This is a genomic window from Citrobacter sp. Cf087 (genome assembly GCF_030334285.1).
GTDB classification, from domain to species: domain Bacteria; phylum Pseudomonadota; class Gammaproteobacteria; order Enterobacterales; family Enterobacteriaceae; genus Citrobacter; species Citrobacter freundii.
The window spans coordinates 492,826-549,380 of record NZ_JAOWED010000031.1; the positions used below are offsets into that span (position 1 = coordinate 492,826).

General features: G+C 51.8%; 60 protein-coding genes and 1 pseudogene (2 of these 61 only partly in view). 42 read left to right on the top strand and 19 right to left on the bottom strand.

What is annotated here, in order from left to right:
* Positions 1–105: the 5' portion of an arginine ABC transporter ATP-binding protein ArtP gene (gene artP / locus OGV57_RS18900; RefSeq protein ID WP_003027295.1), read on the bottom strand. It extends 624 nt beyond the left edge of the window; the window shows 105 of its 729 coding nt (coding positions 1–105); it begins with the start codon at positions 103–105; the stop codon falls past the left edge of the window.
* A 225-nt stretch (positions 106–330) separates the two neighbouring features.
* A complete protein-coding gene (locus OGV57_RS18905; RefSeq protein ID WP_016150628.1) occupies positions 331–846 on the bottom strand; it encodes a lipoprotein in 516 nt (171 codons plus the stop codon).
* Between the two features lie 126 nt (positions 847–972).
* Here OGV57_RS18905 and OGV57_RS18910 point away from each other — a divergent pair, with 126 nt between their 5' ends.
* Positions 973–1,296 carry a heavy metal-binding domain-containing protein gene (locus tag OGV57_RS18910; RefSeq protein WP_001160725.1) on the top strand — a complete coding sequence of 108 codons (324 nt, stop codon included), beginning with the start codon at positions 973–975 and terminating at the stop codon, positions 1,294–1,296.
* Positions 1,293–2,123 (top strand): N-acetylmuramoyl-L-alanine amidase, encoded by an 831-nt coding sequence (locus OGV57_RS18915; RefSeq protein ID WP_054528573.1) that lies wholly within the window; start codon positions 1,293–1,295, stop codon positions 2,121–2,123. Before OGV57_RS18910 ends, OGV57_RS18915 begins: the two co-directional genes overlap by 4 nt.
* A 106-nt stretch (positions 2,124–2,229) precedes the next feature.
* Here the strand turns inward: OGV57_RS18915 and OGV57_RS18920 are convergent, their stop codons facing one another.
* The 4 genes from OGV57_RS18920 to poxB all read right to left on the bottom strand — a co-directional run bounded on the left by OGV57_RS18920 (position 2,230) and on the right by poxB (position 7,538).
* The gene (locus tag OGV57_RS18920) at positions 2,230–3,243 is read right to left on the bottom strand and encodes a 3-beta-hydroxysteroid dehydrogenase (RefSeq protein WP_003840192.1); all 1,014 of its coding nucleotides are present in this window, start codon (positions 3,241–3,243) and stop codon (positions 2,230–2,232) included.
* A gap of 97 nt (positions 3,244–3,340) precedes the next feature.
* Positions 3,341–4,771 (bottom strand): SDR family oxidoreductase, encoded by a 1,431-nt coding sequence (locus tag OGV57_RS18925; protein WP_054528693.1) that lies wholly within the window; start codon positions 4,769–4,771, stop codon positions 3,341–3,343.
* A gap of 10 nt (positions 4,772–4,781) precedes the next feature.
* Entirely contained in the window at positions 4,782–5,783 is a 1,002-nt protein-coding gene (gene ltaE, locus OGV57_RS18930) for a low-specificity L-threonine aldolase (RefSeq protein WP_044711367.1), read from the bottom strand.
* Between the two features lie 36 nt (positions 5,784–5,819).
* On the bottom strand, positions 5,820–7,538 hold the full coding sequence (gene poxB, locus OGV57_RS18935; RefSeq protein ID WP_003027264.1) for a ubiquinone-dependent pyruvate dehydrogenase: 1,719 nt from the start codon (positions 7,536–7,538) through the stop codon (positions 5,820–5,822).
* A gap of 153 nt (positions 7,539–7,691) precedes the next feature.
* Here poxB and OGV57_RS18940 point away from each other — a divergent pair, with 153 nt between their 5' ends.
* Entirely contained in the window at positions 7,692–8,126 is a 435-nt protein-coding gene (locus OGV57_RS18940) for a DoxX family protein (protein ID WP_003840198.1), read from the top strand.
* Positions 8,127–8,202: 76 nt separating this feature from the next.
* On the opposite strand, the gene OGV57_RS18945 is transcribed toward OGV57_RS18940, so the two are convergent.
* The 5 genes from OGV57_RS18945 to aqpZ form a co-directional block, all read right to left on the bottom strand.
* On the bottom strand, positions 8,203–9,816 hold the full coding sequence (locus OGV57_RS18945) for an FAD-NAD(P)-binding protein (protein WP_032936692.1): 1,614 nt from the start codon (positions 9,814–9,816) through the stop codon (positions 8,203–8,205).
* 199 nt (positions 9,817–10,015) lie between these two features.
* The gene (gene hcr, locus OGV57_RS18950; RefSeq protein ID WP_003027256.1) at positions 10,016–10,984 is read right to left on the bottom strand and encodes an NADH oxidoreductase; all 969 of its coding nucleotides are present in this window, start codon (positions 10,982–10,984) and stop codon (positions 10,016–10,018) included.
* A 10-nt stretch (positions 10,985–10,994) separates the two neighbouring features.
* Positions 10,995–12,647: a hydroxylamine reductase gene (gene hcp / locus OGV57_RS18955; RefSeq protein WP_286531545.1), complete on the bottom strand. Its 1,653-nt coding sequence runs from the start codon at positions 12,645–12,647 to the stop codon at positions 10,995–10,997.
* A 155-nt stretch (positions 12,648–12,802) separates the two neighbouring features.
* The gene (locus tag OGV57_RS18960; RefSeq protein WP_016150624.1) at positions 12,803–13,702 is read right to left on the bottom strand and encodes a LysO family transporter; all 900 of its coding nucleotides are present in this window, start codon (positions 13,700–13,702) and stop codon (positions 12,803–12,805) included.
* Positions 13,703–13,846: 144 nt separating this feature from the next.
* Positions 13,847–14,542 (bottom strand): aquaporin Z, encoded by a 696-nt coding sequence (gene aqpZ, locus OGV57_RS18965; protein ID WP_054528572.1) that lies wholly within the window; start codon positions 14,540–14,542, stop codon positions 13,847–13,849.
* Positions 14,543–14,913: 371 nt separating this feature from the next.
* Between aqpZ and OGV57_RS18970 the strand changes: the two genes are divergently transcribed.
* On the top strand, positions 14,914–16,572 hold the full coding sequence (locus tag OGV57_RS18970) for an ATP-dependent endonuclease (protein ID WP_003840210.1): 1,659 nt from the start codon (positions 14,914–14,916) through the stop codon (positions 16,570–16,572).
* On the opposite strand, the gene OGV57_RS18975 is transcribed toward OGV57_RS18970, so the two are convergent.
* On the bottom strand, positions 16,569–17,516 hold the full coding sequence (locus OGV57_RS18975; RefSeq protein ID WP_016150622.1) for a VirK/YbjX family protein: 948 nt from the start codon (positions 17,514–17,516) through the stop codon (positions 16,569–16,571). The two genes, OGV57_RS18970 and OGV57_RS18975, sit on opposite strands and share 4 nt — an antisense overlap.
* Before the next feature lie 159 nt (positions 17,517–17,675).
* Between OGV57_RS18975 and macA the strand changes: the two genes are divergently transcribed.
* Together macA and macB are read left to right on the top strand one after the other, a co-directional pair.
* Entirely contained in the window at positions 17,676–18,791 is a 1,116-nt protein-coding gene (gene macA / locus OGV57_RS18980) for a macrolide transporter subunit MacA (RefSeq protein WP_016150621.1), read from the top strand.
* On the top strand, positions 18,788–20,734 hold the full coding sequence (gene macB / locus OGV57_RS18985) for a macrolide ABC transporter ATP-binding protein/permease MacB (RefSeq protein WP_003840216.1): 1,947 nt from the start codon (positions 18,788–18,790) through the stop codon (positions 20,732–20,734). Before macA ends, macB begins: the two co-directional genes overlap by 4 nt.
* Before the next feature lie 74 nt (positions 20,735–20,808).
* Here the strand turns inward: macB and cspD are convergent, their stop codons facing one another.
* On the bottom strand, positions 20,809–21,033 hold the full coding sequence (gene cspD / locus OGV57_RS18990; RefSeq protein ID WP_003036813.1) for a cold shock-like protein CspD: 225 nt from the start codon (positions 21,031–21,033) through the stop codon (positions 20,809–20,811).
* A 323-nt stretch (positions 21,034–21,356) separates the two neighbouring features.
* Here cspD and clpS point away from each other — a divergent pair, with 323 nt between their 5' ends.
* Positions 21,357–21,677: an ATP-dependent Clp protease adapter ClpS gene (clpS, locus tag OGV57_RS18995; protein ID WP_003036810.1), complete on the top strand. Its 321-nt coding sequence runs from the start codon at positions 21,357–21,359 to the stop codon at positions 21,675–21,677.
* A 30-nt stretch (positions 21,678–21,707) separates the two neighbouring features.
* Positions 21,708–23,984, top strand: coding sequence for an ATP-dependent Clp protease ATP-binding subunit ClpA (gene clpA / locus OGV57_RS19000; RefSeq protein ID WP_003036804.1), 2,277 nt, complete (start codon positions 21,708–21,710; stop codon positions 23,982–23,984).
* Positions 23,985–24,188: 204 nt separating this feature from the next.
* On the opposite strand, the gene OGV57_RS19005 is transcribed toward clpA, so the two are convergent.
* Positions 24,189–25,196: a phage integrase gene (locus OGV57_RS19005; RefSeq protein WP_049002085.1), complete on the bottom strand. Its 1,008-nt coding sequence runs from the start codon at positions 25,194–25,196 to the stop codon at positions 24,189–24,191.
* A gap of 96 nt (positions 25,197–25,292) precedes the next feature.
* Positions 25,293–25,592, bottom strand: coding sequence for a helix-turn-helix domain-containing protein (locus OGV57_RS19010; RefSeq protein ID WP_048234962.1), 300 nt, complete (start codon positions 25,590–25,592; stop codon positions 25,293–25,295).
* Between the two features lie 122 nt (positions 25,593–25,714).
* Between OGV57_RS19010 and OGV57_RS19015 the strand changes: the two genes are divergently transcribed.
* The 7 genes from OGV57_RS19015 to OGV57_RS19045 all read left to right on the top strand — a co-directional run bounded on the left by OGV57_RS19015 (position 25,715) and on the right by OGV57_RS19045 (position 30,608).
* A complete protein-coding gene (locus OGV57_RS19015; protein ID WP_071684349.1) occupies positions 25,715–25,990 on the top strand; it encodes a regulatory phage cox family protein in 276 nt (91 codons plus the stop codon).
* A 180-nt stretch (positions 25,991–26,170) separates the two neighbouring features.
* Positions 26,171–26,671 carry a phage replication protein B gene (gene repB / locus OGV57_RS19020; protein ID WP_071684348.1) on the top strand — a complete coding sequence of 167 codons (501 nt, stop codon included), beginning with the start codon at positions 26,171–26,173 and terminating at the stop codon, positions 26,669–26,671.
* 66 nt (positions 26,672–26,737) lie between these two features.
* The gene (locus tag OGV57_RS19025) at positions 26,738–26,947 is read left to right on the top strand and encodes a DUF2732 family protein (protein ID WP_071684347.1); all 210 of its coding nucleotides are present in this window, start codon (positions 26,738–26,740) and stop codon (positions 26,945–26,947) included.
* A 30-nt stretch (positions 26,948–26,977) separates the two neighbouring features.
* A complete protein-coding gene (locus OGV57_RS19030) occupies positions 26,978–27,253 on the top strand; it encodes a DUF5405 family protein (RefSeq protein ID WP_071684346.1) in 276 nt (91 codons plus the stop codon).
* On the top strand, positions 27,243–29,246 hold the full coding sequence (locus OGV57_RS19035; RefSeq protein WP_226791490.1) for a replication endonuclease: 2,004 nt from the start codon (positions 27,243–27,245) through the stop codon (positions 29,244–29,246). Before OGV57_RS19030 ends, OGV57_RS19035 begins: the two co-directional genes overlap by 11 nt.
* 164 nt (positions 29,247–29,410) lie before the next feature.
* Positions 29,411–30,148, top strand: a complete 738-nt coding sequence (locus OGV57_RS19040; protein ID WP_191218798.1) for a YiiX/YebB-like N1pC/P60 family cysteine hydrolase — start codon at positions 29,411–29,413, stop codon at positions 30,146–30,148.
* A complete protein-coding gene (locus tag OGV57_RS19045; protein WP_139239346.1) occupies positions 30,108–30,608 on the top strand; it encodes a hypothetical protein in 501 nt (166 codons plus the stop codon). The genes OGV57_RS19040 and OGV57_RS19045 overlap by 41 nt, the downstream gene beginning before the upstream one ends.
* A 340-nt stretch (positions 30,609–30,948) precedes the next feature.
* On the opposite strand, the gene OGV57_RS19050 is transcribed toward OGV57_RS19045, so the two are convergent.
* Positions 30,949–31,965, bottom strand: coding sequence for a phage portal protein (locus tag OGV57_RS19050; protein WP_071684343.1), 1,017 nt, complete (start codon positions 31,963–31,965; stop codon positions 30,949–30,951).
* A gap of 1 nt (position 31,966) precedes the next feature.
* Positions 31,967–33,736: a terminase ATPase subunit family protein gene (locus tag OGV57_RS19055; RefSeq protein ID WP_071684342.1), complete on the bottom strand. Its 1,770-nt coding sequence runs from the start codon at positions 33,734–33,736 to the stop codon at positions 31,967–31,969.
* 166 nt (positions 33,737–33,902) lie between these two features.
* Between OGV57_RS19055 and OGV57_RS19060 the strand changes: the two genes are divergently transcribed.
* The 27 genes and pseudogenes from OGV57_RS19060 (at position 33,903) to OGV57_RS19190 (ending at position 55,148) form a co-directional block, all read left to right on the top strand.
* Positions 33,903–34,757, top strand: coding sequence for a GPO family capsid scaffolding protein (locus tag OGV57_RS19060; RefSeq protein WP_071684341.1), 855 nt, complete (start codon positions 33,903–33,905; stop codon positions 34,755–34,757).
* 61 nt (positions 34,758–34,818) lie between these two features.
* Positions 34,819–35,886, top strand: a complete 1,068-nt coding sequence (locus OGV57_RS19065; protein WP_071684340.1) for a phage major capsid protein, P2 family — start codon at positions 34,819–34,821, stop codon at positions 35,884–35,886.
* Between the two features lie 3 nt (positions 35,887–35,889).
* On the top strand, positions 35,890–36,645 hold the full coding sequence (locus OGV57_RS19070) for a phage terminase small subunit (RefSeq protein WP_071684339.1): 756 nt from the start codon (positions 35,890–35,892) through the stop codon (positions 36,643–36,645).
* 99 nt (positions 36,646–36,744) lie between these two features.
* Positions 36,745–37,251 carry a head completion/stabilization protein gene (locus tag OGV57_RS19075; protein ID WP_071684338.1) on the top strand — a complete coding sequence of 169 codons (507 nt, stop codon included), beginning with the start codon at positions 36,745–36,747 and terminating at the stop codon, positions 37,249–37,251.
* Positions 37,251–37,454: a tail protein X gene (locus OGV57_RS19080; RefSeq protein ID WP_071684337.1), complete on the top strand. Its 204-nt coding sequence runs from the start codon at positions 37,251–37,253 to the stop codon at positions 37,452–37,454. Before OGV57_RS19075 ends, OGV57_RS19080 begins: the two co-directional genes overlap by 1 nt.
* Positions 37,445–37,666, top strand: coding sequence for a phage holin family protein (locus OGV57_RS19085; protein WP_019077171.1), 222 nt, complete (start codon positions 37,445–37,447; stop codon positions 37,664–37,666). The genes OGV57_RS19080 and OGV57_RS19085 overlap by 10 nt, the downstream gene beginning before the upstream one ends.
* Positions 37,650–38,159 (top strand): lysozyme, encoded by a 510-nt coding sequence (locus OGV57_RS19090; protein ID WP_071684336.1) that lies wholly within the window; start codon positions 37,650–37,652, stop codon positions 38,157–38,159. The genes OGV57_RS19085 and OGV57_RS19090 overlap by 17 nt, the downstream gene beginning before the upstream one ends.
* Positions 38,156–38,581: an Rz-like lysis system protein LysB gene (gene lysB, locus OGV57_RS19095; RefSeq protein WP_071684335.1), complete on the top strand. Its 426-nt coding sequence runs from the start codon at positions 38,156–38,158 to the stop codon at positions 38,579–38,581. The genes OGV57_RS19090 and lysB overlap by 4 nt, the downstream gene beginning before the upstream one ends.
* A complete protein-coding gene (lysC, locus tag OGV57_RS19100) occupies positions 38,469–38,714 on the top strand; it encodes an Rz1-like lysis system protein LysC (protein ID WP_230131601.1) in 246 nt (81 codons plus the stop codon). The genes lysB and lysC overlap by 113 nt, the downstream gene beginning before the upstream one ends.
* Positions 38,677–39,150, top strand: a complete 474-nt coding sequence (locus OGV57_RS19105; protein ID WP_071684333.1) for a phage tail protein — start codon at positions 38,677–38,679, stop codon at positions 39,148–39,150. The genes lysC and OGV57_RS19105 overlap by 38 nt, the downstream gene beginning before the upstream one ends.
* Positions 39,137–39,589 carry a phage virion morphogenesis protein gene (locus OGV57_RS19110; protein ID WP_071684332.1) on the top strand — a complete coding sequence of 151 codons (453 nt, stop codon included), beginning with the start codon at positions 39,137–39,139 and terminating at the stop codon, positions 39,587–39,589. Before OGV57_RS19105 ends, OGV57_RS19110 begins: the two co-directional genes overlap by 14 nt.
* A 271-nt stretch (positions 39,590–39,860) precedes the next feature.
* Positions 39,861–40,190: a GapS6a family protein gene (gene gapS6a / locus OGV57_RS19115; RefSeq protein WP_071684331.1), complete on the top strand. Its 330-nt coding sequence runs from the start codon at positions 39,861–39,863 to the stop codon at positions 40,188–40,190.
* Between the two features lie 8 nt (positions 40,191–40,198).
* Entirely contained in the window at positions 40,199–43,483 is a 3,285-nt protein-coding gene (gapS6b, locus tag OGV57_RS19120) for a GapS6b family protein (RefSeq protein ID WP_071684330.1), read from the top strand.
* A gap of 152 nt (positions 43,484–43,635) precedes the next feature.
* Entirely contained in the window at positions 43,636–44,277 is a 642-nt protein-coding gene (locus tag OGV57_RS19125) for a phage baseplate assembly protein V (RefSeq protein WP_071684329.1), read from the top strand.
* Entirely contained in the window at positions 44,274–44,624 is a 351-nt protein-coding gene (locus OGV57_RS19130) for a GPW/gp25 family protein (protein ID WP_071684328.1), read from the top strand. Before OGV57_RS19125 ends, OGV57_RS19130 begins: the two co-directional genes overlap by 4 nt.
* A 5-nt stretch (positions 44,625–44,629) precedes the next feature.
* Positions 44,630–45,538 (top strand): baseplate assembly protein, encoded by a 909-nt coding sequence (locus tag OGV57_RS19135; RefSeq protein ID WP_193146752.1) that lies wholly within the window; start codon positions 44,630–44,632, stop codon positions 45,536–45,538.
* Positions 45,531–46,061, top strand: coding sequence for a phage tail protein I (locus OGV57_RS19140; protein WP_071684327.1), 531 nt, complete (start codon positions 45,531–45,533; stop codon positions 46,059–46,061). Before OGV57_RS19135 ends, OGV57_RS19140 begins: the two co-directional genes overlap by 8 nt.
* 10 nt (positions 46,062–46,071) lie before the next feature.
* Positions 46,072–47,535 (top strand): annotated as a pseudogene (locus OGV57_RS19145) (tail fiber protein); the annotation flags it as partial.
* Positions 47,536–47,906: 371 nt separating this feature from the next.
* On the top strand, positions 47,907–48,455 hold the full coding sequence (locus OGV57_RS19150; protein WP_071684363.1) for a tail fiber assembly protein: 549 nt from the start codon (positions 47,907–47,909) through the stop codon (positions 48,453–48,455).
* Positions 48,456–48,518: 63 nt separating this feature from the next.
* Positions 48,519–49,712: a phage tail sheath protein gene (locus OGV57_RS19155; RefSeq protein ID WP_193146751.1), complete on the top strand. Its 1,194-nt coding sequence runs from the start codon at positions 48,519–48,521 to the stop codon at positions 49,710–49,712.
* Between the two features lie 12 nt (positions 49,713–49,724).
* Positions 49,725–50,243, top strand: coding sequence for a phage major tail tube protein (locus OGV57_RS19160; protein WP_046276392.1), 519 nt, complete (start codon positions 49,725–49,727; stop codon positions 50,241–50,243).
* Between the two features lie 54 nt (positions 50,244–50,297).
* Positions 50,298–50,612: a phage tail assembly protein gene (locus OGV57_RS19165; RefSeq protein WP_071684325.1), complete on the top strand. Its 315-nt coding sequence runs from the start codon at positions 50,298–50,300 to the stop codon at positions 50,610–50,612.
* Positions 50,609–50,767, top strand: a complete 159-nt coding sequence (locus tag OGV57_RS19170; RefSeq protein ID WP_311836399.1) for a GpE family phage tail protein — start codon at positions 50,609–50,611, stop codon at positions 50,765–50,767. The genes OGV57_RS19165 and OGV57_RS19170 overlap by 4 nt, the downstream gene beginning before the upstream one ends.
* Positions 50,757–53,207 (top strand): phage tail tape measure protein, encoded by a 2,451-nt coding sequence (locus tag OGV57_RS19175; RefSeq protein ID WP_071684323.1) that lies wholly within the window; start codon positions 50,757–50,759, stop codon positions 53,205–53,207. Before OGV57_RS19170 ends, OGV57_RS19175 begins: the two co-directional genes overlap by 11 nt.
* Before the next feature lie 13 nt (positions 53,208–53,220).
* A complete protein-coding gene (locus OGV57_RS19180; protein WP_071684322.1) occupies positions 53,221–53,685 on the top strand; it encodes a phage tail protein in 465 nt (154 codons plus the stop codon).
* Entirely contained in the window at positions 53,682–54,848 is a 1,167-nt protein-coding gene (locus OGV57_RS19185; RefSeq protein WP_071684321.1) for a phage late control D family protein, read from the top strand. The genes OGV57_RS19180 and OGV57_RS19185 overlap by 4 nt, the downstream gene beginning before the upstream one ends.
* 78 nt (positions 54,849–54,926) lie before the next feature.
* Positions 54,927–55,148, top strand: a complete 222-nt coding sequence (locus OGV57_RS19190; protein WP_041327762.1) for a DNA-binding transcriptional regulator — start codon at positions 54,927–54,929, stop codon at positions 55,146–55,148.
* Between the two features lie 225 nt (positions 55,149–55,373).
* Here OGV57_RS19190 and OGV57_RS19195 read toward each other — a convergent pair whose 3' ends face one another.
* Both OGV57_RS19195 and trhP read right to left on the bottom strand, forming a co-directional pair.
* Entirely contained in the window at positions 55,374–55,634 is a 261-nt protein-coding gene (locus OGV57_RS19195; protein WP_071684320.1) for a hypothetical protein, read from the bottom strand.
* Positions 55,635–56,185: 551 nt separating this feature from the next.
* Positions 56,186–56,555, bottom strand: the end of a protein-coding gene (gene trhP, locus OGV57_RS19200; RefSeq protein ID WP_044701894.1) for a prephenate-dependent tRNA uridine(34) hydroxylase TrhP. It continues 992 nt past the right edge of the window; only the last 370 of its 1,362 coding nucleotides appear in the window; the start codon falls outside the window, past its right edge; the stop codon is at positions 56,186–56,188.

The window sequence follows — 56,555 nt, forward strand, 5'->3', positions numbered from 1 at the left end:
GCCAAGTAACACCAGTGTTTCACCCTGAGGGCAATCCAGCGTGATATCGAACAGCGCCTGATGTGCGCCGTAGAAGCAGTTAATGCCGTTTAATTGAATACTCATTGACACTCGATACTGGCAGTCTGATAGCTATTGAAGCCGCAGATACTACCTTTGACAGAATAGTTATGCAATATTTATGCGTTAAAAGTTAAATGCAAACCGCATTCTTCTCTAAACATAGCACAAAATAGCGGGGCCACCAGTGGGCAAGAATAATTGTCGGCATTCTATGCAGAATGCCAGACAATTAATGGGGGTTATGATTTGGGCGAGTAAATGGCGCGATTAACGGTTTTCGACAGACTGGCGCAACGTCCCGGCTGGCGCGTGTACGCTGCCGCCCAGATAGCGGACATCATCAACGACCCAGCACTGGCCTTCGCGGATCATCAGCACTTCATCACGCCAGCTCTGGTCACCCTGTTTCAGCTCTACGCGTAGCGGAATGTTGCGTGCATCACTATTCGGAATAGTCGATGCGCTGGCGACGCTGGCACTGTCCGGTAACGTAGCCCGACTGGAGAACGGATCGCTGTTAAACAGGTCGCGGTGTGCATTATCGCGGCTGGCGTCGGTCAGCAGTTTAGCCAGGTTGTCGCTAAGGTATGGACGAAGTGGGGTAAGATCATTGTTTCGATGCTGAATACGGTAATCATAGAATTGTTGAGCCACGCTGTCTGGCCCGCCTTCTACGCATGAACCGCTACGCGTGCCGTTATCTTTATAGACCGGCGTCACGGTCGTACAGGCGCTGAGAAGGAGTGCACAGGGAACCAGCAGAGAGAGTTTCGAGTAGCGCATAATGATTTCCTTATTAGCTTTCTACTATTAGTGTTCTACGTTGATAGAATATATCCTTTCAATGATAGTGGATCGGTTCGATAATGCTTTTGAGATCGTGCTCTTAGCGCAAAAAGGAGATTAACCATGCAGTTTTCGACTACCCCTACGCTGGAAGGGCAGAGCATCGTGGAATACTGCGGTGTTGTGACTGGCGAAGCCATTTTAGGCGCGAATATTTTCCGCGATTTTTTCGCCGGCATTCGCGATATTGTCGGCGGTCGCTCCGGCGCGTATGAAAAAGAGCTGCGTAAAGCGCGTGAAATTGCTTTCCAGGAGCTGGGCGAACAGGCCAAAGCGCTGGGTGCTGATGCGGTGGTCGGTATTGATATTGATTACGAAACCGTGGGCAAAGACGGCAGTATGCTGATGGTGAGCGTCAGCGGTACCGCGGTGAAAACTCGCCGATGAAGCGTCTGTTGTGTCTGCTGGCATTTACGCTGTTGCTGGTGGGATGTGCTGGCGAAAAAGGGATTGTCGACAAAGACGGGTATCAGTTAGATACCCGCCGTCAGGCACAGGCTGCTTATCCACGCATTAAAGTGCTGGTTATCCATTACACGGCCGATGATTTTGACTCTTCTCTGGCTACGCTGACCGATAAAAACGTCAGCTCGCATTATTTGATCCCGGCTGTGCCGCCGCTCTACCACGGCAAACCGCGTATCTGGCAACTGGTGCCGGAAAAAGATCTGGCCTGGCATGCGGGGATTAGCTTCTGGCGTGGCGCTACGCGTATTAACGATACCTCAATTGGCATTGAGCTGGAAAACCGCGGCTGGCAAAAATCGGCAGGGATAAAATATTTTGCGCCGTTTGAACCCGCGCAGATTCAGGCGCTGATCCCATTGGCGAAAGATATTATCGCCCGCTACGACATAAAACCGCAGAACGTGGTAGCCCATGCGGACATCGCGCCGCAACGTAAGGACGATCCTGGACCGCTTTTCCCATGGAAAGTGCTGGCCGAACAGGGAATTGGCGCGTGGCCGGACACTCAGCGCGTAGCATTTTATCTTGCCGGGCGAGCGCCTCATACGCCGGTAGCAACCGAATCTTTACTCGATCTGCTGTCGCGTTACGGCTATGAGATAAAATCTGATATGACGCCGCGCGAACAGCAGCGGGTGATTATGGCCTTCCAGATGCACTTCCGCCCGACGCTGTGGAACGGCGCGGCGGATGCAGAAACTCAGGCGATTGCCGAAGCGTTACTGGAAAAATACGGGCAGGGTTAACGCAGAACACCAATGCCTGATGGCGCTTCGCTTATCAGGCCTACGACTAATTTGGGCTGGTTTTTTGTAGGCCGGATAAAGCGCTTGCGCCGCCATCCGGCAATGGTTAACGCGGCAGCTTACCATGGTCGCGCAGCCAGGCCGCGGTACGTTCAATCCCTGCATCCAGCGTCACAATGGGCTGATAACCCAACTCTTCCTGAGCGCGGGTAGTATCCAGCGTAAAATCAAAATTTAGCTTCGAGACGCCGTAATGCGTCAGCTTTGGCTCTTTTGCCGATTTATTGCCTAAGCGCTCCATGCTGCGGGCAATCATGTCCAGCATCGGGTAGGGAACGGAGCGGATCCGACAATCAATATTCAGCTCGTCGATGAGTTTCTGCACAATGCTGCGCAGAGTGCGATGCTCGCCGTTGGTAATGTTGTACGCGCGACCTGACGGCAGCTTATCGCAGGCTTGCTGACTTGCCAGCCACATCGCGTGCACTGCATTTTCGTAGTAGGTCATATCTACCAGCGCACTTCCGCCGTGCGGCAACAGGATGCTGCCATAGTGGTACATCATATGGGCCAGGCGCGGGATAAAGACCTTATCGTGTGGTCCGAACAGGCTTTGCGGACGCAATACCGTAAAACGCGTCTGCGGGTTGGCCTGCGCCAGCAACGCGATCACGTCTTCGCCAGCTGCTTTGCTGCGGGCAAATTCATTGGCGAAGCGGTGCGGACGAAAGTCCTCTTTGATATCGCGATGGTGGTGATAATCAAAATAGAGCGACGGCGAGGAGATATGAATGAAGTTGCGAACGCCCCAGGCCACGGCCCACTCGCCCAGACGGCGAGTTGCGCGAACGTTGGCCAGATCGAAGGCTTCCTGAGTTCCCCACGGTGAGGTAAAACTGGAGCAGTGCCACAGCGTGTCGATGCCGGCAAGCATCACTTTTGCTTGCGAAGAAACCAGCTCGGTCAAATCCGCATGCACAAATTCTGCGCCCATTTTCTCCAGCAGCTTGCCCATCGCTTCATTGCGACCGGTGGCTCTGACGCTGACGCCTTTGCTGCATAAAAACTCAACCGCGTTTCGGCCCAAGCCGCTGGTGGCTCCGGTAACCAGTACCTTCATATCAATCCACTGTGTTTAAAAAACGTCGTGCGCATTCTTCCGTGAAATACGCCTGTATGCAATGGGAAACATGAAAGAATACAGGCTCTTTTTATCATTAGTCTGTGATTTGTTCTGCAAGTTTGGCTATACGCTTCGCCATCCCCCTGAAAATGAACAGGTGCGCGGGGATCATCAACAGCCAGTAGAAGAGGCCAGGCATACCGTGCGGATGCCACCAGGCGCGTACATCAATGCGTCGATGATCGCCTTTATCTTCCAGTGTGAAGCTCAGGCGACCCAATCCCGGCGCTTTCATCCCAAACAGCAGCGTCAGCTGTTTCTCCGGCTCAACGATGATGACTTTCCAGCTATCAACGGTGTCGCCAACTTGCAATAGTGGGTGTTCGGGACGACCTTTTGCCAGCTTATGGCCGACCAGCAGGTCCAAGGCCGCGCGCGTCTTCCATAGAATATTGCCAAAGAAATAGCCTTCTTTGCCGCCGAGTCGATTCACTACCTGCCACAGTGCTTTTTTGCTGGCGGCGGTTTCAACGCTAAAGCCAGCTTGTTTGGCGAAATAGCCATATTCTGGACGCCAGCGGGCAAACGCCTGCGCGTCGTAACCCCAGTCGCTGGAGTTGACCAGCTTTTCTTCTTCCTTCAACGTACTGCGCACCGCGTCATCAAAGGCAATCAGCTTTTGCGGGATCAGCGCACGTAGTTCGGTGTCATCGGCCAGCAGGTCGTGTTTTAAGCCCTGGATCAGCGCCTTGGCCGTGGTTGGCGGCACTGACGTAATGACGTTTAAAAACCAGACCGAAATCCAGCGGGTAGGGAAGGGGATGGGTATGAGCAGGCGATGTTTACCGCTGACCGCCATAAAATGCTCGAACTGTTCCTGATAGCTCAACACCTGCGGGCCGGCTGCTTCGAGTACGCGGTGATGTTGCGTGGGATGATCCAACAACGCTACCAGGTAGTACATCAAATTCTCTAGCGCGATGGGTGTGGTACGTGAGCGCACCCAGCGCGGAGGGGTGAGTACCGGCAGGTTGTAGACCATGTCGCGCATCACTTCAAAGGCAGCGGAACCTGCCCCCACGATAATGCCCGCACGCAATTCCGTCATTGGCACGCCTGATTCACGCAGAGTATCTGCGGTTATCTGTCGCGCACGCAGATGATCGGATTGTTCATGCCGGGGAGCCTGTAATGAGCTCAGGAAAATAAGCTGTTTGACCGCTGTATTACGCAGTGCATCGCGGACATTCATCGCCACCTGACGTTCGTGGGCGATAAAATCACCGCCTTCACCCATGCCATGGACCAGGTAATAAACCGTATCAACACCCGCCAGCAGCGGGGGGAGGTTATCTGGCCAATTCAAATCGACTTTATGGCAACTGACGTTGGCCAGTTGCTGCTTTTCCAGTCGTTCAATGCGACGTGCCGCAGCCAACACCTGATGCCCTTGCTGACTGAGCGCCTGTACCAAATGCTGACCAATGTAGCCACTGGCGCCAAGAACCAAAATCCGTTGCGGCACGCCCATCTCCTTATTGGGTTAAAAAAGTGCGCCAGTGGGCGACGACTTCAGCAAGTTGTTCACGTGATACGTCAAGATGCATCACCAGGCGCACAATCGGGGAGGCGTTAATCAGCACACCCTGCGCTTTCATATATTCACCGAGCGCGGCCGCGTGCTCTTCGCCAACGCGCACAAACAGCATGTTGGTGTCGTGGCGCATGACGTCCGCCCCTGCTTCGCGCAGTTGCTCCGCCATCCAGGCGGCGTTGTCATGGTCTTCCTGCAAACGCGCCACGTTATTTTTCAGCGCATACAGTCCGGCTGCCGCCAAAATACCCGCCTGGCGCATTCCGCCGCCGGTCATTTTGCGCCAGCGAATGGCACGCTTGATGTACTCGTGGCTGCCGACCAGCAGCGAGCCTACCGGCGTTCCCAGACCTTTGGAAAGACAAATGGTGAACGAGTCGCAGTATTGCGTGACATCTTTAAGCTCACAGCCATAGGCGACGACGGCGTTAAAAATACGCGCGCCGTCGACGTGCAGGGCAAGATTGCGCTCCCGGGTGAATTCCCAGGCCTCTTTCAGATACTCGCGCGGCAGCACTTTTCCGTTATGCGTGTTTTCCAGACTGAGTAGACGGGTGCGGGCAAAATGGATATCGTCTGCTTTGATTTTTGCTGCCACTTTGTCCAGCGGCAGGGAGCCATCCGGAGCGGCATCGATGGGTTGCGGTTGAATGCTGCCGAGCACCGCTGCGCCACCCGCTTCGTAGAGATAGTTATGCGCGCCCTGACCGGCGATATACTCTTCGCCGCGCTGGCAATGGCTGAGCAGTGCAACCAGGTTCGCCTGAGTGCCGGTAGGTAAGAAAATGGCGGCTTCTTTGCCAGAAAGCTCGGCCGCGTATTGCTGGAGGGCATTAACGGTAGGATCATCACCGTAAACGTCGTCCCCGACCGGGGCGGCCATCATCTCTTCGAGCATGGCGCGACTGGGTCGGGTGACAGTATCACTGCGTAAATCAATCACGGGCATTCCTTTTTAAGTGAGGTAATGCCCTCTGTTTTACCTGAGCCAGTTAGTTTTCGCCAGTTCGATCACTTCATCACCGCGTCCGCTGATGATTGCGCGCAGCATATACAGGCTAAAACCTTTGGCTTGTTCGAGCTTGATCTGCGGCGGGATCGCCAGCTCTTCTTTCGCCACCACCACATCGACCAGCACCGGACCGTCAATTGACATCGCCCTTTGCAGCGCCTCATCAACCTCTGAAGATTTCTCCACGCGAATGCCCGTGATGCCACAGGCCTCGGCAATCCGCGCGAAATTCGTGTCGTGCAGTTCGGTGCCGTCAGTCAGATAACCACCAGCTTTCATCTCCATCGCCACAAATCCCAGCACGCTGTTGTTGAAGACAATAATCTTCACCGGTAACTTCATTTGTACCACCGACAGAAAATCGCCCATCAGCATGCTAAAGCCGCCGTCACCGCACATTGCCACAACCTGACGTCCTGGTTCGGTCGCTTGTGCGCCGAGTGCCTGCGGCATGGCATTAGCCATCGACCCGTGGTTAAACGATCCGAGCAGGCGACGTTTGCCGTTCATTTTCAGATAGCGTGCTGCCCACACCGTTGGCGTGCCAACGTCGCAGGTAAAGATGGCATCGTCAGCGGCAAAGTGGCTGATCTGTTGCGCCAGATATTGCGGGTGAATGGCTTTATCGCTGGGTTTGGCTAAATCATCCAGCCCTTTGCGCGCCTCGCGGTAGTGCTCCAGTGCTTTGTCCAGGAACTGCCGCTCGGTTTTCTCTTCCACCAGAGGTAGTAGGGCACGTAACGTGGATTTAATATCGCCTACCAGCGCCATATCAACTTTACTGTGCGCGCCAATACTCGCCGGATTGATATCAATCTGAATAATTTTGGCGTCGGTGGGGTAGAACGGGCGATAGGGGAACTGGGTGCCGAGCAGGATCAGCGTGTCGGCATTCATCATGGTATGGAAGCCGGATGAAAAGCCAATCAGCCCGGTCATACCCACGTCATAGGGGTTATCGTACTCAACATGCTCTTTCCCGCGCAGAGCGTGCACGATCGGGGCTTTGATTTTAGCCGCAAACTCAACCAGCTCTTTATGCGCACCGGCGCAGCCGCTGCCGCACATCAGGGCGATGTTGCTGGAGTAGCGCAGCAGTTGCGCCAGTTTTCTCAGCTCTTCCTCTTCCGGGGTGACTACCGGGAGCGGCGCATGATACCAGTGCGTGGTGGCGCTTTCAGGGGCGGGCTTCAGCGCCACGTCGCCGGGTAATACCACCACGGAGACGCCACGGTTGAGCACCGCTTTACGCATAGCTATAGCCAGCACCTGGGGGATCTGCTCAGGGCTGGAGACCAGCTCGCAATAGTGGCTACATTCACGGAACAACTCTTGCGGGTGGGTCTCCTGAAAATAACCGCTGCCTATTTCACTGGATGGAATATGCGCGGCGATTGCCAGCACCGGAACGTGGTTGCGGTGGCAATCAAACAGGCCGTTAATCAGGTGCAGGTTGCCTGGCCCACACGAGCCTGCGCAGACGGCCAGCTCGCCCGTCAACTGCGCTTCAGCGCCCGCGGCGAAGGCAGCAACCTCTTCATGGCGGGTTGGCATCCAGTCAATTGTTCCCATACGATTCAGACTATCGCTCAGACCATTTAGCGAGTCACCCGTTACACCCCAAATGCGTTTTACGCCAGCCTGTTCGAGTGTTTTAGCAATAAAAGCAGCAACCGTTTGTTTCATGGTTTTCCTTCTCCTCTAATGTGATACCGGTTACAAGTTTAGATGAAGATAATCGTTATGCTTCTCATTTCCCCCTTATTTCCGGCAGGTTTCATTTAACCTGTATTAAGCGTAGTTTGTTATTGGACATGGTGAAACAAGGAATAAATTCAAATGGTTATAAAACTATTAAATTCAGTTAACCGAGTACTGACTCACGAAGATTTTGGCAAGTTTTTGTTACGCCTTGCCGTCGGTGGGCTGATGCTGTTTCATGGGCTGCATAAACTGTTTGCTGGTATTGATGGCATCAGCGGCATGTTGATAGCGAAAGGTTTCCCGGGCTTTATTGCGTACGGCGTTCTGCTGGGAGAGGTTGTAGCGCCGTGTCTGATTATTCTAGGCATCCTGACGCGTCCGGCGGCGTTGGGGCTGGCGTTTACGATGGTTGTGGCATGGCTGATGGTCGGGATGGGCGAAACCTGGACACTGGATAAAACCGGTGCATGGGCGATTGAAAGTCTGGTGTATTTCTTCATCGGCGCGCTGGCGGTGGCGTTTTTGGGGGCGGGGCGTTACTCCGTTGCAGGAAATTCTGCCTGGCGATAGTTACCATTTGAGAGTCAATACCGAGGCGGGGGTGCGCTGACGGTTTGCCCGCCTCGTCGTTCAATCTGTCGCTAATCTATATGTCATCACTGTTCCATAGTTTGTGCCGACGTCTCAGCGCTCGCTGCGTCAATGCCCTTGCCATCGCGGCGCCTATTTCAGCGCTGACAACCAGTCCCTGAATAAACGGACGATCGTGCATCAACCACGGCAGCCCGCCAAAAGCGATGCGATTGCGGGCGTTTTCCGGCGCTTGCAGCGTGTAATCTTCGCCGATATCCGGGATCTCATCGCCACAGGCCAGCAGTTGATCGCGTAGCGTTGGGAAAGGGATATCTTTGCTCTGCAATGCCCGTTGCCCTCGGGCGTCAATAAACACATCGAATTCGCTGCGTCGACCGTGGTGGTAAATTACCGTCATTTCCTGCTCATTCGTACGCTCATAATCCGCACCAAGTGTGAGGATCTCAATCAGCCCGGCGTCGTGCAGCGCCAGCAGTCGGCGGACTGATTCAGACGGGATTGCCGCATAATTATCGATAAACACGCGCGCCAGTCCTCGCTTAAAGCGCTTTTCATCAGACTGATCAAGATGTGGGACGATCTCTTCGATTACCTCGTGTAGCCGCAGCAGTGTATAGCGCCACGCGACGGTACGCTGTTCCTGTTTGTTGCGTTCAACTTCAATCAGGTTGCGCTTCGCCCATTCAAAAGGATCGTGCTCAAGCCTGTCGGCAAAGTAGGCCTCGGGGAATGTATCGGCGTTGAGCGTCTCAAGTGCTATCTCTTGGCTCCATTGCGGGGCTGCATCTTGCAGTTGTTGTACAATAATCCGGAAAATGCGGTCCAGTAATCCTTTTTGCCCATGGACAATGACGTCTTCAATTGCTTCAGGCGTTGCGATGTTCAACGATTCATAGGGCAGAGGGCAGTAAAAATCCGCTTCAGGCAGCACACCGCTGCGCGACATTAGGGTCAGCTTCAGGCTTTGGCTGTCGGATTTACAGATAAACTGGAGTGCGTTATCAGCCCCGGTGGTGAAGGCACCGTGTTGGCAGGCCACGGCCATCGCTGCGTCAATCGCGCTGAGCGAAGTGCCGAGAATTCCTACCCGGCAAGCGCTAATCTGGACGTCCATCAGACCGGTCCACGGGCTGGGGAAAAACTTCCGTGTCTGTACATCCGTTTCAGGCCACAGATGGCCGGTGGCGATAGCGGCGAAGTCCACCTCGACAGGCTGTGAAGCATGATTGATCCACAGAGAGACCCCATTCGGGTTTGCGCGCAGGTCGGTGACTTCGCTTGATTCGTTTATGCTAATCGCGAAGCCTGAGCCTCGCGCTTTCTCGACGATAGCGAATAAACGATCGCGATAATAGTCACCGAGGATCACGCGGGGCAAAAATTGCCGTTCATGCAAAGAATTACGTTCAATCCGAAACTGCGCCAGATAGTCATCACTTTGATTCTGTAGCCACGTCAGATAACTGATATAAATCGGTGGGATCTCTATGCTGGCTATATTTGCCAGCATGAAGTCTGCGTTGTTGTCGCTGTTATAAGGCATGCCAACGCCCGCCTGTTCAGCTTGCTCATAAAGCTCTATTTCCAGCGGTTCACCGCGCTCAACCAGGGCATGAAACGTATAAATGCCGGTGGGACCGACGCCGACAATGGCCACTTTTTTCATGGGGATCCTTGTAGAAAGTTCGACGTGGTAGTCCTGGATTATGCTTAATCTGCGAAGTGTAAGTGTGGTCGATAATTTACGGGGGAAGGAGGTATTTTGCCGGGGAGAGTGAAAATATCAGAATTTTGCAGCGTCTGAGAGCATAAAAAAGGCCACCCGGTACAGCCAGGCAGCCTTTTGCACATCAGATACCGGCCAATTACGCCAGCACTAAATCACCCTGCGGATGGCAGGAACAGGCCAGCACATAACCTTCAGCGATTTCTGCGTCGGTCAGCGTCATGGTGCTGCTGACCGTGTAGTTACCGTCAACCACTTTGGTTTTGCAGCAGCCGCAAACGCCTGCACGGCATGCGGCGACAACCGGAACCTTGTTGCTTTCCAGCGCTTCCAGCAGCGTACTGCCCACCGGCGCATAGAACTCTTTCGCCGGCTGTAGCTTAGTAAACTTCAGACCACTGGTGGCGGCTTCGGCAACAGGTGTGAAGAACTGCTCTTTAAAGAAGCGCGTCACACCCAGTGCTTTGACTTCTTTCTCGACCAGATCCATATACGGTGCCGGGCCACAGGTCATCACGGTACGCGAGGTCAGATCCGGTACGCTTTTCAGCAGTTCGGTAGTCAGTCGGCCGGAAACAAAACCTTCGGTGGCATTGTTTTCAGCAACTAATGTCACCGGATATTCACGCCACTCGTCGGCAAAAATGACATCTTGCGGCGAGCGAACGTTAAAGATTACCTGTACATCCGCTTGCGGGCGGTACTTTGCCAACCAGCGACGCATTGACATGATTGGCGTAACACCACAGCCTGCGGCCAGCATCAGGAACTTGTCTTCCGCTTTATCTTCACAGGTGAACTCACCCATGGCATCGGACAGCCAGATATAGTCGCCGCGCTTCACGTCGCGGGTTAGCCACTGTGAACCTGCACCATCGTCAATCCGGCGGATGGTCAACGTAATGTACTCGCTAACGCCCGGCGTTGAGGAAATGGTGTAAGCACGCAGCGTATCCGCTGAATTACGTACGCTGACCAGTGCATACTGCCCGGCGCGGTAAGGATAATAATCGTGGCACAGCAACGAAATTGTCCATACATCCGGCGTTTCCTGATGGATGTGGTGAACCTGCATCCGCCATGGGCACTGATGAGTTGGCATTGTCATTCTTTACTCCTTACGCGCTCAGCAGTTGCTTCATGTCTTCTTCAACGGTGGTCACGGAACGCAGACCAAATTTCTCGTTGAGAACTGCCAGCAGATCCGGTGTGAAGAAACCAGGCGCAGTCGGGCCAGTTACGATGTTTTTCACGCCCAGAGACAGCAGGGTCAGCAGAATAACAATCGCTTTCTGTTCGAACCAGGAGAGTACCAGAGACAGCGGCAGATCGTTCACGCCACAGCCCAGTTTCTCAGCCAGGGTTACCGCCAGGATAATGGCAGAGTAAGCATCGTTACACTGACCGGCATCGACCAGACGCGGCAGACCTTCGATATCGCCGAATTCCAGTTTGTTGAAACGGTATTTACCGCAAGCAAGGGTCAAGATCAGGCAGTCATCCGGCACGCTGGTGGCGAAGTCGGTGAAGTAGTTACGTTCACCACGTGCGCCGTCACAACCGCCAACCAGGAAGATGTGACGCAGTTTTTCACGGCTCACCAGGTCGATCAGGGTATCAGCAGCGCCCAGCAGGGTCTGACGACCGAAACCTACGGTGATCAGGTGCGGAATTTCACTGTACGGGAAGCCAGCCATCTGCTGCGCCTGTGCGATAACCGGACCAAAATCGTCACTTTCAAGGTGGCTCACGCCCGGCCAGCCGACGATGCTACGGGTCCAGATACGGTCGTCGTAGGCGCCAACGGTTGGGTCGATGATGCAGTTAGAGGTCATCACGATTGGGCCAGGGAAGCGGGCGAATTCAACCTGCTGGTTCTGCCAGCCGCTGCCGTAGTTACCGATTAGGTGTTTGAACTTACGCAGTTCCGGATAGCCGTGTGCTGGTAGCATTTCGCCGTGGGTATAAACGTTAACACCGGTGCCTTCAGTCTGCTCAAGCAGGTTGTAGAGATCTTTCAGGTCGTGACCGGAGATCAGGATGCACTTACCTTCGGTTGCTTTTACGTTGACCTGAGTCGGGGTCGGGTGACCGTATTTAGTGGTTTCACCGGCGTCCAGAATGCTCATCACTTTGAAGTTCATCTGGCCGATTTCCATTGAACACTCCAGCAGAGCGTTCATATCGGAAGGCCAGGTACCCAGCCACGCCATGATTTTGTGGTACTGAGCATAGATATCGTTGTCGTACTGACCAAGAACGTGGGCGTGCTCCATGTAAGCTGCCGCACCTTTCAGGCCGTACAGACACAGCAGACGCAGGCCGAGGATATTATCGCCGATGGTCGCTTTGTCTTTATTCGGGGTGAATTCAGCGGCCTGACGTTGCAGGTCGCCCAGATCGTCGCTGACCAGTTGCAGATCGGCCATCGGGTTATCGACGGTGGCGTTAGCGTCTTTAGCCAGGCATTGTGCTTTCAGGGCGTCGCGCATGGCGATAGCTTCACGGGCATAGCCAACAATACGCGGGGAATCGAAGTTTACGTTAGTCAGCGTGGAGAAGAACGCACGCGGCGCAAAGTTATCAACCTCATGGTCGATGATGCCGTATTCACGTGCTTTAACAGCCCATGCAGACAGACCTTGTAGGGAAGCAATCAGCAGATCCTGCAAATCGGAGGTTTCAGCCGTTTTACCGCACATACCCTGCGCGTAAGAGCAGCCGTTTCCTGCCGGAGTACGGATGGTTTGTTCACATTGCACACAAAACATGGTCACACCTTTTAAAGTTATATTTAATATACATGTTTAAGATTATGCCTGTGCGCGTAGGGATAAAAGGGATTTCTGCTACTACTTGCAGGGAGATTGATTTAGCGCAATTTTGGCGGTAGCTGACTACCGCCAGAGAGGTATTTGCCCGAGCGTCAGGCGGAGAAAAACGCCATCAGCAGAGGCACTAACAGACTCAAAATAAAGCCGTGGACGATGGCTGCCGGGACCATTTCCAGGCCGCCGCTGCGTTGTAAAACGGGCAGGGTGAAATCCATTGATGTCGCGCCGCATAATCCCAGCGCGGTAGAGCGGCTGCGGCCCACCATTCCTGGAATCAACATAATGGCGATCAGTTCACGGGCCAGGTCGTTAAAGAAGGCGGCACTACCAATTACGGGTCCGAACGATTCGGTCAACAGAATACCGGACAGGGAATACCAGCCAAAACCTGATGCCATCGCCAGCGCGGTTTTCAGCGGCAGACCGAGGATCAATGCATTGATAACCCCCGCCAGCATCGAACTGGCGACGACGACGACGGCTACGATCATCCCCCGACGGTTCAGCACAATTTGCTTTAAGGTCATACCGCTGTTGCGCAGTTGGATCCCCACCAGGAACAGTAAAAAGATTAACGTATATTCGCTGGCTTCGGTGGCATGCTGCAGAATGGGAAGCCCAGTGAGGCCGAGCAGGAAACCGATGACGACGACGCCGCAAAGCTGGAGCGACTCAAGCGCCATTGCAATTCGCGAGGGGAGTTTTTCTTGCTTGTGGTTGTGTCTCCAGGGCAGCGAACGCTCCAGCCAGAACAGCGCCGCAATATTACACAGTATAATGACCGTCACGCTGACCGCAGAATAATGAAGAATAGCTAACAGGTTGCTGGCGAGATTATCCAGAAACGCCAGGCTAATACCCATAAAAAAGAGAATAAGGTAGACGATCCAGCTCAACAGGCGATTGATAAGTTGTAATGCAGTCCTGTGCCGGAGCGGAATAAGGTAGCCCACAATAAGGGGAACCAGAATGATTAACAGCCCTGAAAACATGAAAACCAGATCCTTGCTGAGAAGTAAGACGAAATGCGCTAGCACACACTACTCAAAGCAAAGAGGGGAGTAAAGTTGCAAATAAAAGGAAATATAGAGAGGATAAAAAAGACCTGACTTGCGCCAGGCCTTTTTTGTTAGCGATTAATCGCGTTTTTCCAGCAGAGTGCGGTAAATAAGGCCGCCGAGTACCCCACCGATAATCGGCATACCCCAGAAGAACCACAATTGTTGCAATGCCCAGCCGCCCTGGAAAATGGCTACTGCGGTACTACGTGCCGGGTTTACGGAGGTGTTGGTGACTGGAATACTGATCAAGTGGATCAAAGTTAACGCCAGACCAATTGCGATAGGTGCAAAACCTGCCGGAGCATGTTTATCGGTCGCGCCGTGGATCACTAATAAGAAGCCTGCGGTCAGAATAATTTCAATGACGACGGCAGAAAGCATGGAATAACCGCCTGGTGAATGTTCACCAAAGCCGTTTGATGCAAAACCACTGGCCGTTGCATCAAAACCCGCTTTACCGCTGGCAATAAGATACAGTGCCGCTGCTGCAACAATACCGCCTACAACCTGAGCAATAACGTAACCAATAACATCTTTTGCCGGGAAACGACCGCCAGCCCATAAACCGAAGGTTACCGCCGGGTTAAAATGCCCACCTGAAATATGACCCACGGCGAATGCCATGGTTAATACGGTCAGGCCGAATGCCAGCGCGACACCGGCAAATCCAATTCCCAATTCCGGGAATGCGGCTGCCAGCACTGCACTACCGCACCCACCAAAAACGAGCCAAAACGTACCGAAGAATTCAGCTGCTAATTTCCTGAACATAACCACCTCAATTAAAAGTTCCGGGTTCGTATTCCTTGCCCGGTAATTCATCGCTAAAAGGGACGATGATGAAAGAGCGGGTATTTTAGAAAAAAATATCATCCCTTCGCCAGTTAAATTGATGAAAAAATTTGATTTAAGGCAATATGTTGCGATTCCTTTTTGAATCTTGGGTGAATGAAGCATAGTCCAATTAGCGAAAGGACGATGATTAAGTTCTGAAATTATATTCAGGAGAAAACATAAGAAGAATATTCTTATTTTTTTTGCTTTTGCGATTCACGCCAGATTGATATCGGGTGTCCTGAGCCCCCGCTTGCCGTTATACTCCTGATAACTTGAAGGAAAAAGTTAGCATTTCCGGAGGCTATATGATTCTCGAACGCGTTGAGATTGTTGGATTTCGTGGTATTAACCGTCTGTCGTTGATGCTGGAGCAGAGCAACGTGCTGATTGGGGAGAACGCGTGGGGTAAATCCAGTCTGCTGGATGCCTTAACCCTGCTGCTGTCGCCGGAGCCAGACTTGTATCATTTTGTCCGCGAGGATTTCTGGTTCCCGCCGGGCGACATACAGGGCCGGGAACACCACCTGCACATTATCCTGACGTTTCGTGAATCCCAGCCGGGGCGTCACCGGGTACGTCGCTATCGCCCTCTGGAAGCCAGCTGGACGCCGTGCCAGGATGGCTATCACCGCATTTTTTATCGTCTGGAAGGCGAGTGTGCGGATGACGGTAGCGTTCTGACCTTGCGCAGTTTTCTTGACGGCGACGGCCATCCATTACCTCTCGATGACATTAACGATCAGGCGCGGCATCTTGTGCGCCTGATGCCTGTACTGCGTCTGCGCGACGCGCGATTTATGCGCCGGATCCGCAACGGTACCGTGCCGGATTCGGCGGACGTCGAAGTCACCGCCCGCCAACTGGATTTTCTGGCGCGTGAGCTGGCTACCCGACCGCAAAACCTGACCGACGGACAGATCCGCCAGGGGTTATCGGCCATGGTGCAGTTGTTGGAGCACTATTTTTCCGAGCAAGGGGCTGGCCAGTCCCGCTACCGTCTGATGCGCCGTCGCTCCAATAACGAACAACGGAGCTGGCGCTATCTGGACATTATTAACCGCATGATTGATAAACCCGGCGGACGTACGCATCGGGTTATTCTGTTGGGCCTGTTTTCGACCCTGTTGCAGGCCAAAGGCACGCTGAGGCTGGATAAAGACGCCCGACCTTTATTGCTGGTGGAAGATCCGGAAACGCGTTTACATCCCATCATGCTTTCGGTGGCCTGGCACTTGTTGAATTTACTGCCTCTGCAGCGAGTGGCGACAACCAACTCCGGTGAACTGTTGTCCCTTACTCCCGTGGAACATGTTGTTCGTCTGGTACGTGAATCATCCCGCGTTGCCGCCTGGCGGCTGGGGCCGGGTGGGATCAGTGCAGAAGATGGTCGGCGAATCGCATTTCATATTCGTTTTAATCGTGCGTCATCGTTGTTTGCCCGCTGCTGGTTGCTGGTAGAAGGCGAAACGGAAACCTGGGTTATTAACGAACTGGCCCGTCAGTGCGGACATCACTTTGATGCAGAAGGGATTAAGGTAATTGAATTCGCCCAGTCCGGTCTTAAGCCGCTGGTTAAATTCGCCCGCCGGATGGGTATCGAGTGGCATGTGCTGGTCGATGGTGATGAAGCCGGGAAAAAGTATGCGGCCACGGTGCGCGGTTTGTTGAATAACGACAGAGAGGAAGAGCGCGATCATTTAACCATGCTCCCCGCGCTGGATATGGAACACTTTATGTATCGCCAGGGGTTTGCTGACGTCTTTCACCGGGTGGCGCAAATCCCGGAGAACGTGCCCATGAATATGCGCAAAATTATCTCCAAGGCGATACATCGTTCGTCAAAACCGGATTTAGCCATTGAGGTAGCGATGGAAGCCGGGCGGCGCGGCGTTGACGCAGTGCCAACGCTGCTGCGAAAAATGTTTTCCCGCGTGCTGTGGCTGGCACGCGGCAGAGCGGATTAGTGGTGAAACATCGACGACAGCTGCGAATGGATGCTGTCCAGTAGCTGATAGCGGCGGCGGTATTCTGCGCGTTTTTTGCTGGCAATATCCGCCTCGCTTTTTCGCGCCAGCGTGCGCGGAATATGATAGTACCCGTGTCTGTCGCACTCGCCGCCAACCGATTCCCAAAATGCGTTGTAGTCGGAATGAATTACCTTATTTTTATCGTGGTAGCGTTGGCTGCGAAAGATATGCTGTTCATTGCTGACTGCCATAACATTATCGATATTCAATCGCTCTGCTAACCGGCAAATGGCTTCCATTACAATACGTTTTGGGAATATCCCGTGACAAGACTTGGTCGCTTTTTGGATTGCTTCGTGAGGAAGTTGCGCATTGCCCTGCACACCGCCAATAAATAATGTACTTTTGCCATTATATTCGCAGAACGTAAACGTCATTTTAGTCAGTACGTCGCCGTCGCCATTTTGCACCTGAATAGTGCTCTCTCCCTCTTTATCCAGCACCGGGAACATCATCATGGTTACGGTAAATATATCGCCATCTTTGCCTTCAATTTGCGCCAGTTGTAAGCCGTCATTGCTTAATAAGGCGTTAAATTCTGCGGGTAAAAATGCATGGCGGATAACATTATAATGAAAACGCACCGCGTCTAAACGCATTTTACGGGTGAAGTTTGCGGCAAGGTAAGGACGATGCAAACGCACCGGCAATCGGGGTTGGTGGGATAGCAGGTTTTCAAGATCCGGCCATTGGGACAGTTCTGTCATCCATTCCTGGGTGAGGCGAGGTATCAAGAGTGAGCGCCAGATAAACTTACGACGAAAGCTCCGCTTATCCCAGCAATGTGCGGGACGTAAATGACCGCTGCTCAGGCTGTAAAAAAGACCAAAGCTGGTGACGGGTTTGGTGGAAAGAAAAGTGCTTTCAGTTAGTTGACTCATAATATAAATCCGATTGATACCCTGGTACTAATTTCAGCACAGCGGATCTTAACCATTCATCAATAACTCTGTTATTCTTGCGCTTTTCAACGGCGATTTATTTAACGTTGATGTTTAGCACTCCACTCTGGTGGACGTATTGGGGGAATTGGGACATTTATGAAGCTCAAGGGAAAAATCAAAAAACGCTATTTTCTGTTCGCCATCATCCTTATTGTGGCGGTAATTGCACTTTGGCGAACGCTTAATGCGCCTTTACCTCAGTATCAAACATTAATTGTTCGTCCGGGCGATCTGCAGCAAAGCGTGCTGGCTACCGGTAAACTGGATGCGCTGCGTAAAGTTGACGTCGGGGCGCAGGTCAGCGGGCAGTTAAAAACGCTGTCGGTCGCGATTGGCGATAAAGTCAAAAAAGATCAGTTGCTCGGCGTAATCGATCCTGAACAGGCGCAAAACCAAATCAAAGAGGTTGAAGCGACGCTAATGGAATTGCGCGCCCAGCGTTTACAGGCAGAAGCTGAGTGGAAACTGGCGCGGGTGACGCTTTCCCGTCAGCAACAGCTGGCAAAAACCCAGGCCGTTTCACAGCAGGATCTCGACACGGCGGCCACCGAAATGGCGGTCAAACAGGCGCAAATTGGCGCAATTGACGCGCAAATTAAACGTAATCAGGCTTCTCTCGATACGGCAAAAACCAACCTTGATTACACCCGCATTGTCGCGCCAATGGCAGGCGAAGTAACGCAAATTACTACCCTACAAGGGCAAACCGTTATTGCCGCTCAGCAGGCACCTAATATTCTGACGCTGGCGGATATGAGCACCATGCTGGTAAAAGCGCAGGTTTCTGAGGCTGATGTAATTCACCTGCAACCTGGGCAAAAAGCCTGGTTTACCGTACTGGGCGATCCGCAGACACGCTACGAAGGCACGCTGAAAGATGTTCTTCCGACGCCAGAGAAAGTGAATGATGCGATTTTCTACTATGCCCGCTTCGAAGTTCCCAATCCGAAAGGGATCCTGCGTCTGGATATGACCGCGCAGGTCCATATCCAGCTCACTGATGTCAAAAATGTTCTGACGATCCCGCTGTCGGCACTGGGCGATCCTATTGGTAACAACCGCTATAACGTCAGGCTACTGCGTAACGGCGAAACCCGCGAACGTGAAGTGGTTATCGGCGCGCGGAATGACACCGATGTGGAGATCGTGAAAGGGCTGGAAGAGGGTGATGAAGTCATTACAGGCGAGGGCAACGCTGGAGCTGCAAAATGACAGCATTGCTTGAACTGAGCCATATCCGCCGCAGCTATCCCTCAGGTGAAGGCCAGGTTGAGGTGTTGAAGGACGTATCCTTGAGCATTCAGGCCGGGGAAATGGTGGCGATTGTCGGGGCGTCGGGTTCGGGTAAATCGACGCTGATGAACATTCTCGGCTGTCTGGACAAACCTACCAGCGGTACGTATCGGGTTGCCGGACGGGATGTCTCCACGCTGGATAGCGATGCGCTGGCACAGCTGCGCCGTGAGCATTTCGGCTTTATCTTTCAGCGCTATCATTTGCTGTCACATTTAACCGCGGCGCAAAATGTCGAGGTGCCTGCGGTCTACGCTGGCACCGAGCGTAAGCAGCGCCTGGCGCGTGCGCAGGAATTACTCCAGCGGCTGGGTCTGGGCGACAGGGTTGATTATCAACCTTCTCAACTTTCCGGTGGTCAGCAGCAGCGGGTCAGTATCGCACGTGCACTGATGAACGGGGGACAGGTTATTCTTGCCGACGAACCCACCGGTGCACTGGATAGCCATTCCGGCGAAGAGGTGATGGCGATTTTGCATCAGCTGCGCGATCGCGGACACACGGTAATTATCGTCACGCACGACCCGCAGGTTGCCGCACAGGCCGAGCGGGTCATTGAAATTCGTGACGGCGAGATTGTGCGCAATCCGCCGCCACAGAAACCCTCTGGTGGACGCGATATCGCGGAGCCAACGGTGAAAACGGCATCCGGCTGGAGCCAGTTTGTCAGCGGATTTCGTGAAGCGCTTACCATGGCCTGGCTGGCAATGGCTGCGAATAAGATGCGAACGCTACTCACCATGCTTGGGATCATCATCGGTATTGCTTCTGTGGTGTCGATCGTGGTGGTAGGCGATGCGGCTAAACAACTGGTACTGGCAGATATTCGCGCTATTGGTACTAACACCATTGATATCTATCCTGGCAAAGATTTCGGCGACGACGATCCGCAATATCAACAGGCATTGAAGTATGACGATTTGACGGCGCTACAGAAGCAGCCCTGGGTCAGTTCGGTAACACCTGCAGTGTCGAAGAACCTGCGGTTACGCTATGGCAATATCGACGTTGCTGCCAGTGCTAACGGCGTTAGCGGCGACTATTTCAACGTCTATGGCATGACATTTAGCGAAGGGACCACCTTTAACGCCGAGCAACTGGCGGGGCGCGCTCAGGTGGTGGTGCTCGACAGTAATACCCGGCGCCAGTTGTTCCCCAATAAAGCGAAAGTTGTCGGCGAAGTCGTGCTGGTGGGAAATATGCCGGCCACGGTAATTGGCGTTGCAGAAGAGAAACAGTCGATGTTCGGCAGTAGCAAGATCCTGCGGGTCTGGCTGCCCTACAGCACCATGTCCGGACGAATTATGGGGCAGTCGTGGCTGAACTCGATCACCGTGCGAGTAAAGGATGGTTTTGACAGTGCCCAGGCCGAACAGCAACTGACCCGACTGTTGACGTTGCGCCACGGTAAGAAGGATTTCTTCACCTGGAATATGGACGGTGTCTTGAAAACCGCTGAAAAGACCACACGTACATTACAACTCTTCCTGACGCTGGTGGCGGTGATTTCGCTGGTGGTTGGTGGGATTGGCGTGATGAATATTATGCTGGTTTCGGTAACCGAACGAACGCGTGAGATTGGCATTCGTATGGCGGTAGGCGCGCGTGCCAGTGATGTGCTGCAACAGTTCTTAATTGAAGCGGTGTTAGTGTGTCTGGTTGGCGGCGCGTTGGGCATTAGCCTGTCGATGCTGATCGCCTTTACACTTCAGCTATTCCTGCCGGGCTGGGAAATTGGATTCTCACCCGTCGCGCTGTTGACGGCGTTCCTGTGTTCGACTGCAACCGGGGTGTTGTTTGGCTGGCTACCGGCGCGGAATGCGGCACGTCTGGATCCAGTAGATGCTCTGGCGCGGGAATAATGCCACAGAGATAAAAATGCCAGCCGCAAAGGCTGGCATTTTGACTGCAGGATGTACACAATGAGACAGAAGAGCTATGCGACAGCTTCTGCTTCAATGACAGGCACGATGACACTGGCATGATTGCCTTTTGGCCCCTGGTGGACATCAAACTGGACAGACTGTCCGGCTTTTAGCGTTCTGTAACCATCCATCTGAATGGTGGAATAATGGGCGAAAATATCTTCGCCGCCGCCTTCGGGGCAAATGAAACCAAACCCTTTGGCGTTGTTGAACCACTTAACAGTACCCGTTTCCATACTTCGACATCCTTCGTAAATCTTATATAAGTAAGATGGAATGAACCGGTGGCGGAGTGGGGGCTGTTCAAAACCTCGCCAACTCTCGAAACTACAATTTAGAGAAATCAGGCGGGGCGTCAAGCGCCAGGCAGACAGAATAGGGTAAAAATGCATCAAAATTTGAAGCAGTTAACGCTATTGTCGGTTATGTGACAGATGTCGCGGATGGCACTAATAGATGATAGTTATCTAATACTTGAGGTAGATTGATTGTGCGCATAGGCTGCTTGTCAGCGGCAAGATTTTCTGCCGGAAACCGTAACTGAAGATGACGACTGACAATGGGTAAGACGAACGACTGGCTGGATTTCGATCTGCTGGCGGAAGACAAATTGCGCGACGCGCTAAAACCGCCATCTATGTATAAAGTGATATTAGTCAATGATGATTACACTCCGATGGAGTTTGTTATTGACGTGTTACAAAAATTCTTTTCTTATGATGTAGAACGTGCAACGCAACTGATGCTTGCAGTTCACTATCAAGGCAAAGCGATTTGCGGCGTGTTTACTGCCGAAGTGGCTGAAACCAAAGTAGCGATGGTGAACAAATATGCGAGGGAGAACGAGCATCCGTTGCTGTGTACGCTGGAAAAAGCCTGAATGCAGGCATAAACATTGGGGGAGGTGCCTATGCTCAATCAAGAACTGGAACTCAGTTTAAACATGGCTTTCGCCAGAGCGCGCGAGCACCGACATGAGTTTATGACCGTCGAGCACTTGTTACTGGCGTTGCTCAGTAACCCGTCGGCCCGCGAAGCGCTGGAAGCGTGTTCTGTGGATCTGGTGGCGCTCCGTCAGGAACTCGAAGCCTTCATTGAACAGACCACACCTGTATTGCCTGCCAGTGAGGAAGAGCGCGACACGCAGCCGACGTTGAGTTTTCAGCGTGTACTGCAGCGTGCGGTCTTTCATGTTCAGTCCTCCGGACGCAATGAAGTTACCGGCGCAAATGTGCTGGTTGCTATCTTCAGCGAGCAGGAATCTCAGGCGGCTTATCTGCTGCGTAAGCATGAAGTAAGTCGTCTTGATGTGGTGAATTTTATCTCTCATGGCACGCGTAAAGATGAACCCAGCCAGTCTTCTGACTCTGGGAATCAGCCAAATAACGAAGAGCAAGCTGGCGGGGAGGACCGTATGGAGAACTTCACGACTAACCTTAACCAGCTTGCCCGAGTGGGCGGAATTGATCCGCTCATTGGCCGGGACAAAGAGCTGGAGCGCGCCATTCAGGTACTGTGCCGTCGCAGAAAAAACAACCCGCTGCTGGTGGGAGAGTCTGGTGTCGGTAAAACCGCCATTGCCGAAGGCCTCGCCTGGCGTATCGTCCAGGGTGATGTGCCTGAAATCATGGCTGATTGCACCCTTTACTCCCTGGATATCGGCTCGCTGCTGGCAGGCACTAAATATCGCGGTGATTTTGAGAAACGCTTTAAGGCGCTGCTGAAACAGCTGGAACAGGATACTAACAGCATTCTGTTTATCGATGAGATCCACACCATTATCGGTGCGGGTGCGGCATCGGGCGGCCAGGTGGATGCGGCTAACCTGATCAAGCCGCTGCTCTCCAGCGGTAAGATCCGTGTTATAGGCTCCACAACCTATCAGGAATTCAGCAATATCTTTGAAAAGGACCGTGCGTTAGCGCGCCGTTTCCAGAAAATCGATGTCACTGAACCATCGGTAGAAGAGACCGTGCAGATAATCAATGGTCTGAAGCCGAAATACGAAGCGCACCATGACGTCCGCTATACCGCCAAAGCGGTGCGTGCAGCGGTCGAACTGGCGGTGAAATACATTAACGATCGTCATCTGCCGGATAAAGCGATTGACGTGATTGATGAGGCGGGCGCGCGTGCGCGTCTGATGCCGGTCAGTAAGCGCAAGAAAACCGTCAACGTGGCGGATATTGAGTCCGTGGTGGCCCGCATTGCGAGGATCCCGGAGAAGAGCGTATCGCAGAGCGATCGCGACACGCTGAAAAACTTGGGCAACCGTCTGAAAATGCTGGTATTCGGACAGGATAAAGCCATTGAGGCGCTGACTGAAGCGATCAAAATGAGCCGTGCCGGGCTGGGACACGAGCATAAGCCGGTCGGTTCGTTCCTGTTTGCCGGACCAACTGGCGTCGGTAAGACCGAAGTCACGGTGCAGCTCTCCAAAGCCCTCGGCATTGAACTGCTGCGTTTTGATATGTCCGAGTATATGGAACGCCACACGGTCAGCCGTCTGATTGGTGCGCCTCCAGGATATGTCGGTTTTGACCAGGGCGGTTTGCTGACTGATGCTGTTATTAAGCATCCGCATGCGGTACTGCTGCTGGATGAAATCGAAAAAGCGCACCCGGATGTCTTTAACCTGTTGCTGCAGGTGATGGATAACGGCACGCTGACCGACAATAACGGGCGTAAAGCGGATTTCCGCAACGTGGTGCTGGTCATGACCACCAACGCTGGTGTACGTGAAACTGAGCGTAAATCGATTGGGTTGATTCATCAGGACAACAGTACTGATGCGATGGGCGAAATCAAAAAAGTGTTTACGCCGGAATTCCGTAACCGTCTCGACAACATTATCTGGTTCGATCATCTCTCTACCGAGGTGATTCATCAGGTTGTTGATAAGTTTATCGTCGAGCTTCAGGTTCAGCTGGATCAGAAAGGTGTCTCTCTTGAAGTGAGTCAGGAAGCTCGTGACTGGCTGGCAGAGAAAGGCTATGACCGCGCAATGGGCGCACGCCCAATGACGCGTGTTGTCCAGGATAACCTGAAAAAACCATTGGCTAACGAACTTCTGTTCGGTTCGCTTGTGGATGGCGGTCAGGTGACCGTTGCGCTGGATAAAGAGAAAAATGAGCTGACCTATGGTTTCCAGAGTGCACAAAAGCACAAGCCAGAAGCAGCACATTAATCTTTAATCACCTAATGAGCCGGGCGTAATGCCCGGTTTTTTTTCGCCTGAAAGTAAAGATTTGAATTGGGGAGATTCGGAGAGTTTAAACGGCAGGCAAAAAATAAGCCTGCGTAAGGGCGTTTTTCATGGTAGGTAACATGGGCTTTCAGCGGTGCAATGCGGGTTTGCGCGGCACGCAAGACCACTGAAAGCCATAATAAACTACCCTACTGTGGACACAGTGTGGACACTCTGGGAGTCAACACCACCACGTAGCGGATTGAGTGAAACAGCATCCTGAAGATACTCCGGGGCAAAGTGCGCATAGACCATTGTCTGCTCTATCCGTGAATGTCCCAGTATTCTCTGCAAGGTGATGATACTCCCGCCGTTAATCATAAAGTGGGTAGCAAAACTGTGACGCAATGCGTGAGTTGCTTGCCCGTCCGGTAGATCTGGTTTTACATCTTTCATTGTCCGCCTGAATTTCGGATATGAGGCATCAGGGAACAGATAACCCTTACCCGCAATCATTACAGCAACTTCCTCAGAGATAGGGACAGTACGCGGTTTGTTCGTTTTTGTTTTAACAAACGTAACCCGATTCTGTATTACGTTCTCAGCTTTCAGTTTCGCGGCCTCACCCCATCGAGCGCCGGTACTTAAACAAAGAATTGCGATTTTCTTGTTGTCCCCGTCAAGATTGGCAAGCAACAATGTTATTTCTTCCTGCGTCAGATAGCCGGTTTCTGGTTTCTGCTCCTTGAGCTTTTTCATCCCTCTGAAAGGGTGTTCACCAAAAAATAGTTCCGCATCAATTAGTGCCGTAAACATGCCACTTAGGCAGGTAAGGTCGCGGTTTATACTGGCCGGTTTTATGCCTTGCCCTCTGCGAGTCATGCTGTACTGGCTAATAAGAGCTTTGGTTATCTGAAACGCGCAAGGGTCATCAGTGATCCGGGTAAAGATTTCAATCTTACCCAAATTGGATTTACCGTGTTCTTCATGCTTGCCTTTCAGATCCCACCAGACTTTTGTTAATTCAGACAGATGCCGCTTATCTGTCGGTTTAGCCAGCCATTCTTTATCGTGATGGTTGTATTGAGTGTGTTTCTCAAAAGCTACAGCCTCACTTTTCTTGTCAAATTTCCTGCGGATGCGCTTTCCGTTGCGCCCTGCAGGTCTGATGTCCACTTCGTATCGACCATCATCGAGCTTTTTAATAGACATAAAGCCTCCCGATGATGTTACTGCTTACTTCAATTTCCTGATTTAAATAACAAAAACTCTTAGTGCATTTACTACACAAATAAACGCCGTAAATGGTTAGCCAGTTTTCTGGTCGGAGTGGGGAGATGTTGTTGTCTGCTGCCCAAAGTGCGCGAGAGCCGGTGCAATCTGCCCAGCTTCTGGTGATATTTGTTCAGTCATAAACCAAAGGGTGTATTTGCTGAAACGAGGATGTTGAAGAATTTTCATGGCGACGTCCGTCGGGGGGATCGTTCTGCCGCTTTCATAATAGGTTAATGAGCTATAAGGAACTCCAGTAATTTCAGAGAATTGCTTCCTGTTTAGCCTCTCTGACTCACGTATGAGAGCCAGCTTTACACTGATTGCTGTTGACATGTTATCGAGATCCTCTAATAATCACGACATCTTCTACTATGTTTCAAGTTTTTCTAAGTTTCATTAAGGCACATTAGAGAACATTGAAACCCATTGGTTAGATCTAGATGAAAGGTTAACAGATGAGTAAACAAATTGTCAGTAGTAGTGATGCCGTCCCCTATCAAGAGTTTGCCAAGCTTATTGGTAAGACCCCTGCAGCAGTAAGAGGAATGATTGAAAAAGGGAAATTACCGGTAGTTGAAATGACAGATCCACAATCGACATCAGGTCGGGCAGGAGAATACTGGGTTTACCTACCAGCCTGGAATAATGGGATGAGACTTGCCTATGAAAGTCGCCCGAAAGAAATTCGTGAAGGTTGGCTGATGTGGCTTGGTTTGGGTGGACGGGCATAAGGAGGGAAGTTTAATGAAAGAGCCTCGCTGTATCGCTCAATTACTGCGTAATGAAAGTCCGCGCCCTATGACGTTCAAGATCACTCATGGTAAGGGACGTAAAGGCATCATCATCCGCACTCGTAAGCCTGGCATTATTGAGACGCTTTTCCGTTTGGTCAGAAAAAGAGGGATATGGTTATGACCGTTATGACTCTTGATGTGATCCAGAAACAGCCAGCGGCACTTAGAGGGCTGGTTGGTAAGTACCTGGCTCAGCCACGCTGGCAGGACACCTGTGATTTTTACAATCAAATGATGGAGCGCGAACGACTGACAGTTTGTTTTCATGCTCAATTAAAACAACGTCACTCTGTCATGCGCTTAGAAGAAATGGAAGAAGCAGATCGCGAGCGTCTTGTCTGTGCGTTGGATGAACTGAGATTTGCATTTTGTCGGTTTCGTCAGCATGGTTCTACTAGGGCGACTTTCATTAGCCGTCTTACTGTTAGCCAAAGGCGTTCTCTTTTTCGTCATGCCGGGCTCACAGATCGAGAATTCAGTATGCCGCACTGGCGATTGAACGAGGACGACTGCTATTGGCGGGACAAACTTTTCCGTGCCTTGCGAGAGCTGTTTAGCCTTTTTGAGTACGCACCGACCATTTTAACCTCGGTAAAACCTGAGCAGTATTTACATTAATTAATCTGGATTCGATTTATTACACGCCTTACCGCGTGGGGACTCCTTTTGTCTGGAGATAGGCAAATGCAAAAACAAAAAACAGCGCAGCGGGGCGCGTTTTCGGCACTTCTGGAGCAGGCAGTAAGTGAAGCACAGCGCGACACATCGACCCGTTTCTCTTCTCAATTTGACGGGCTTATCGCGCACATCAGTAAGTCAGAACTTAACCGCACCGAGATTATCGAGTTGTTAGGTCAAGAATCAGAAAAATTGCACAACTCAATTTTCGGTTGAGAGAGTTATTCACTTTAGAAGGAAGTAATAATGAGTATCCGTATCGATATAAATAACCAGTACGTTATTACCAGCGACCGCTATCAATTTATTTTGCAGGAAAAGAAAATCGCTACCTCCGGGAAAAGCGAAGGTAAGGAATGGCTGGATGTTGTGGGTTACTACCCAACTATCCCTAAGCTCGTTTCAGGCCTTGCTTTGCATGACCTTTTAACGGGAGATGCTATCTCTTTCTCGGCGCTTGAAACTCAGATTGAGCGCGTAGCGAAGCAATGTCTTGACGCCTTCAATTCGAATGGCCGCTGAACCTCGGGGGCGTACTGCCCCTTCGCCACCACCTCCTTTCTCGAAGCACACCGATGATACATTCATTGGTGCTTATCCCTGGAATGCTCCACGTTCTGCAATTGGCCGTGACAGACCCCTTACACGTGGCGAATTCCGTCAGGTGCAAGGTGTTTTAGGTAAAGTTAATCGTCTGCCTTATGTCTTAAAAACGCTGTTTAACTCGCGTTATGATTTCATTCGTCGTAATAAAAGCCCCCTTCATGGTTTCTATTTCCTCAAGAACACTGTCGAGAAAAGGGTGGGCCCTCGTCTTGAGCGGGTCAATCAGCTAAACGGAATGAACGAGACGGCATCGCTACTTTTCCTGAGTGAGCGCGAAAGCTATTCGCGTTTAGCAGGTATGAGTGACAAGGCTCTCAAAAAATTTGCAGCCCGTATCGCTTCGCAGCTCTATGTTGCTTATGAGGAGCTTAGCGACGCCTGGGCTGACACTCACGGCGGTAAAGAGACTCTTTTTACTGATGAGGCTCAGGCGCATTTGTACGGCCACGTTGCTGGTGCAGCTCGCGCATTCAACATTACACCGATGTTCTGGAAAAAATACTGCAAAGGGCAAATCACGATCCGCCAGGCATTTTCCGCTATATCTCGTTTGATTAATGATGAGTGGTGGATTAACCAGTTTAAGGCTCAGCGTATGCGCTGGCACGAAGCATTGCTGATTGCTGCCGGTGAGGTGAATAAAGACCGTTCCCCATACGCCAGCAGAACGGCGATCCGCGACGTGCATTCTCGCCGCTTGGCTAATCTCGAATACCTCAAATCGTGCGAGCTGGAAAACAAAGTTACCGGTGAGCGTATCGATCTCATCAGCAAAGTCATGGGAAGTATTTCAAACCCTGAAATCCGTCGTATGGAACTGATGAACACAATCGCAGGTATTGAACGCTATGCGGCTGGGCAGGGTGACGTCGGTATGTTTATCACTATCACCACGCCATCGAAGTATCACCCTACACGTCAGGTCGGAAAGGGCGATAAAAAGACGGTGCAACTTAATCACGGATGGAATGACACCGCTTTTACGCCGAAGGATGGTCAGCGGTATTTATGCCGTATCTGGAGCCTGATGCGTACAGCCTTTAAAGATAATGATTTGCAGGTCTATGGTATGCGCGTTGTAGAGCCGCATCATGACGGAACGCCGCACTGGCACATGATGCTTTTTTGCAAACCAGAGCAACGTAAACATATTACTGAAATCATGCGACGCTATGCCTTAAAGGAAGATGGCGACGAAAAGGGTGCAGCAGCACAGCGTTTTGAAGCGAAGCACCTAAATCAAGGTGGTGCAGCTGGTTACATCGCAAAATACATTGCGAAGAATATCGACGGGTATGCACTTGATGGGCAAGTCGATCACGATACCGGTAAACCTCTCACTGATACTGCAGCAGCAGTAACCGCATGGGCGTCAACGTGGCGTATCCCGCAATTCAAATCTATTGGCCTGCCGACGATGGGAGCTTATCGCGAGCTGCGCAAACTGCCTCGCGGGGTAAGCATTGCTGATGAATTCGATGAGCGTGTCGAGGCGGCTAGAGCTGCAGCTGATGATGGTGAATTTGACTTGTATATCGCAGCGCAGGGTGGGGCGAATGTTCCACGCGATAGCCAGACCGTCCGTGTGGCTCGTAACGTGACTGATGAGGTCAACGCCTATGAAGAGGATATAGAGAGAGTCGTGGGCATCTACGCTCCGCACTTGGGCTCTGAGCTGGTACATGTTACCCGTACAGCCGAATGGCGCATCGTTCCAAAGCTGTTGGTCGTTGAGCCGTTGACTTTAAAAAGCGGCATTGCCGCGCCTCGGAGTCCTGTCAATAACTGTGGAAAGCTTGCCCATGATAGCGAACCAAAAATGACATCTGTGCCGTCTAATCAAGCCATACCTATATTGAGAGGGTGTGATTCGTCACATTCGCGACCAAACAAATGGGAAGTCACTTAACTTAATCAAAATAGCAGTAGAGTATTTGTGAAATGAATTGCGTAAAGTTGCTGCATGTCCGATTTGACTTCGTAGCTGGAAGTGAAGTTCATCTTTATGTTAAACTTTGTTCAATATTTTTTTTGATAATTAATCAGTTTATTATGTTTCTTGAGGGCGATAACTTGAAACCCGGTGACGTTTTACTTGTAAAGGGCATTGGTAAAAAATCAGATGCAATTTTGTATGCACAAAAAGCCTTTTACTTAAAGGCTAAGTCTAGTCATGTTGCGTTAAGTCTAGGTGGTGGTTTATTTATTCATGCTACTAGTGATGGAGGGGTTCATTTAACTTCTATCGACAAGGAGTTAGAAACATGTGAGGGAAATTGGAGGGTGATCAGAAAAAAAGGACTTGAAGAGGTACAGGTTGAGGCGCTAAATACTTCTGGGTTATATTTTGCAAGGCAGAAATATAATATGTTTGTCTTTTTTGAAGGCAATGAGTATTCATCATTTTGCTCTGAATTAGTAGCTAAAGCTTATAAAAAAGCTGGTGTGAAAATTATGAGTGGCAAGCCATCTAGTAAAGTTTTACCTTGCCACTTCGATAAAGAAGCGGATGTGCTTGTTGATTGGGAAGATGTAAGCCATGAGTATGAGCATGGCCTTGCAGATATAGCGGAGAATAATTTAGCTTTTAAATATTTGTTTGAATTGTTAAAACAGTGTATTGAAAGAAGAACTATTGTATCGAAGTTTAGGAAACAGCTATTTGATTTTTCAATCATGGATGCAAAAGCGCGAGGTGACTATGAAACTATTAACAGAGTCGAGTCACTTAAAAAAGAATTAGATGAAAAGCGTAGTTTGAAGTTTTGGGATGAAAAAGATACTCTTCCGTTTCTCTTTAAGAGAAAATAAAAATAGGATGGTAATGATGGCTGATGAACTAGATATGCTCGCACTTCGTTTCTTTAAACTATTTGCGCAGTATGAATTCTATATGAAGTCGATGGGGTATTTTCAGGTTTCACGCACGAAAATTATAGTTGATTGGGATAGGTTTGTTAACGAGAAAATTGGTAAGGATTATGCTCATTTGTTAGGGGAGACATTACCATCAGGTGAGTATATTCTTCAAAATCCACCTAAAAAACAAGAGGTTGTTAATGGTAAGGTTGTTTGGGGAAATGTAAGTAATAATGAGCAGAACGTTCAGGTACTGTTTGGATATATTGGGCGGGTTAGAAATAATTTGTTTCATGGGGCAAAGTTTAATGGAACATGGTTTGATCCCGAGCGCAGTAAAATCTTGCTAGAGCATAGTTTAAACATACTCGAGCATTTTCAAAAACAAGGTGTACTAGCCGACTTACAATAGTTCTTTTCATTAAAATTTTTAGATTTTTTGTTGCATTCGTTACATGCATTTTTTTGCGTGAGGTATTGACCGCGTTTTTTCCTGTCTATCCTCAGATATTGCGTGATGTCGCGTAGATCATGCAACTGCATTAAAACCGCCCTCTTAAGCGGGCAGGCGAGGCGGGGATAGCACTGCGCGCCAGAGGTGGTGACAGCATTTAATTTTATGCATCTGTGGGCGTCGTGACGGCGCTGATGTTTTACATGTCTGTGATGATGTGTCGGTGGGATTGCGTGGCGTGTGATGTGTCTGAGGCTGTCAGGGATGAGGCCGCCCGGAGGCGGCAATTTTTGCAGGGTTATTCTGATTCGAGGCTGTAATCTTTAAAGCGGATCACCTCCATTCCGAGCCAGTCGTTAATCTCTTTAAAGCGCTCCTGCAGTGGGTTGAGCTCATTACGCACAAACACCCGCGCCACCTTCTCAACATCTCCCATTGAGCCAATATTTTCTGGCTTGCCGCCCATGAGCTGGAACGGTACGCGGTGCGCATCGAGCAGGTCAGCGGCGCTCACCTTTTTAATATTGAAAAAGTCATCTTTCGTGGCGACCTCACTCAGCGGCACAATCTTGATGCCATCCGGTTTCCCGTTGGGCGCGTAGAAAAACAGGTTTTTAAAATTCCCGAGTCCCTTTGAATCACGCATTGCAGAACGCAGCGACTCGACGTCGGTGCTGCTTTGTGCCGCGTCGGTGACGTACATGATGTAACCCGCGTGCGCGCCATTCTGGTAATACTTGCGACGAAACAGGGTGGCGGATTCATTCAGCCAGGCGGAATTGAGTGCGCTCAGGTATTCCGGCATGCCGTACAGCTCCTGATTGATGTCAGGCTCGAGCAGGTGAAACACCGAGCCGGGTGCGAACTGATGCGGGTTGTTAAAGCTCGATATGTACCAGTAAACGCCATCCTCGACGCCACGACGGGTATATTTAGCGGGTGATGTTTCCAGTTTTAAAAGCTGGCCGGTAACGCTCATGCGTTTCTCAAGATAGCCGTTGGCAAAGACCAGATAATCCAGCACGAGGCGGCTGAAATCCTGACGCGACAGGAGCGGGTGCGGGATGTAGGTGCTCGTCAGAATATTTCGTTTCACGTAAATCGGCGAGCTGTGATGCACGGCGGCGCGCAGGCTTTTTGCCAGACCTGAGAAATTGACCGGCGGCTCGTACCATTTCCCGTTATTGATGCACTCGACATAATCGAGGATATCGCGGCGATCCAGAACGGCGGAGGGCTCGCCAAAGGTGAACGCCTCCATTTTTTGCGGTGCGCTGGCGGCCGTTGTGGCGGGTTTCTTCTGATGTTTTTTCATATCAGTTAATATCCAGAATTGACGTTGAATGCATGCCGCTACCGGCGGAAAGTGGCTCGTTTAACAGGGCGTGCATGGTTGCCCATGCGATATCCGCGTGGCTGGCCTCTTCGCTGCGGCTGGCTTCATAGGTGGAGCTGCGCCCGCTGCTGGTCATGGTTTTACGGATAGCCATAAATGACTGTGTGATGTCGGTTGCTCCGGCGTCGTATTCCAGACATCCGCGTCTGATGGTGTCTTTCGCTTTCAGCACCATCGCGGTTTTCATTTCCGGCGTGTAGCGAATGGCGCGCGCCGCCGGGAAAAACGAGCGCACGAGCTGGTAAACCCCCTGGCCGATGCCGGTCGCATCGATGCCGATATACTCGACGCAGTATTTTTCGGTCAGCTCGCGGATGGCCTCCGCCTGTGTCGCAAAATCCATGCCTTTCCACTGGTGACGCTCAAGGATGCGGAACTTGCCACCGGCAACCAGTGGCGGAGCCAGTACCGCACAGCCTGCGCTGTCACCGGTGTGAGACGGGTCATAGCCAATCCACACCGGACGCCAGTTAAACGGACGGTCGGAAAACGGCTCGAAGTCCTCCCATTCTTCCATCGCATCGACCATGCAGCGCTGCAGCTCCTCGAACGGGAATACCGATGCCTTGTCGTCGACAAACTCACACATGAAGAGGTTGCGGAAATCGTCGGCGCTGTTTTCCTGTTTCAGCTGATCCAGATTAAACAGCGTGCATCCCTCGGCGAGCGCGTCCTCGATGGTGACAATCTGTCGCCACTGGCCGTCCGGGCACAGCACGCCCCCGGCCAGCGCCTTATGACTGATATCGATGTCGACACGCTCGGCGGCGCTGCTGCGTCCCCGGTTGAACAGCTCACCTGACCAGAACGGATAAGCGCCATGTGCCAGCGTCGAGGGCGTTGAAAAGTAGGTGGTGCGCAGGTGGGACTGCGACGCCATCCCCGAGGCGACTTTACGCAGTCTCTGAAAGTTGGGGATCCAGAAGATTTCATCGACATACAGGTCGCCGTTATGACTCTGCGCCGTGTTGGAATTGGTCCCGAGAAAAATCAGCTCTGCGCCGTTGTTGCCGATGACAATCGGGTCGCCTGACAGGTCGACCTCGACCATGCGCGCAAAGGCGATGATGTACTTTCGGAACACGTAAGCCTGCGTCTTACTGGCCGACAAAAATATCTGGTTTTGCCCGGTTTTCAGTGCGCGCAGCAATGACTCGCGGGCAAAGTAAAACGTGGCGCCAATCTGGCGCGATTTGAGGATGTGGCGAATACGGTGCGCGATACCGGCTTTGTGCCAGTGGCGCTGATATTCGAATGACTGCCTGAAGAAAATCTCTTCGAGCTTTTCGATGGCCTCATCGCTGAAAAAGTTACGTTTTGGCTTGCGGCGTTCACCCTTGTTGCGGCTGGCAATATTGGGATTTAAATCAGCTTCGTTTCCGGTCTGGCCGTAACGGCTGACGCGCGCGAGCCGTTCCATCTGGCGTGACAGAAAGTCAGCGACCTTGAAGTCATGCGGCGTGAGGTCAGGCTTTGCATAAAGCTGAATCAGGCGCGCCTCGAGCGTGGATTCCACGCGGTTAAGCGGGGCGGTTTCCTCCCATCCGTCACGCTGTTTCCAGCTCTGCACGGTCGGGCGCTTGACCTGCAGCGTGTCGGCAATTTGTGGCACGGAAAACCCCTGCCAGAACAGCAGGCGTGCCTGTCGTCGCGGGTCGTGCAAAAGGGAGAGGTCAGTCGAAATGGTCATGGTTGCCTCGTGTCAGTGAATACGGGGCAAGGCTAAGGAAATCATCGGGTATTATCGCTAACCCTCTGTTGTATCAGGGGTTGCACGTCTGTAAGCGGTGGCTGATGTGGGGCGGAGTCGGGAAACTACACCCGAACCGAAAACCCAACATCAGGACACCTGAACAATGGCAAAGAAAGTTTCTAAATGGTTTCGCATCGGCGTCGAGGGTGACACCTGCGATGGCCGCGTGATTAACGGCGAAGATATTCAGGACATGGCGGACACCTTCGACCCGCGCGTCTATGGCTGTCGCATCAATCTCGAACACCTGCGCGGCATTCTGCCTGACAGCGTGCTCAAACGTTATGGCGACGTGACCGAAGTCAAAGCGGAAGTCATCAGCGATGACTCGGCACTGAACGGCAAAAAAGCTCTGTTTGGCAAAATCGCGCCGCTCGACGAGCTGGTCAGCATGGTGAAAGCCGGGCAGAAGGTTTACACCTCGATGGAGATTCGCCCGAACTTCGCCAACAGCGGCAAGTGCTATCTCGTCGGTCTTGCCGTCACCGATGACCCGGCAAGCCTCGGCACCGAATACCTCGAATTCTGCAGTCGCGCCACGCAAAATCCGCTCGCCGGTAAAAAAGCCCATCATGACGATCTGTTTTCCGTTGCCACGCTGGCAGAGCTGGAATTCGAAGACGTCCCCGACACTGTGCTCAACAGCCTGACCGACAAGGTCAAATCGATTTTCAGCCGCAAACAGGTCAGCGATGACGCCCGTCTTGCAGATGTGCATGAGGCGGTGACCGCCGTTTCTGAGCAGGTACAGACCAACCTGACCGCCACCGAAACGCGCGTCACTGAGCTGGAAACCGCTTTTGCACAGCTAAAGCAGGACGTGACCAGCCAGACCACGCAAAGCGCGCAGGCGCTTAACGCCCTGAAAAGCTCCCTCGATAACACCGAAAGCTATCGCCAGCCGCGCCGCGAGAAATCGAAAGGCGGGACGGGTGACGAGCTGCTGACCAACTGCTGACAGACCTGCCGGGTGTGTATCACCCGGCCTGATGCCCCTTTTTAGAAACACAGGAATAACAATGCGTAAAGATACCCGCTTTAAATTCAATGCTTACCTGTCCCGCGTGGCGGAGCTGAACGGCGTCGACACCGATGACGTGGCGAAAAAATTCACCGTTGAGCCGTCCGTGACGCAGACCCTGATGACCACCCTGCAGGCGTCATCCGCGTTTCTGACCAAAATCAATATCGTGCCGGTCGACGAGCTGAAAGGCGAAAAGGTCGGGGTTGGTGTCAACGGCACGATTGCGAGCACCACGGACACCGCCGCTGATGACGAGCGTAAGACCGCTGATTTCACTGCGCTCGAATCCAACAAATACGAATGCGCGCAAATCAACTTTGATTTCCATATCCGTTACAAACAGCTCGACCTGTGGGCGCGTTTCCAGGACTTTCAGACCCGTATCCGTGACGCGATTATCAAGCGTCAGTCACTCGATTTCATCATGGCCGGTTTCAACGGTATCACCCGCGCGGAGACCTCCAACCGCAAAACGAATCCGATGCTGCAGGATGTCGCGGTGGGCTGGTTGCAGAAATACCGCAATGAAGCTGCCGCGCGCGTGATGTCCAACGTCACCGATGATGACGGCAAGGTCATTTCCGATGTGATCCGCGTGGGTAAAAACGGTGACTATGAAAACCTCGATGCGCTGGTGATGGATGCGACCACCAACCTGATTGATGAGATTTATCAGGATGACCCGGAGCTCGTTGTTATCACTGGCCGTAAGCTGATGGCGGATAAATATTTCCCGCTGGTTAACAAGGCGCAGGAAAACAGCGAAACGCTGGCCGCTGACATCATCATCAGCCAGAAGCGTATCGGCAACCTGCCTGCTGTGCGTGTGCCGTACTTCCCGGCGAATGCCCTGATGGTGACGCGCCTCGATAACCTGTCGATTTACTTCATGGATGATGCACACCGCCGCGCCATTATCGAGGAGCCGAAAAAGGATCGTGTCGAAAACTACGAGTCGATGAATATTGACTATGTGGTCGAGGCTTATGCCGCCGGTTGCCTGATTGAAAACATCAACCTCGGTGACTTCACTGCACCTGCCGCACCGGAAAGCGGGGAATAAGCCATGACGAGTCCCGCAGCGCGTCACATGATGCGGGTCTCGGCCTCTGAAACTGCGCGGCGGGCTGCTGCTCCGCTGCGCAATGCAACTGCATATGAGCAGATGCTCGTCAAGCTGGCCGCAGACTGTCGCACGTTAAAACAAATCCGCTCCAATGAACGCAAGGCAGACAAAAAGCGTGAGCTGCTGCCGTTCTGGCTGCCGTGGGTGTCGGGTGTGCTCAGCGCCGGAAAAGGGGCGCAGGATGACATTGTCATGACCGTCATGCTGTGGCGTCTCGATGCGGATGACATCGCCGGTGCGCTGGAGATTGCCCGCTATGCGATGATCTATGGCCTGACCATGCCGACCGGCGGCCACCGCCGCACCACGCCGTATTTACTGGCTGAAGAGGTCGCCCTGTCAGCGCAGCGCCTGCTCGATGCGAAACAGCCTGTCGGGCTGCAACTCCTGCTCGACACTATCGCACTGACCGAACGGGCAGACATGCCGGATATCGTGCGCGCGAAGCTGCACAAAATTACCGGCTACGTGCTGCGTGAGGCTGGCCGTCTGACCGACGCGCTGGCGCACCTGCAGCGTGCGATCCAACTAGAGCGGGCTATCGGTGTGAAAAAAGATATTGAACAGCTCGAGCGCGCGCTGAAACCCAAAGCAGAACCCGCACCAAAACAGAATAAACCGCGTACGCGCAAACCTGCCGCCAAACCGGCGGCACGGCGCGGGCGTCCCCCGAAAGCGGCAAAAGCCGCAGGTTAACAGAGCGCTCCCCGAGCCGGGCGGCACGCCGGTCAATGCGGGTATTGATTGCCCTGACTGCGACCGGCGTCCACCGCCCACCCATTACCCGAGGTTGTCATGACGACAGTGATTATTGAGCCCAAAAAAGAGCCGCAGGATGTGCCGGGCGTGGTGATACCACCACCGGGCGTGAGCGAGCCGGTAATAAAAAACACCTTCTTTTTTCCGGATGTGGATCCGAAGCGTGTGCGCGAGCTGATGCGTCTGGAGCAGACCGTTTCCGCGCTGCGCCTGAATGATGCGATTAAAGCCGGTATGGCTGAAACCAATGCGGAGCTTGCTCTGTGGCGGGTTGAGCAGATGGCTGCAGGGCATGAAACGCTGGCTGATGTGCCTGCCGATGATATCGATGGCGAAAGCGTGCGCTGTTTCCACTATTTCCGCGCCGTCTGCGCCATGACCAGCGCCACGCTGTTTGAGCGTTTTCGCGGCATCGATGCGACGGGGAAAGGCGACCGCAAAGCGGAAAGTACCGAGGCGGTTATCGATGAACTGTGGCGGGATATGCGCTGGTCTGTGGCGCGAATTCAGGACAAGCCGCGCTGTATTGTCGGGCAAATCTGATGAAGGTCCGGGCGATGCAGGGTGACACCCTCGATGCGATTTGCGCTAGGTATTACGGGTGCACTGAGGGCGTCGTTGAAACGGTGCTGCAGGCGAATCCGGGTCTGTCAGAGCTGGGCGTTATTCTGCCGCACGGCACGGCTATTGAGCTGCCCGAAACCGACAGCGCCCCGAAAACCGAAACGGTGAATCTATGGGACTGAGTGTGGAAAAAATCACGACGTTTATCGCTTACTGGCTGGCCGTGGGGCTGGCGTATTTCGGGGCGATGTCCCCTGAAAAGCTGGCGCTCTATGTGGGGAGTGCTTGCGCCATTTTTACCGCGCTGACGAATTACTGGTTTAAGCGCAAAACGTATCGCTACCTGACCTCACTCGGACCCGATAAGGGGGCTGCCCGTGAGCTCAATCATTAAACGCTGCAGTGTGGCCGCCGTGCTGGCGCTGGCGGCACTGGTGCCTGACTTTCGTCTGCTTAACACCTCGCCCGAAGGGCTGGCACTGATTGCCGACCTCGAAGGATGTCGCCTGACACCTTACCAGTGCAGCGCGGGAGTGTGGACGTCGGGCATCGGCCACACTGCCGGGGTGATTCCGAAAGGGGATATCACAGAGCGACAGGCGGCGGAGAATCTCGTTGCCGATGTGCTCAACGTCGAGCAACGGCTCGCGGTCTGTGTGCCGGTGAATATGCCACCGCGCGTCTATGACTCGCTGGTCAGTTTTGCATTTAACGTCGGAACCGGCGCGGCCTGCCGGTCGACGCTGGTCTCATTTATCCAGCGTCACCAGTGGTGGCAGGCGTGCGACCAGCTCACCCGCTGGGTGTATGTCAACGGCACAAAAAATAAAGGGCTGGAGAACCGCCGCGCGCGGGAATGGGCTTACTGCGTAAAGGGGATGCAATGAAAGTGCTGATGATTCTGCTGGCCGGGTTGCTCGCCGTGGTGCTGTGGCTGCGCCACGATAACGCGAATTTATCCCGTTCCTTTGAGAAAGCGAACCGTGTTGCCAGCGAGCAAAAGACGACTATTGGCATACTGAAAAATCAGCTTGTCGTATCGCAGCGAATCGCCAGGGCGAATGAGGATGCGCAGGTCAGGCTCGGCGATGAGCTGGCTGTTGCCGGTGAGCAGGCGGTTAAGCGGGAAGAAACCATAACGAGGCTGATGAATGAAAACGAGACGTTACGCCGCTGGTACAGCGATAAGCTGCCTGATGTTGTGCGCCGGTTGCACATCCGAACAGGCTGCGCCTCCGCTGCCCGTTGTTTACAACGCCTGCCCGAAGGTGAGCCTTTGCCCGATGCCGGGAAGCGCCCCCCTCAATAACGGTGATTTGAGTGCAGATATTCGCAGGCTTGAGCACGCGCTCACCGCCTGTGCGATTAAGGTCGAAACCATCAAAGACTGTCAGGATAAAATCGATGCAGAAAATGAAAAGCCTGCGCAAAGCGCTGAATGACGCCGTCCCGCAGCTCCTGAATAACCCCGAGATGATGCGTATCTTTGCCGATGAGGGGAATATCGATGCGCGTCTCGCGGCTTCGCTGTCCCATGAAAAGAAATACACGCTGAATGTGATCGTGTGTGACTTTGTAGGCGACCCCGACCTGATTTTTGTGCCGGTGGCTGCATGGCTGCGAGAAAATCAGCCGGATATCTGCACGCTCGATGAGGGGCGCAAAAAGGGTTATCGATTCCAGATGGATTTAAATGACGGGGATAATGTTGATATCAGTATCAGCCTGCAACTGACGGAGCGCACCCTTGTCCGGGAGGAAAATGGCGCGTTACACGTCAGCTATGCCCCGGAGCCACCACTGCCGGAGCCTGTCACCCGTCCGACTGAACTCTATATTAATGGCGAACTGGTGAGCAAATGGGATGAACGACTTTAAGTCTTTTGACGATAAACTTGCGGGGCTTATCGGAGCATTGTCACCGGCGTCACGGCGTAAGCTGGCCACTGAAATTGCGAAAGAATTGCGGAGATCGCAACAGCAGCGAATCAAACAGCAAAAAGCGCCTGATGGCACGCCGTATCAGGCGCGAAAGCCCCAGCCGCTCAGGGCGAAAAAAGGGCGAATAAAACGGGCGATGTTTCAGAAACTGCGAACGAGTCGCTACATGAAAGCTAGTGGCCGCAATGCTACTGCTGTGGTGGAGTTTACTGGCAAAGTACAACGCATCGCTCGGATTCATCAGTACGGCCTTAAAGACAGGGCAAACCCACACAGTCAGGATATACAATATCCAGAGCGCAAGTTACTCGGATATTGTGGGGAAGATAAAAAGATAATTGATAAGCTAATTGTTAACCATCTAAATTGTGGTTGATTTAGATAGGCAATAACCTGAATGTGGTCAAGTGACTGTTTTACAGCATAGAGCCCTAGGTAAAACGAAACGATTGACCTTGGGATTTATAAGAGGTATCAAGGTAAATTGAGATCTGAGGTGTAGTAGATTATGTTAAAATGACCGATACTCCAGAACTGTTAGTGAAGATGAAGGATTTAAAGGTATCCAATGGAACTGGGTAACTTGGAAAGTTGTAGTTACTAGGGGTGACTATTGTCGTATTAATCAATTAATTTTATGGTGAGATATGGATTTTGTTACAAGCACTTTGCTTTCAGGAATAATCTATGATGGGTTCAAACATGGTGTGGGCATTACTGCAGAGTTTTTAAAAGAGAAACTACAGCGATGGGTTATTGATGATTCTTTACTGGATAAATTATCTAACAAAATAAATGATCTCAATCTTGAGGATTTTAGTGAAAATGTAATTGAAAGAAAGCTCAATGAATCATCTGAAATACAAGGGGTTTTAAGTTTGATACAACCTTGTCAAAATAATATTGGTACTGTTACTCAGAACCATAGCGGTTCGGGTGATAATATTGTTGGTAATAAAATTATTCACAATAAGTAGAAATAAAGATGATGGTAAATCAAGAGCACAATGGTTCAGGTGATAATGTCGCAGGGAATAAATACGAATATATAATTCGTAATATTCAATCTCGGGATTTGATAGCTGTAATAGATGATATCATGCATGATATTTGTTATAGAGACTTAGTTAAGGCACGAGAAAAGCTTGATGTGCTTAATAATATAAGCTCATTAGAATATGATGTGTCTCTCTTGTTAAAATCTTTAAATATAAAACTTGATTTAGTTAAAGGTTCTACGCCATCATCGAAAAATGATCTAGTTAATTTATTGCAGTATAAGAGTCTCTCTAAGGAAATTCGGGAGGTTGTGACATCTATTCTAATCGATTTTGAATCTAGAAATGATGAGGATTTAGCGCGGAAAAGATACTTAACTTCTAATGCTGATGGAAAGTATATTAAAGAAATTTTTTTTGAGCGTCTAGCTTCGAAAGAAGAGTTGCTAGCTAATTACAAAGATTCAATCGCTTATGAACTCTCTGAGCAGGAAATAACTGGGCTTATTCGAGGGGCCATAAGAGTAGAAGACTGTGAACTTTCCTTTGGATTTTCTCATTTATTAGATAAGTACTTTCCATCAAGCAACTCTAAAGCACTTTTGCTTTATACGGAAAGTTGCCTGGTTATTGAACGCAACCTGCATAAGCAATATATTTCATTGGGCAAGCAAGAAAAAGAAAGCGTCGATCGACTAATCGATAAATTCTTGGAAGATAATAGCGATAGAAGTACCAGTAGGCAAATCGCAACATTAACTAACTTAATACATGTTACATGTTTCATGGATGGTCGACTTTTTGATTTGGGAAAAGCATACGTCAATGAAATAAGAAAAATGTCTCCAGCAACTGCTGATATTCTTGAGCAGATAGATACGAAGTTATTAATTCCAAATAAAAATTTTGAATTGTCATCTAATTCTCTGGATTTGGAGCAGTTTGCACATCTGGATTATGCTCTTGAACATAATTACGTAAAGATTAGAGATGTACACAAATGGATTAATCAGGGAGGCGTCATTCGTACTGGTGATGAATATTTAAATGGATTTTTTGATCTGTATCTTAGTGCGTTAGTATGTTCAAGTGCTAATAGGTATGAAGTGCAAAAATTAGAAGAGAAAGCGCAAGAGTTTTTAGAGGAAGATTCTGATAGATTTAAGCAAATAAATCCTTCTAGTATATTAAAACTGTGCGAAAGATTTATACAGCTTAACTTGCCATTAAGTGCTGTGGCTTACCTTTCCCCTTTCCTTTCAGATGATGCTTGGGTCTCGCCAACGTTTGAGTGCTATTTAAATGCGTTATTTCTTAGCGAGAAATTTGACTTATTTCTCTCGAAAATAAAACATCTTCAACCTAAGGATAAAACGCAATTAATTTACATAAGGGAGGCTGAAATTTGTGAGAGAATGGATAAGAATGAACTATCAATTAATTTGATTAGATCCGCAATAGATATTTATCCAAATAATCCTTATCCATGGTACCTTCTGCTGCGTACTTCAAGAAAGAACGGAGCTAATGTTGATGCACTAAGGGAAATTGTTTTTGAAATACCAGTGGCAATCTTGTCCAACTTTCATGAGTCAAGTGTAGCACTGGTTAATGAAATAGCTACTCATGTTGATATAAGTCTTGCTGAAAGAATTCTTGTTGATTGGTTTGTACAAAACCCAACTAAGGTTGCAAAACCATTTACTCAAATTTATACCAATACACTAATAAAACGTCCAGATGATCATAGTAATCCTTATACTCCCTTGAAATGTGGAGATGGTGTTATATATTCTGACGGATTTGAAACTTTTACTCGAATTCTTGTTCGTGACGTTGATGCAAATCATCCGCACTTATTGAATATAGATTCCCCTCTGGGTCAGATACTTGAGAATATGCAACAAGGGGAAAGTTGTAAAGGCTATACTATGCTTGAACGTCTACCTCCTTATGTTGCAGCGATTAGATTAGCAGTAGAACTGCGCAGCAAAAGCAACGATGGCACTGATGCATTTAGACAGTTTTCGCTACCTTCGAATGAAGAAGACTTTATTCCTTATTTTGAAAATATTATAAGGCATTACGACTCGCAAGATAAAGAAAGAGATGCTTTAGTTCACGGCCCTACAGTTCCTCTTACTATTAGAGGAAAGTTTACTTCTCCTTCAGATCCCGTCAGAGGTGCTTTGAATAACTTGACGGCACTTTCTTCTGCTAAATATTTGGCATTGTTCAATGATGGAGAAGAAAATCCAGAAAAAGTGATCATTGATGTTTATACTGCGATTTATTTATCATTGATGGGTTTTTCTTCATCTGTTGTTAACTTGGATGTAGCAATAGTAGTAAGTCAATATACAAAGGATATTTTAGAGGGATGGGTAGAAAATATCCTTAGAGAAGATTACTTATCCATAGGTGTTACCGATAAAGGTATTTATAGAGTGACCTCAAAGGATATAAGAGAAAACTCCATTGAGCTGATCCATGAGCTTCAAGTTTTACTTGAACACGTGACGGTAGAAGCAATGAAACCTGTTGATACACCTGAGTTGTTAGTGAAAATAAGGGATATGGTAGATGAATCTATGTATTCTGCTTTTCAGTTATCTGTGGCAAATAACATTCCATTACTTTGTATTGATCATTTAATGTGTGAATTGATTTACCGCTCAGGTTTTCCTGTTGCAAATATGAATTCTTTAATTATGAAAGTTCTATATTCCTTGACTTTTCCTGAAAGGAAAAAGAGCATTCAAATTAGTCTAACTTCAGGCACTCCAGTACCGATTTTATATAGTGATATATTAGAGATGAGTATTTCATCTAATAATTCAGATGCTTATCTTGTATTTAAGTTTATGGAAAAATACGGCGGAATTATTAAGGCTACAGGAGCTCCTCTCGAGTTTCTAACTACAATTGTAAGAAATGTGACAGTATTAGCTTGTATTGATAAGACAATTCTTGCAGGGGGACGTGCACTCAATCCACAGTATGAGGGGTATGCTGAACATATTTTTAATTTTTGCTGTCGATCCGCAATGCTTACTCTAGAGGGTGATACCAGTGAAAAAAGGTTAGCACTACTTATTGAAAATTTGCTCAGTACGACTCGCCTTGTTCGCAAATACTTAAAACTGATATCGTTGCTTACGTCTGAGTTTGCGCAAGGACATTTTCTCGATTTTGAAGCATGCAACAATGCTTTGGTTGCTTACCGTGCGGATAGGCAAGCTAGAGAACAGGAAAATAGAGAAGTCATTTAAACGTAGCGTAATACGTAACACTGAACCAAATACAAATGTTTTGAAATGGCTGTGACCTTTTCAATAGAATCGCTTAATTTCTTGATGTTGTTCCATCGCCTATAAAACCGCACCCGATTGCCGCCGACCTTCCTCGGCGGCATCCTTTCCCCATGAATACTTTAAATTCCATTCAGGATGTCGCTCGCGCGATCCGTAACCTTATCCGCACCGGCATTGTGACCGCAGTTAATCCCGATGAGGGACTCTGTCGTGTCCAGACCGGCGGCATGCAAACCACCTGGTTAAACTGGCTGACCTGCCGCGCCGGTCGCTCGCGGGTCTGGTGGGCTCCCTCGGTTGGCGAGCAGGTGCTGATTCTTGCCATTGGCGGTGAGCTTGATACCGCCTTTGTGCTGCCCGGTATTTTTTCTGATGACCATCCTGCGCCGTCGGCCTCGCCTGATGCCTTTCACGTTTCCTTTCCTGACGGGGCGATTATTGAGTATGAGCCTGAAAGCGGGGCGCTCACGGTGAGTGGCATCAAAACCGCTGATGTCACCGCGTCAGACGCCATTACCGCAACGGTGCCGCTGGTACTGGTCAAAGCGTCCACCCGCATCACGCTCGATACCCCCGAGGTGGTCTGTACCAACAAACTGACCACGGCCACGCTTGAGGTGCAGAAAGGCGGGAAAATGAGCGGCAACATCGAGCACGGCGGCGGCACGTTTAAATCCAACGGCGTACAGGTGGATGACCACGGCCACGGTGGCGTTAAAGCCGGTGACAACTGGACGCAGGGGACAAAATGACAGTGAGCTATCTGGGTATGAACAGTCATACCGGACTCAGTATTTCTGAGGTTGAGCATATAAGGCAGAGCGTGCGCGACATCCTGGTCACACCGGTGGGCTCGCGCGTCATGCGCCGTGAATACGGCTCGCTGCTGTCGGCACTGACTGACCAGCCGCAGACCCCGGCACTGCGCCTGCAGATTATGGCCGCGTGTTATTCCGCGATCCAGAAGTGGGAGCCGCGCGTCAGCCTGACGACCATCACCTTTGAACGCGGGGAGAATGACGGCGCGATGTATGTCGATATCACCGGCACGCGGTCGGCGTCAGGCCAGCCTTTTTCTATCACTATTCCACTGAGTTAAACACTATGGCTATTGTTGACCTGAGCCTGCTCGCTGCGCCTGATGTGGTGGATGAGCTGGACTATGAAACCATTCTGGCAGAACGAAAAGCGACGCTTGTCTCACTGTATCCCGAGGAACAACAGGAGGCGGTCGCGCGCACGCTGACGCTTGAATCTGAGCCGATGGTTAAGCTGCTACAGGAAAACGCTTACCGGGAGGTTATCTGGCGTCAGCGCGTGAATGAGTCGGCGCGCGCGGTCATGCTGGCGTATGCCGCCGGTAATGACCTCGATAACATTGGCGCAAATTTCAGTGTCGGGCGTCTTGTTATCACGCCTGCAGATGAAACCACGCTGCCGCCCACACCTGCCGTTATGGAGTCGGACACCGATTACCGTTTGCGCATTCAGCAGGCCTTTGAAGGAATGAGCGTGGCCGGGTCTGGCGGCGCTTATCAGTTCCATGGCCGCAGCGCTGACGGACGGGTCGCAGATATCTCAGTGACCAGCCCGTCGCCCGCCTGCGTGACGATTTCTGTGCTGTCGCGTGAAAACAACGGCGTCGCGTCTGATGATCTGATCACTGTGGTACGTAATGCACTTAACGCCGAAGATGTCAGGCCGGTTGCAGACCGTGTGACGGTGCAGGCTGCTGATATTGTTGATTACCAGATATCCGCCTCGCTTTATCTGTACCCCGGTCCCGAGAGCGAACCCATTCGCGCCGCCGCTGTGAAAAAGCTGGAGTCATACATCAGCGCGCAGCACCGCCTCGGGCGTGACATTCGCCTGTCTGCCATTTATGCCGCGCTGCATGTCGAAGGTGTCCAGCGTGTGGAGCTGGCCGCGCCGGTGGCTGACCTCGTGCTCAGCAGTGCACAGGCGTCATTTTGCACTGATTACAGCATTGTGATCGGGGGCTCGGATGAGTGATACCCGTCTGCTGCCGGTGGGCTCGTCACCGCTTGAAGTGGCGGCGGCGCGTGCATGTGCGGATATCGAAAACACCCCCGTCCCGCTGCGTCGTCTGTGGAGTCCTGACACCTGCCCGGCTAATTTGCTGCCGTGGCTGGCATGGGCGTTTTCTGTCGACCGCTGGGATGAGAACTGGCCGGAGGAAACGAAGCGCGCCGTCATCCGTGATGCGTACTTTATTCACTGCCACAAAGGCACTATCGGTGCTGTTCGTCGGGTGGTGGAGCCACTCGGCTATGTCATCAACGTCACGGAGTGGTGGGAGACCCGCGACCCGCCCGGCACATTCCGGCTTGATATCGGTGTGCTGGAAAGCGGTATCTCTGAGGAAATGTATTTTGAAATGGAGCGCCTGATTGCGGATGCAAAACCCGCCAGCCGTCACCTGATTGGCCTGAATATTATCCAGGACATTCCCGGTTATCTGTATGCCGGTGGTGTGGTGTATGACGGCGACATTATTACGGTCTATCCCGGATGAGTGAGGAATAATGAGCACGAAATTTAAAACGATTATCACCACTGCCGGTGCGGCAAAACTGGCGGCGGCCACGGTGCCGGGTGGTAAAAAAGTTAACCTGACCGTGATGGCCGTCGGTGATGGCGGCGGCGCACTGCCTGAGCCGGACGTCGGGCAGGTGAAACTCATCAATGAAGTCTGGCGTCATACGCTGAATAAAATCAGCCAGGACAACAAAAATAAAAACTATATTGTGGCCGAACTGGTCATTCCTCCTGAGGTGGGCGGTTTCTGGATGCGTGAGCTGGGTGTGTATGATGACGCAGGCACGCTGATTGCCGTTGCCAATATGGCCGAGAGTTACAAGCCGGAGCTGGCGGAGGGTTCGGGGCGTGCGCAGACCTGTCGCATGGTGATTATTGTCAGCAGCGTTGCTTCTGTGGAGCTGTCCATTGACGCGACAACGGTGATGGCGACGCAGGATTATGTCGACGACAAACTGGCCGAGCATGAGCAGTCCCGCAATCATCCTGACGCCACACTGAAAGAAAAAGGCTTTGTGCAGCTCAGCAGCGCCACCGACAGCACGTCTGAGGCGCTCGCCGCGACGCCGAAAGCGGTTAAGGTTGCGTATGACCTTGCCAGTGGTAAATATACGGCTCAGGACGCGAGTACAGCGCAGAAAGGTCTGGTGCAGCTCAGCAGTGCGACCGACAGCACGTCTGAAACCCTTGCAGCGACACCGAAAGCGGTTAAGGCGGCCTATGACCTTGCCAGTGGTAAATATACGGCTCAGGACGCGAGCACAGCGCAGAAAGGTCTGGTGAAACTCAGTAGCGCTACCGACAGTGAGTCTGAGTTGCTTGCAGCGACGCCGAAAGCGGTTAAGGTGGCTCATGACCTTGCCAGTGGTAAATATACGGCTCAGGACGCGAGCACGGCGCAGAAAGGTCTGGTGAAACTCAGCAGTGCCACCGACAGCACGTCTGAGACCCTTGCCGCGACACCGAAAGCGGTAAAAGCGGCCTGTGACAATGCCGAAAAGCGTCTTGCAAAAGACCAGAACGGCGGGGATGTACCTCAACCTGACGGGTTTGTTCGCAATATTGGTGCTGCGCGCGCTTTCAGCGGCTCAGTCAGTATTGGCGGGAACAGTGAACCATGGACAACAGCGGAGTTTATCGTCTGGCTTGAAAATCAGGGGGCATTTAATCATCCGTACTGGATGTGCAAAGGCTCCTGGACTTATGCAGCGAACAGAACCATCACGGATACCGGGTGTGGGAATATCAACCTTACTGGCGCGGTAGTTGAGGTTATGGGATTACGTGACGTAATGACTATCAGGGTCACGACGCCAACAACCACATCAGGAGACGGTATTGCCAGTGCTCAGTTTACCTATATCAATCATGGGCCTGAATATTTTCCAGGCTGGCACAGAGATTTGAAACGGTCCGGGGATGAAATGACCGGAGCGTTAAAAGTTAATGGAGATATTACAATAACCAGAAATTTGATAACAGGCGACGGTACGGGGCGTCTGGCGGATAATGGCAATATCTACGGCACAATATGGGGGGGAGAATGGCTTAGTAACTGGCTGAGCAATGCCTTTGCCAGCCGTGACAATAATATTAATACCCGTGCGACGTGGGACTGGGTTAGTCAGACTTTTGTGTCTGATTTTCGCCTGGGTTCACGGCAACAAATGGCAAGTACCGGCTCCAATGAAGCCCCATCGGGTTTTGTCAGTACAGGGGGTTATGTATATGGCTCCTGGGATAACTCTGCTGATGGCTGGTATATACGCCCCATCCAGAAGTTAATTAATGGAACCTGGTATAACGTGGTGAGTATTTAATGATGAAGCATTTAAAAAATATCGTAGCGGGTAATGCAAAAACACCAGACCAGTTCCAACTGACAAAGCGCTTTGGAGTTATCTGGTTATTTTCAGCGGACGGAAAAAACTGGTATGAGGAACAAAAGAATTTCTCAGCCGATACCATCAAGATTGCTTACGATAAAAATAATGTCATTGTGGGTATAAATAAGGATGTCTCCACCATACATCCTGACGGACTGAGTGTGGTTGAAGTCCCCGATATTACAGCTAACAGGCGGGCTGACGCATCGGGCAACTGGATGTTTCTGGATGACAGGGTGATTAAACGCATTTATACGCCGGATGAGTTACGCCAGCAGGCAGAAGCGAAAAAGACCCGTCTGCTTGCAGACGCCACACCGCGAATTAACTGGCTGGAAGATGCACAGAAGGACGGTGATATCTCTGCCGACGAGGAAACTGAGCTGACAGCAATGCGGGCTTATCGTACCGCTTTGCGCCGTCTGGATCTGAGTGCTGCCCCGGAAATAAACTGGCCGGTTGTGCCAGACCTTATCCAACCCTGACAAATAGCCCGCCATCACCACACAACAGAAAATACACTCACCCTTAACCACGGAGTTAAACGGATGAGTGATTTTCATCATGGCGTAGAGGTCATCGAGATTAACGATGGCGTGCGCACCATTTCCACCGTCTCAACGGCCATTGTCGGCATGGTTTGCACGGCCAGCGATGCAGACGAAAAAATGTTTCCCCTCAATGAGCCGGTGCTCATTACTAACGTACAAAGCGCTATCGGTAAGGCGGGCAAAAAAGGGACGCTGTCGACGTCCCTGCAGGCCATCGCTGACCAGTGTAAACCGGTCATTGTGGCCGTGCGCGTGGCCGAAGGTGCAGAAGACCCGGACGACCCGGAGGCCGGGAAGAAACAAACCATTTCTAACATCATCGGCACGACCGACGAAAACGGCAAATACACCGGCCTGAAAGCGCTGCTGACGGCGCAGACCGTCACCGGCGTGAAGCCGCGCATTCTCGGCGTGCCGGGTCTGGACTCACAGGAAGTGGCGACGGCGCTCGCGTCCACCTGCCAGAGCCTGCGTGCCTTTGGCTATGTCAGCGCGTGGGGCTGCAAAACCATTTCTGACGCCATCAACTACCGCGAGAATTTCAGCCAGCGAGAGCTGATGGTTATCTTCCCTGATTTTCTGGCATGGGACACCACGGCAAATGAGACCGCGACAGCCTGGGCAACGGCGCGCGCGCTCGGCCTGCGTGCCAGAATTGACCAGACCGTCGGCTGGCATAAAACCCTGTCAAACGTCGGCGTGAATGGCGTCACCGGCGTCAGCGCCTCGGTATCATGGGATTTGCAGGAGCCCGCTACCGACGCCAACCTGCTTAACAAAGCCGGTGTTACGACGCTTATTCGCAATGATGGTTTCAAGTTTTGGGGAAACCGCACCTGCTCCGATGACCCGCTTTTCCTGTATGAGAACTACACCCGCACCGCGCAGGTGCTGACCGACACGATGGCGGAGGCGCATGCGTGGGCGATGGATAAACCCATTACCCCGACCCTCATTCGTGACATCGTTTCGGGCATCAATGCCAAATTCCGCGAGCTGAAAAATAACGGGTATATCGTTGACGGCTCCTGCTGGTATGACCCGGAGTCAAACGAGACTGCGACCCTGAAAGTCGGGAAACTGTATATCGATTACGACTACACCCCCGTCCCGCCGCTGGAGAACCTGACCCTGCGCCAGCGCATCACCGACACCTATCTGGCGAATCTGTCGGACTCGGTCAACAGCTAAGGAGCCAGGAGCATGGCGTTACCCCGCAAACTTAAATACCTGAATATGTTCAACGATGGCCTCAGCTACATGGGTGTCGTTGAGTCCGTTACCCTGCCAAAGCTGACCCGCAAGCTGGAGAAATATCGCGGCGGCGGGATGCCGGGCGCGGTGTCGGTTGACCTCGGCCTCGATGACGATGCGCTGTCGCTGGAGTGGACGCTCGGTGGTCTGCCTGACGTCGAGCTGTGGGCGCAGTATGCCTCGCCGGGAGCTGACAGTGTGCCGCTGCGCTTTACCGGCTCTTTCCAGCGTGATGACACCGGCGCGATTTCTGCTGTCGAGGTGGTGATGCGTGGCCGTCACAAAGAATATGACGGTGGTGAGAACAAGCAGGGCGAAAGCGGCACGACCAAAATGTCGACCGAGTGCGCCTATTACCAGCTCACGATTGATGGTCGCGAAGTCATCGAGATTGACGTCGTTAACATGGTGCTGAAAGTCGACGGCGTCGACCGTCTGGCGGAGCATCGCCGGGCGATTGGCCTGTAATCCTTTATCCGGTCAGTCAGGCTGGCCGGTTAATTTTCCTGATGAGAAATCCGCATGAAAAATATCAATGAAACTGCTGTTGCTGATACTGAAACCGTCAATCCGAATGTGGTGATTTTTGACACGGCGCTGATGCGCGGTGAGCAGAAAATTGAACAGGTCACGCTGACGAAACCCAATGCCGGAACCCTGCGCGGGGTATCGCTGGCCTCGCTGGCGAATTCCGACGTTGATGCGCTGATTAAAGTGCTGCCGCGCATGACGTATCCCGCCCTGACTGAGCACGAGGTCACGCGTCTCGATGCGTCTGACCTGATTTCGCTGGCCGGGAAGGTGGTTGGTTTTTTGTCACCGGCTTCGGGTCGCTGACCTTCCCGGAAAACCTGTCAGTCGATGACCTGATGGCGGATATCGCGGTGATTTTCCACTGGCCGCCATCAGAGTTACATTCCCTGAGCGTGACCGGGCTCCTGACATGGCGCGACAAGGCGCTGCAACGAAGCGGAAACCATCATGAGCAATAACGTCAGAATCGAGGTGCTGCTGAATGCCGTTGACCGGGCAAGCCGCCCGCTCAAAGCCATTCAGAACGCCAGCAATTCCCTGTCCGGTGATATCCGTTCCTCACAGAAAAGCCTGCGCGAGCTGAATGCGCAGGCATCCCGTATCGACGGATTCCGAAAAGCCAGCGCACAGCTTGCCGTGACCGGCCACGCGCTTGATAAAGCGAAACAGGAAGCCGAAGCGCTCGCCACGCAGTTTAAAAACACGGAGCGCCCGACGCGCGCACAGGCGCAGGTGCTTGAATCCGCGAAGCGTGCCGCCGAAGGGCTGCAGACGAAATACAACAGCCTCACGGAGTCGGTAAAGCGCCAGCAGCGCGAGCTCGGTGCGGCGGGAATTAATACCCGTAATCTGGCAAATGATGAGCGGGGGCTTAAATCCCGTATCAGTGAAACCACCACGCAGCTTAACCGTCAGCGCGAGGCACTGGCGAAAGTCAGCGCACAGCAGGCGAAGTTAAGCCGGGTGAAAGAACGGTATCAGGCCGGTAAATCACTGGCCGGTAATGCTGCGGCGGCGGGCGCTGCCGGTGTCGGTATTGCGACGGCGGGAACGATGGCCGGGGTTAAGCTGCTGACGCCGGGCTATGAATTTGCGCAGAAAAACTCAGAGCTGCAGGCGGTGCTTGGTGTCGACAAACAGTCACCCGAAATGCAGGCGTTGCGCAAACAGGCGCGCCAGCTCGGGGATAATACGGCGGCCTCTGCCGATGATGCGGCGGGGGCGCAGATTATTATCGCCAAAAGCGGCGGGGATGCGGCGGCGATTCAGGCGGCGACGCCGGTCACGCTGAATATGGCGCTGTCCAACAGGCGCACGATGGAAGAGAACGCCGCGCTGCTGACCGGGATGAAATCAGCGTTTCAGCTTTCAAACGACAAGGTCGCGCATATTGGTGATGTTCTCTCGATGACGATGAACAAAACCGCCGCCGATTTTGACGGGATGAGCGATGCGCTGACCTATGCCGCGCCGGTGGCGAAAAATGCCGGGGTGAGTATCGAGGAAACCGCCGCGATGGTGGGGGCGCTGCACGACTCCAAAATCACCGGCTCGATGGCGGGAACGGGAAGCCGTGCCGTTATGAGTCGCCTGCAGGCACCGACCGGCAAAGCCTACGATGCCATCAAAGAGCTCGGGGTGAAAACCTCCGACAGCAAGGGCAACACGCGCCCGATATTTTCCATCCTGAAAGAAATGCAGCGCAGTTTTGAGAAAAATAATCTCGGAACCGGCCAGAAAGCCGAATACATGAAAACCATTTTCGGGGAGGAGGCCAGCTCAGCGGCCGCAGTGCTGATGACGGCGGCCTCAACCGGCAAGCTCGATAAGCTCACCGCTGCGTTTAAAGCCTCGGACGGCAAGACTGAGGAGCTGGTTAAGGTTATGCAGGATAACCTCGGCGGCGACTTCAAAGAATTTCAGTCAGCCTATGAGGCGGTCGGGACTGACCTGTTTGACCAGCAGGAGGGCTCACTGCGTAAGCTGACGCAGACGGCCACGCAGTATGTGCTCAGGCTTGACGGCTGGCTCCAGAAAAATAAGGGGCTGGCGACCACCCTCGGCATGGTGGTCGGGGGCGCGCTGGCGCTGATCGGGGTGATGGGCGGGATTGGCCTTATCGCATGGCCGGTGGTCATGGGGATAAATGCCATCATTGCGGCGGCTGGCGTGCTCGGGGTGGTTTTCAGTACGGTCGGCGGCGCGATTGTCACGGCCATTGGCGCAATCAGTCTGCCGGTACTGGCGGTTGCCGGGGCGGTGGTGGCCGGGGCGCTGCTCATCCGTAAATACTGGGAGCCGATTGGTGCATTCTTCTCGGGCGTGGTGGAGGGGCTAAAAGCTGCCTTTGCCCCGGTGGGGGCGATGTTTACCCCGCTTGTGCCGGTGTTTGATGTCATTGCGGAAAAGCTGGGCGTTGTCTGCCAGTGGTTTAAAGACCTGCTTGCGCCGGTGAAAGCCACGCAGGACACGCTCGACAGTTGCAAAAATGTCGGTGTTGCGTTTGGTCAGGCGCTGGCTGATGCGCTGATGACGCCGCTCAACCTGTTTAACAGCCTGAGCGGCAAGGTTGACTGGCTGCTGGAGAAACTCGGCGTTATCAAAAAAGAATCGACCGACCTCGACCAGACTGCAGCCAAAGCGGATAAGGCTTCACCGGGTGGCGGGTATATCCCTGCGACAGCGAGTTATGGTGGGTATCAGGCGTATCAGGCGTATCAGCCGGTCACTGCGCCTGCAGGTCGCTCTTATATCGACCAGAGCAAAAGCGAATACAACATCACCCTGCAGGGTGGCGTTGCGTCGGGTGGTGACCTTGACCGCCAGCTCCGTGACGCCGTCGACAAACTTGACCGTGAAAAGCGAGCGCGTCAGCGATCCAACATGAGACTCGACTGAGAGAGGGGGCAAAATGTTAATGGTGCTGGGCTTTTTTGTGTTTGAACGGCGCACCCTGCCGCATCAGTCGATGCAGTATTCGAAGGACTACCGGTGGGTGTCCAATGACCGTATCGGCAGGCGACCGGCTTATCAGTTTCTCGGGGAGGGGGAGACCTCGCGCACCCTGTCGGGGACGCTTTACCCTGAAATCACCGGCGGTCGTCTGTCGTTGCAGGCGATTGAGCTGATGGCCGATGAGGGGCGCGCGTGGCCGCTGATTGACGGAACCGGCATGATCCACGGGATGTACGTTATCGATAAAGTGACCCATAACCACACCGAGCTTTTCAGCGACGGCGCGGCGAGAAAAATCGAGTTCACTCTGTCGCTAAAACGCGTCGACGAGTCGCTCGCGGCCATGTATGGCGACCTGAAAACGCAGGCGGATAATCTGGTCACGTCTGCCAGTGAATGGGCGGGAGGGCTGGCAGGATGATAACGGGAATGAATATTCAGGCCGGGGCGCGGGTCGCGCCCGCGTATATGCTCACGCTGGACGGGGAGGATATCACGCAGAATTTCAGCAACCGACTCATCGGCCTGACCATGACCGACAATCGCGGGTTTGAGGCTGACCAGCTCGATATTGCGCTCGATGATACCGACGGGCTGGTCGAGCTGCCACCGCGCGGGGCATCGCTGACGCTGTGGCTGGGCTGGCAGGGATCCGCACTGGTCAACAAGGGGAGTTTCACGGTTGATGAAATCGAGCACCGGGGCGCGCCTGATACGCTGACCATCCGGGGACGTAGTGCAGATTTTCGCGGCTCGCTAAACTCGCGGCGCGAGCAGTCATGGCACGACACCACGCTCGGGGTGATTGTGGAGACCATCACGCAGCGTAATAAGCTGACGGCCAGTGTTGCTGACGCCCTGAAATCCATCGCCATTCCCCATATCGACCAGACGCAGGAATCCGACGCGGCGTTTTTGTCCCGCCTTGCTGAGCGTAACGGTGCATCCGTGTCGGTGAAAGCCGGGAAGTTATTATTCCTGAAAGCCGGTAGTGCGATGACGGCCAGTGGTAAATCGATCCCACAAATGACCGTTGAGCGTGGTGACGGCGACCGCCATCAGTTCGCCATTGCAGACCGGGAGGCATACACCGGCGTGACGGCGAAATGGCTACATACCAGAGACCCGAAACCACAAAAGCAAAAGGTGAAGCTCAAACGTAAACCCAAAGAGCAGCATCTGCGCGCGCTGCAGCACCCGAAAGCCGCTAAAACATCGACAAAGGCCAGAGAGAAAAAGGCGCAGGAAGCGCGGGAAGGTGAGTATATGGCCGGAGAGTCTGACAACGTTCTTGAGCTCACGACCATCTATGCCACAAAGGCACAGGCTATGCGCGCGACTCAGGCAAAGTGGGACAGGATACAGCGAGGCGTGGCGGAGTTTTCCATTACGCTTGCCACTGGCCGGGCTGATTTATTTCCTGAAACGCCGGTGGCCGTGAAAGGCTTTAAGCGCGTGATAGACGAGCAGGCGTGGATAATCAGTCGTGTGGTGCACAGCCTTAACGGGAGCGGCTTCACGACGGGCCTAGAGCTTGAGGTTAAGGTTTCTGATGTGGAGTATGAGAGTGAAGAGATAACGTAGTAATTTACTATATGTATTTGTTTTACAAGGTTAAAATGAGTAAAATCACTGTGTTGAAAACGCTCAGAGGTGCTTATCATGTTTCACTGCCCGAAATGCCATTACGCCGCTCACGCCCGCACGAGTCGCTATTTTTCTGATACCACAAAAGAGCGGTATCATCAGTGCACAAACATCAACTGCAGTTGTACTTTTGTCACGACAGAAACCGTTGAGCGTTTCATCGTTTCGCCGGGGGAAGTCGTACCGGCTCCACCGCACCCGACAGTGTCCGGTCAGCATCAAATGCCCTGGCTGTGAGCAAAAAGAAAAGCCCCGCAATTGCGGGGCTTTCGTATTTTTAACTGTGGTGCTGAGCTTCGCGCTTTGACTTCACTGAAGCATTCAAGGCAAGCATCACAATCATTCACAGAGTCTTAATGCTTGGAGAGCAGAACTAAAAAACTGAATTGTTCATAATTAATTTTAAATTATTAGATTACAGGTATAAAACCCTGATATCAGTCAAGTTGGATACATAGAAAACTAACTAATTAATCCTCTACTTTTAAACAGAGTTTGGATTTCTTCAAATTTTTCTTTAGGCAAATCAGCAATTCTTGAAGAACATGCATTAGCAAACCTAGCCGGTTCGCATTTTTCCATGTGATCGAATTGATTCTGAACATTTCCTCCACGAGAGGCGTATTTAACTTTTCCATCCTCCATTGCTAGAACCACGCGCTCTTGGTTTCCAGGGGTTTTGTATACTCCACCAACAGCAATATCATTTTCACTGATAGACATGTTAATCAATCCTTTTTTAATGGAAGTTTCAAGCCATAGAGTAACCACCATCATAAAAAAATCAAACAAAACATACGTCTAAGATTGACCTTCTGATTGAACAGTAAAGTTTGTGAAGCATTTCTCAGTAAGATGGTTAGTAATCGACTCTGTCGCTGAGGAAAAAATACTCTGAATTGGACTAACTTCACTGTGATTAATACACACCGACCTTTTCTCTCTTTGCTCATAGTGATTTCAGGTGCTGTGCTTAAAAATGTACGCCTGCTTAACCGAGACATAAAAGGGAAAACCCCGCAAATGCGGGGCTTTTTGTATCGATGTGGTCAATGTGTGGACGTTGTAAGAAATAAATCCATTTATTTCAGTAGATTACAGGCAAAAAATAAGCCTGCGTAAGGGAGATTACGCAGGCTAAGGAGGTGGTTCCTGGTACAGCTAGCATTTATGGGTTATGTTTTTCAGCGGAGGGGATAATACCCTTAATGAACGAAACGGTATGTGATCGATTTCTAAGAATCTTCCGAACGCTGAAAAATAACCGTAATTAACTACTTAGCATGCGGGTTTCGTGTGGACTCGCTGGCAAAATTACGCATCAACAATGCATAATTCAGATCGATATCCTCTGGTACAGGCATCCACACGGTGTAACCATCGCCCGGCGCAACTGGCATGGCTTCGCCTTTCGCGTTTTCCATCTGCTCGAGAGTAAAGTTGATGTTGCCCTGTGGGGTCATCAGCTCCAGGCTGTCGCCGACGGTGAATTTGTTTTTTACCTGCACGGCCGCCAGTTCACCTTTACGTTCGCCGGTGAATTCGCCGACAAACTGCTGACGCTCGGAAACAGAGAAGCCGTATTCGTAGTTTTGATAGTCGTCATGTGTATGGCGGCGCAGGAACCCTTCGGTGTAACCACGA

Coding starts and splice junctions, on each gene's coding strand:
- gapS6a (WP_071684331.1), top strand. CDS start 39,861: ATGGATTTTGTTACAAGCACTTTGCTTTCAGGAATAATCTATGATGGG.
- gapS6b (WP_071684330.1), top strand. CDS start 40,199: ATGATGGTAAATCAAGAGCACAATGGTTCAGGTGATAATGTCGCAGGG.
- lysB (WP_071684335.1), top strand. CDS start 38,156: ATGAAAGTGCTGATGATTCTGCTGGCCGGGTTGCTCGCCGTGGTGCTG.
- macA (WP_016150621.1), top strand. CDS start 17,676: ATGAAGCTCAAGGGAAAAATCAAAAAACGCTATTTTCTGTTCGCCATC.
- OGV57_RS19010 (WP_048234962.1), bottom strand. CDS start 25,592: ATGTCAACAGCAATCAGTGTAAAGCTGGCTCTCATACGTGAGTCAGAG.
- OGV57_RS19025 (WP_071684347.1), top strand. CDS start 26,738: ATGCAAAAACAAAAAACAGCGCAGCGGGGCGCGTTTTCGGCACTTCTG.
- OGV57_RS19065 (WP_071684340.1), top strand. CDS start 34,819: ATGCGTAAAGATACCCGCTTTAAATTCAATGCTTACCTGTCCCGCGTG.
- OGV57_RS19030 (WP_071684346.1), top strand. CDS start 26,978: ATGAGTATCCGTATCGATATAAATAACCAGTACGTTATTACCAGCGAC.
- OGV57_RS18920 (WP_003840192.1), bottom strand. CDS start 3,243: ATGAAGGTACTGGTTACCGGAGCCACCAGCGGCTTGGGCCGAAACGCG.
- hcp (WP_286531545.1), bottom strand. CDS start 12,647: ATGTTTTGTGTGCAATGTGAACAAACCATCCGTACTCCGGCAGGAAAC.
- OGV57_RS18970 (WP_003840210.1), top strand. CDS start 14,914: ATGATTCTCGAACGCGTTGAGATTGTTGGATTTCGTGGTATTAACCGT.
- poxB (WP_003027264.1), bottom strand. CDS start 7,538: ATGAAACAAACGGTTGCTGCTTTTATTGCTAAAACACTCGAACAGGCT.
- OGV57_RS19070 (WP_071684339.1), top strand. CDS start 35,890: ATGACGAGTCCCGCAGCGCGTCACATGATGCGGGTCTCGGCCTCTGAA.
- OGV57_RS19005 (WP_049002085.1), bottom strand. CDS start 25,196: ATGTCTATTAAAAAGCTCGATGATGGTCGATACGAAGTGGACATCAGA.
- hcr (WP_003027256.1), bottom strand. CDS start 10,984: ATGACAATGCCAACTCATCAGTGCCCATGGCGGATGCAGGTTCACCAC.
- OGV57_RS19185 (WP_071684321.1), top strand. CDS start 53,682: ATGATAACGGGAATGAATATTCAGGCCGGGGCGCGGGTCGCGCCCGCG.
- OGV57_RS19110 (WP_071684332.1), top strand. CDS start 39,137: ATGAACGACTTTAAGTCTTTTGACGATAAACTTGCGGGGCTTATCGGA.
- repB (WP_071684348.1), top strand. CDS start 26,171: ATGACCGTTATGACTCTTGATGTGATCCAGAAACAGCCAGCGGCACTT.
- OGV57_RS19125 (WP_071684329.1), top strand. CDS start 43,636: ATGAATACTTTAAATTCCATTCAGGATGTCGCTCGCGCGATCCGTAAC.
- lysC (WP_230131601.1), top strand. CDS start 38,469: ATGTTGTGCGCCGGTTGCACATCCGAACAGGCTGCGCCTCCGCTGCCC.
- OGV57_RS18945 (WP_032936692.1), bottom strand. CDS start 9,816: ATGAAAAAAGTGGCCATTGTCGGCGTCGGTCCCACCGGCATTTATACG.
- OGV57_RS19140 (WP_071684327.1), top strand. CDS start 45,531: ATGAGTGATACCCGTCTGCTGCCGGTGGGCTCGTCACCGCTTGAAGTG.
- OGV57_RS19060 (WP_071684341.1), top strand. CDS start 33,903: ATGGCAAAGAAAGTTTCTAAATGGTTTCGCATCGGCGTCGAGGGTGAC.
- OGV57_RS19130 (WP_071684328.1), top strand. CDS start 44,274: ATGACAGTGAGCTATCTGGGTATGAACAGTCATACCGGACTCAGTATT.
- OGV57_RS19195 (WP_071684320.1), bottom strand. CDS start 55,634: ATGTCTATCAGTGAAAATGATATTGCTGTTGGTGGAGTATACAAAACC.
- OGV57_RS19015 (WP_071684349.1), top strand. CDS start 25,715: ATGAGTAAACAAATTGTCAGTAGTAGTGATGCCGTCCCCTATCAAGAG.
- OGV57_RS19050 (WP_071684343.1), bottom strand. CDS start 31,965: ATGAAAAAACATCAGAAGAAACCCGCCACAACGGCCGCCAGCGCACCG.
- clpS (WP_003036810.1), top strand. CDS start 21,357: ATGGGTAAGACGAACGACTGGCTGGATTTCGATCTGCTGGCGGAAGAC.
- OGV57_RS19180 (WP_071684322.1), top strand. CDS start 53,221: ATGTTAATGGTGCTGGGCTTTTTTGTGTTTGAACGGCGCACCCTGCCG.
- OGV57_RS19085 (WP_019077171.1), top strand. CDS start 37,445: ATGGGACTGAGTGTGGAAAAAATCACGACGTTTATCGCTTACTGGCTG.
- OGV57_RS19190 (WP_041327762.1), top strand. CDS start 54,927: ATGTTTCACTGCCCGAAATGCCATTACGCCGCTCACGCCCGCACGAGT.
- OGV57_RS18975 (WP_016150622.1), bottom strand. CDS start 17,516: ATGAGTCAACTAACTGAAAGCACTTTTCTTTCCACCAAACCCGTCACC.
- OGV57_RS19105 (WP_071684333.1), top strand. CDS start 38,677: ATGCAGAAAATGAAAAGCCTGCGCAAAGCGCTGAATGACGCCGTCCCG.
- OGV57_RS19160 (WP_046276392.1), top strand. CDS start 49,725: ATGGCGTTACCCCGCAAACTTAAATACCTGAATATGTTCAACGATGGC.
- OGV57_RS19150 (WP_071684363.1), top strand. CDS start 47,907: ATGAAGCATTTAAAAAATATCGTAGCGGGTAATGCAAAAACACCAGAC.
- OGV57_RS19055 (WP_071684342.1), bottom strand. CDS start 33,736: ATGACCATTTCGACTGACCTCTCCCTTTTGCACGACCCGCGACGACAG.
- cspD (WP_003036813.1), bottom strand. CDS start 21,033: ATGGAAACGGGTACTGTTAAGTGGTTCAACAACGCCAAAGGGTTTGGT.
- OGV57_RS18940 (WP_003840198.1), top strand. CDS start 7,692: ATGGTTATAAAACTATTAAATTCAGTTAACCGAGTACTGACTCACGAA.
- OGV57_RS19135 (WP_193146752.1), top strand. CDS start 44,630: ATGGCTATTGTTGACCTGAGCCTGCTCGCTGCGCCTGATGTGGTGGAT.
- OGV57_RS18910 (WP_001160725.1), top strand. CDS start 973: ATGCAGTTTTCGACTACCCCTACGCTGGAAGGGCAGAGCATCGTGGAA.
- OGV57_RS19045 (WP_139239346.1), top strand. CDS start 30,108: ATGAAAAAGATACTCTTCCGTTTCTCTTTAAGAGAAAATAAAAATAGG.
- OGV57_RS19035 (WP_226791490.1), top strand. CDS start 27,243: ATGGCCGCTGAACCTCGGGGGCGTACTGCCCCTTCGCCACCACCTCCT.
- OGV57_RS19075 (WP_071684338.1), top strand. CDS start 36,745: ATGACGACAGTGATTATTGAGCCCAAAAAAGAGCCGCAGGATGTGCCG.
- clpA (WP_003036804.1), top strand. CDS start 21,708: ATGCTCAATCAAGAACTGGAACTCAGTTTAAACATGGCTTTCGCCAGA.
- OGV57_RS18960 (WP_016150624.1), bottom strand. CDS start 13,702: ATGTTTTCAGGGCTGTTAATCATTCTGGTTCCCCTTATTGTGGGCTAC.
- OGV57_RS19175 (WP_071684323.1), top strand. CDS start 50,757: ATGAGCAATAACGTCAGAATCGAGGTGCTGCTGAATGCCGTTGACCGG.
- OGV57_RS19165 (WP_071684325.1), top strand. CDS start 50,298: ATGAAAAATATCAATGAAACTGCTGTTGCTGATACTGAAACCGTCAAT.
- macB (WP_003840216.1), top strand. CDS start 18,788: ATGACAGCATTGCTTGAACTGAGCCATATCCGCCGCAGCTATCCCTCA.
- OGV57_RS19080 (WP_071684337.1), top strand. CDS start 37,251: ATGAAGGTCCGGGCGATGCAGGGTGACACCCTCGATGCGATTTGCGCT.
- OGV57_RS18905 (WP_016150628.1), bottom strand. CDS start 846: ATGCGCTACTCGAAACTCTCTCTGCTGGTTCCCTGTGCACTCCTTCTC.
- OGV57_RS18915 (WP_054528573.1), top strand. CDS start 1,293: ATGAAGCGTCTGTTGTGTCTGCTGGCATTTACGCTGTTGCTGGTGGGA.
- aqpZ (WP_054528572.1), bottom strand. CDS start 14,542: ATGTTCAGGAAATTAGCAGCTGAATTCTTCGGTACGTTTTGGCTCGTT.
- OGV57_RS19155 (WP_193146751.1), top strand. CDS start 48,519: ATGAGTGATTTTCATCATGGCGTAGAGGTCATCGAGATTAACGATGGC.